This window comes from Novosphingobium sp. NBM11 (assembly GCF_015390225.1).
GTDB lineage: Bacteria > Pseudomonadota > Alphaproteobacteria > Sphingomonadales > Sphingomonadaceae > Novosphingobium.
Window position 1 is genome coordinate 3996748 of the sequence record NZ_VUOG01000001.1, and the last position, 55940, is coordinate 4052687.

Annotated in this window: 54 protein-coding genes, 1 tRNA gene and 2 pseudogenes (2 of these 57 only partly in view); 41 read left to right on the plus strand and 16 right to left on the minus strand. The window is 65.9% G+C overall.

The features are described 5' to 3' along the window. Nucleotides 1–1443, minus strand: the 5' portion of a protein-coding gene (locus tag F1640_RS19350; protein WP_190287042.1) for a CpaF family protein. 90 nt of this gene lie to the left of the window's left edge; the window shows 1443 of its 1533 coding nt (coding positions 1–1443); its start codon is at nt 1441–1443; its stop codon lies off the left edge, out of view. Nucleotides 1444–1543: 100 nt separating this feature from the next. Continuing rightward, nucleotides 1544–2113 (minus strand): hypothetical protein, encoded by a 570-nt coding sequence (locus tag F1640_RS19355; RefSeq protein WP_194920817.1) that lies wholly within the window; start codon nt 2111–2113, stop codon nt 1544–1546. 136 nt (nt 2114–2249) lie between these two features. On the opposite strand from F1640_RS19355, the gene F1640_RS19360 reads away from it, so the two are divergent. Beyond that, nucleotides 2250–3599 carry an IS1380 family transposase gene (locus tag F1640_RS19360; RefSeq protein ID WP_194917264.1) on the plus strand — a complete coding sequence of 450 codons (1350 nt, stop codon included), beginning with the start codon at nt 2250–2252 and terminating at the stop codon, nt 3597–3599. Nucleotides 3600–3702: 103 nt separating this feature from the next. Here the strand turns inward: F1640_RS19360 and F1640_RS19365 are convergent, their stop codons facing one another. After that, complete coding sequence (locus F1640_RS19365) at nt 3703–4767, minus strand: hypothetical protein (RefSeq protein ID WP_194920819.1); 1065 nt, start codon at nt 4765–4767, stop codon at nt 3703–3705. A gap of 113 nt (nt 4768–4880) precedes the next feature. Between F1640_RS19365 and F1640_RS19370 the strand changes: the two genes are divergently transcribed. From F1640_RS19370 to F1640_RS19380, 3 genes are read left to right on the plus strand one after another with little or no spacing between them, the layout of a single operon-like run. After that, the gene (locus tag F1640_RS19370) at nt 4881–6023 is read left to right on the plus strand and encodes an acyltransferase (RefSeq protein ID WP_194920821.1); all 1143 of its coding nucleotides are present in this window, start codon (nt 4881–4883) and stop codon (nt 6021–6023) included. Between the two features lie 15 nt (nt 6024–6038). After that, entirely contained in the window at nt 6039–6959 is a 921-nt protein-coding gene (locus F1640_RS19375; protein ID WP_255530411.1) for a DMT family transporter, read from the plus strand. Then, nucleotides 6956–7234 carry an HNH endonuclease gene (locus F1640_RS19380; RefSeq protein WP_194920822.1) on the plus strand — a complete coding sequence of 93 codons (279 nt, stop codon included), beginning with the start codon at nt 6956–6958 and terminating at the stop codon, nt 7232–7234. The genes F1640_RS19375 and F1640_RS19380 overlap by 4 nt, the downstream gene beginning before the upstream one ends. On the opposite strand, the gene F1640_RS19385 is transcribed toward F1640_RS19380, so the two are convergent. Genes F1640_RS19385 through F1640_RS19405 form a run of 5 tightly spaced genes read right to left on the minus strand, consistent with a single transcriptional unit; the run spans nt 7231 to nt 12563 of the window. Continuing rightward, nucleotides 7231–8073 carry an HAD-IIA family hydrolase gene (locus tag F1640_RS19385; RefSeq protein ID WP_194920823.1) on the minus strand — a complete coding sequence of 281 codons (843 nt, stop codon included), beginning with the start codon at nt 8071–8073 and terminating at the stop codon, nt 7231–7233. The two genes, F1640_RS19380 and F1640_RS19385, sit on opposite strands and share 4 nt — an antisense overlap. Then, nucleotides 8070–9542 (minus strand): biotin carboxyl carrier protein, encoded by a 1473-nt coding sequence (locus F1640_RS19390; protein ID WP_194920826.1) that lies wholly within the window; start codon nt 9540–9542, stop codon nt 8070–8072. The genes F1640_RS19385 and F1640_RS19390 overlap by 4 nt, the downstream gene beginning before the upstream one ends. Then, nucleotides 9539–10885 carry an acetyl/propionyl/methylcrotonyl-CoA carboxylase subunit alpha gene (locus tag F1640_RS19395; RefSeq protein WP_124807417.1) on the minus strand — a complete coding sequence of 449 codons (1347 nt, stop codon included), beginning with the start codon at nt 10883–10885 and terminating at the stop codon, nt 9539–9541. Before F1640_RS19395 ends, F1640_RS19390 begins: the two co-directional genes overlap by 4 nt. Continuing rightward, nucleotides 10882–11337, minus strand: a complete 456-nt coding sequence (locus F1640_RS19400; protein WP_194920828.1) for a biotin/lipoyl-containing protein — start codon at nt 11335–11337, stop codon at nt 10882–10884. The genes F1640_RS19395 and F1640_RS19400 overlap by 4 nt, the downstream gene beginning before the upstream one ends. Beyond that, nucleotides 11334–12563, minus strand: a complete 1230-nt coding sequence (locus F1640_RS19405; protein WP_255530412.1) for a Tm-1-like ATP-binding domain-containing protein — start codon at nt 12561–12563, stop codon at nt 11334–11336. The genes F1640_RS19400 and F1640_RS19405 overlap by 4 nt, the downstream gene beginning before the upstream one ends. Before the next feature lie 100 nt (nt 12564–12663). Between F1640_RS19405 and F1640_RS19410 the strand changes: the two genes are divergently transcribed. From F1640_RS19410 to F1640_RS19480, 16 genes and pseudogenes are all read left to right on the plus strand, one after another. Then, nucleotides 12664–13467, plus strand: a complete 804-nt coding sequence (locus F1640_RS19410; protein ID WP_223806401.1) for a helix-turn-helix domain-containing protein — start codon at nt 12664–12666, stop codon at nt 13465–13467. An 86-nt stretch (nt 13468–13553) separates the two neighbouring features. Next, nucleotides 13554–14567, plus strand: a complete 1014-nt coding sequence (locus F1640_RS19415) for an NAD(P)-dependent alcohol dehydrogenase (protein WP_194920830.1) — start codon at nt 13554–13556, stop codon at nt 14565–14567. A 116-nt stretch (nt 14568–14683) separates the two neighbouring features. Continuing rightward, nucleotides 14684–15226: a VOC family protein gene (locus F1640_RS19420; RefSeq protein WP_125955486.1), complete on the plus strand. Its 543-nt coding sequence runs from the start codon at nt 14684–14686 to the stop codon at nt 15224–15226. A gap of 128 nt (nt 15227–15354) precedes the next feature. Further along, nucleotides 15355–16632, plus strand: coding sequence for an MFS transporter (locus F1640_RS19425; RefSeq protein WP_194920831.1), 1278 nt, complete (start codon nt 15355–15357; stop codon nt 16630–16632). Nucleotides 16633–16918: 286 nt separating this feature from the next. After that, nucleotides 16919–17149: pseudogene (locus F1640_RS25435) on the plus strand (hypothetical protein); the annotation flags it as partial. A 180-nt stretch (nt 17150–17329) separates the two neighbouring features. Continuing rightward, nucleotides 17330–17578, plus strand: a complete 249-nt coding sequence (locus F1640_RS25440; RefSeq protein WP_255530615.1) for a helix-turn-helix domain-containing protein — start codon at nt 17330–17332, stop codon at nt 17576–17578. Between the two features lie 150 nt (nt 17579–17728). Beyond that, nucleotides 17729–20254: a TonB-dependent receptor gene (locus F1640_RS19435; protein ID WP_194920834.1), complete on the plus strand. Its 2526-nt coding sequence runs from the start codon at nt 17729–17731 to the stop codon at nt 20252–20254. 63 nt (nt 20255–20317) lie between these two features. Further along, nucleotides 20318–20851 carry a 2,4'-dihydroxyacetophenone dioxygenase family protein gene (locus F1640_RS19440; RefSeq protein ID WP_124807410.1) on the plus strand — a complete coding sequence of 178 codons (534 nt, stop codon included), beginning with the start codon at nt 20318–20320 and terminating at the stop codon, nt 20849–20851. 15 nt (nt 20852–20866) lie between these two features. After that, nucleotides 20867–21403, plus strand: a complete 537-nt coding sequence (locus F1640_RS19445; protein ID WP_125955490.1) for a 2,4'-dihydroxyacetophenone dioxygenase family protein — start codon at nt 20867–20869, stop codon at nt 21401–21403. Nucleotides 21404–21417: 14 nt separating this feature from the next. Continuing rightward, entirely contained in the window at nt 21418–21951 is a 534-nt protein-coding gene (locus F1640_RS19450) for a 2,4'-dihydroxyacetophenone dioxygenase family protein (protein ID WP_124807408.1), read from the plus strand. A 131-nt stretch (nt 21952–22082) separates the two neighbouring features. Beyond that, nucleotides 22083–23153 carry an aromatic ring-hydroxylating dioxygenase subunit alpha gene (locus tag F1640_RS19455; protein ID WP_194920836.1) on the plus strand — a complete coding sequence of 357 codons (1071 nt, stop codon included), beginning with the start codon at nt 22083–22085 and terminating at the stop codon, nt 23151–23153. A 28-nt stretch (nt 23154–23181) separates the two neighbouring features. Then, nucleotides 23182–24021, plus strand: a complete 840-nt coding sequence (locus F1640_RS19460; RefSeq protein WP_194920838.1) for an SDR family NAD(P)-dependent oxidoreductase — start codon at nt 23182–23184, stop codon at nt 24019–24021. Beyond that, on the plus strand, nt 24018–24920 hold the full coding sequence (locus F1640_RS19465) for an MBL fold metallo-hydrolase (RefSeq protein ID WP_124807405.1): 903 nt from the start codon (nt 24018–24020) through the stop codon (nt 24918–24920). Before F1640_RS19460 ends, F1640_RS19465 begins: the two co-directional genes overlap by 4 nt. Next, entirely contained in the window at nt 24908–25672 is a 765-nt protein-coding gene (locus tag F1640_RS19470; RefSeq protein WP_194920839.1) for an SDR family NAD(P)-dependent oxidoreductase, read from the plus strand. Before F1640_RS19465 ends, F1640_RS19470 begins: the two co-directional genes overlap by 13 nt. 15 nt (nt 25673–25687) lie before the next feature. Beyond that, nucleotides 25688–26695 (plus strand): alcohol dehydrogenase catalytic domain-containing protein, encoded by a 1008-nt coding sequence (locus F1640_RS19475; protein WP_194920840.1) that lies wholly within the window; start codon nt 25688–25690, stop codon nt 26693–26695. 28 nt (nt 26696–26723) lie between these two features. Next, a complete protein-coding gene (locus F1640_RS19480; protein ID WP_194920842.1) occupies nt 26724–27335 on the plus strand; it encodes a hypothetical protein in 612 nt (203 codons plus the stop codon). 7 nt (nt 27336–27342) lie between these two features. On the opposite strand, the gene F1640_RS19485 is transcribed toward F1640_RS19480, so the two are convergent. Then, nucleotides 27343–28641, minus strand: a complete 1299-nt coding sequence (locus tag F1640_RS19485) for a sensor histidine kinase KdpD (protein WP_194920843.1) — start codon at nt 28639–28641, stop codon at nt 27343–27345. Between the two features lie 10 nt (nt 28642–28651). Then, nucleotides 28652–29401 (minus strand): response regulator, encoded by a 750-nt coding sequence (locus tag F1640_RS19490; protein ID WP_255530413.1) that lies wholly within the window; start codon nt 29399–29401, stop codon nt 28652–28654. Nucleotides 29402–29657: 256 nt separating this feature from the next. Between F1640_RS19490 and F1640_RS19495 the strand changes: the two genes are divergently transcribed. The 8 genes from F1640_RS19495 to F1640_RS19530 all read left to right on the plus strand — a co-directional run bounded on the left by F1640_RS19495 (nt 29658) and on the right by F1640_RS19530 (nt 38052). Then, nucleotides 29658–31295: an alpha-amylase family glycosyl hydrolase gene (locus F1640_RS19495; RefSeq protein ID WP_194920844.1), complete on the plus strand. Its 1638-nt coding sequence runs from the start codon at nt 29658–29660 to the stop codon at nt 31293–31295. 107 nt (nt 31296–31402) lie between these two features. After that, nucleotides 31403–32842 (plus strand): glucose-6-phosphate dehydrogenase, encoded by a 1440-nt coding sequence (gene zwf, locus F1640_RS19500; RefSeq protein ID WP_194920845.1) that lies wholly within the window; start codon nt 31403–31405, stop codon nt 32840–32842. Continuing rightward, nucleotides 32835–33461, plus strand: coding sequence for a 6-phosphogluconolactonase (locus tag F1640_RS19505; RefSeq protein WP_194920846.1), 627 nt, complete (start codon nt 32835–32837; stop codon nt 33459–33461). The genes zwf and F1640_RS19505 overlap by 8 nt, the downstream gene beginning before the upstream one ends. Further along, nucleotides 33458–35281, plus strand: coding sequence for a phosphogluconate dehydratase (gene edd, locus F1640_RS19510; protein ID WP_194920847.1), 1824 nt, complete (start codon nt 33458–33460; stop codon nt 35279–35281). Before F1640_RS19505 ends, edd begins: the two co-directional genes overlap by 4 nt. Nucleotides 35282–35303: 22 nt before the next feature. Beyond that, on the plus strand, nt 35304–36272 hold the full coding sequence (locus F1640_RS19515) for a glucokinase (RefSeq protein ID WP_194920848.1): 969 nt from the start codon (nt 35304–35306) through the stop codon (nt 36270–36272). A 115-nt stretch (nt 36273–36387) separates the two neighbouring features. After that, nucleotides 36388–37170: an enoyl-CoA hydratase-related protein gene (locus tag F1640_RS19520; RefSeq protein ID WP_194920849.1), complete on the plus strand. Its 783-nt coding sequence runs from the start codon at nt 36388–36390 to the stop codon at nt 37168–37170. Nucleotides 37171–37234: 64 nt separating this feature from the next. Next, the gene (locus F1640_RS19525; RefSeq protein ID WP_194920850.1) at nt 37235–37606 is read left to right on the plus strand and encodes a tRNA-binding protein; all 372 of its coding nucleotides are present in this window, start codon (nt 37235–37237) and stop codon (nt 37604–37606) included. Next, on the plus strand, nt 37606–38052 hold the full coding sequence (locus F1640_RS19530) for a DUF488 family protein (protein WP_194920851.1): 447 nt from the start codon (nt 37606–37608) through the stop codon (nt 38050–38052). The genes F1640_RS19525 and F1640_RS19530 overlap by 1 nt, the downstream gene beginning before the upstream one ends. Nucleotides 38053–38060: 8 nt before the next feature. Here the strand turns inward: F1640_RS19530 and aroB are convergent, their stop codons facing one another. After that, nucleotides 38061–39170 carry a 3-dehydroquinate synthase gene (gene aroB, locus F1640_RS19535; protein WP_194920853.1) on the minus strand — a complete coding sequence of 370 codons (1110 nt, stop codon included), beginning with the start codon at nt 39168–39170 and terminating at the stop codon, nt 38061–38063. 9 nt (nt 39171–39179) lie between these two features. Then, complete coding sequence (locus F1640_RS19540; RefSeq protein WP_194920854.1) at nt 39180–39761, minus strand: shikimate kinase; 582 nt, start codon at nt 39759–39761, stop codon at nt 39180–39182. Nucleotides 39762–40039: 278 nt separating this feature from the next. Here F1640_RS19540 and F1640_RS19545 point away from each other — a divergent pair, with 278 nt between their 5' ends. The 4 genes and pseudogenes from F1640_RS19545 (at nt 40040) to F1640_RS19560 (ending at nt 45388) form a co-directional block, all read left to right on the plus strand. Continuing rightward, nucleotides 40040–41881, plus strand: a complete 1842-nt coding sequence (locus F1640_RS19545) for a hypothetical protein (RefSeq protein ID WP_194920856.1) — start codon at nt 40040–40042, stop codon at nt 41879–41881. 5 nt (nt 41882–41886) lie between these two features. After that, entirely contained in the window at nt 41887–42810 is a 924-nt protein-coding gene (locus tag F1640_RS19550; protein WP_194920862.1) for a tyrosine recombinase, read from the plus strand. A gap of 32 nt (nt 42811–42842) precedes the next feature. After that, nucleotides 42843–43786, plus strand: a pseudogene (locus F1640_RS19555) (acetyl-CoA carboxylase carboxyltransferase subunit alpha). Between the two features lie 117 nt (nt 43787–43903). Further along, entirely contained in the window at nt 43904–45388 is a 1485-nt protein-coding gene (locus tag F1640_RS19560) for a M48 family metalloprotease (protein WP_194920865.1), read from the plus strand. A gap of 90 nt (nt 45389–45478) precedes the next feature. On the opposite strand, the gene F1640_RS19565 is transcribed toward F1640_RS19560, so the two are convergent. The 3 genes from F1640_RS19565 to F1640_RS19575 form a co-directional block, all read right to left on the minus strand. Then, nucleotides 45479–45673, minus strand: coding sequence for a Flp family type IVb pilin (locus F1640_RS19565; RefSeq protein WP_194920866.1), 195 nt, complete (start codon nt 45671–45673; stop codon nt 45479–45481). A 153-nt stretch (nt 45674–45826) separates the two neighbouring features. After that, nucleotides 45827–46018 carry a Flp family type IVb pilin gene (locus F1640_RS19570; RefSeq protein ID WP_194920867.1) on the minus strand — a complete coding sequence of 64 codons (192 nt, stop codon included), beginning with the start codon at nt 46016–46018 and terminating at the stop codon, nt 45827–45829. A gap of 95 nt (nt 46019–46113) precedes the next feature. After that, complete coding sequence (locus F1640_RS19575) at nt 46114–46269, minus strand: Flp family type IVb pilin (protein WP_255530414.1); 156 nt, start codon at nt 46267–46269, stop codon at nt 46114–46116. Nucleotides 46270–46435: 166 nt separating this feature from the next. On the opposite strand from F1640_RS19575, the gene F1640_RS19580 reads away from it, so the two are divergent. The 9 genes from F1640_RS19580 to F1640_RS19620 all read left to right on the plus strand — a co-directional run bounded on the left by F1640_RS19580 (nt 46436) and on the right by F1640_RS19620 (nt 54867). Beyond that, nucleotides 46436–46837: a (deoxy)nucleoside triphosphate pyrophosphohydrolase gene (locus F1640_RS19580; protein ID WP_194920869.1), complete on the plus strand. Its 402-nt coding sequence runs from the start codon at nt 46436–46438 to the stop codon at nt 46835–46837. A 41-nt stretch (nt 46838–46878) separates the two neighbouring features. Then, nucleotides 46879–46955, plus strand: a tRNA-Arg gene (locus F1640_RS19585). 382 nt (nt 46956–47337) lie between these two features. Next, nucleotides 47338–48507, plus strand: coding sequence for a pyruvate dehydrogenase (acetyl-transferring) E1 component subunit alpha (gene pdhA, locus F1640_RS19590; protein WP_194920871.1), 1170 nt, complete (start codon nt 47338–47340; stop codon nt 48505–48507). Between the two features lies 1 nt (nt 48508). Then, on the plus strand, nt 48509–49867 hold the full coding sequence (locus F1640_RS19595; RefSeq protein WP_194920872.1) for a pyruvate dehydrogenase complex E1 component subunit beta: 1359 nt from the start codon (nt 48509–48511) through the stop codon (nt 49865–49867). A gap of 78 nt (nt 49868–49945) precedes the next feature. After that, the gene (locus tag F1640_RS19600; protein WP_194920873.1) at nt 49946–50515 is read left to right on the plus strand and encodes a hypothetical protein; all 570 of its coding nucleotides are present in this window, start codon (nt 49946–49948) and stop codon (nt 50513–50515) included. Between the two features lie 190 nt (nt 50516–50705). Continuing rightward, entirely contained in the window at nt 50706–51173 is a 468-nt protein-coding gene (locus F1640_RS19605) for a hypothetical protein (protein ID WP_194920875.1), read from the plus strand. A 77-nt stretch (nt 51174–51250) separates the two neighbouring features. Beyond that, the gene (locus F1640_RS19610) at nt 51251–52048 is read left to right on the plus strand and encodes a hypothetical protein (RefSeq protein ID WP_194920877.1); all 798 of its coding nucleotides are present in this window, start codon (nt 51251–51253) and stop codon (nt 52046–52048) included. Nucleotides 52049–52117: 69 nt separating this feature from the next. Then, the gene (locus F1640_RS19615; RefSeq protein ID WP_194917264.1) at nt 52118–53467 is read left to right on the plus strand and encodes an IS1380 family transposase; all 1350 of its coding nucleotides are present in this window, start codon (nt 52118–52120) and stop codon (nt 53465–53467) included. Nucleotides 53468–53679: 212 nt separating this feature from the next. Further along, a complete protein-coding gene (locus F1640_RS19620; protein WP_194920879.1) occupies nt 53680–54867 on the plus strand; it encodes a S9 family peptidase in 1188 nt (395 codons plus the stop codon). Nucleotides 54868–54906: 39 nt separating this feature from the next. Here F1640_RS19620 and trmFO read toward each other — a convergent pair whose 3' ends face one another. Continuing rightward, nucleotides 54907–55940: the 3' portion of a methylenetetrahydrofolate--tRNA-(uracil(54)-C(5))-methyltransferase (FADH(2)-oxidizing) TrmFO gene (gene trmFO / locus F1640_RS19625; RefSeq protein ID WP_194920881.1), read on the minus strand. The gene runs 325 nt beyond the window's last position; 1034 of the gene's 1359 nt are visible here — the last part of the coding sequence; the start codon falls outside the window, past its right edge — the gene reads right to left on this strand; the stop codon is at nt 54907–54909.

The following is a 55940-nucleotide window of genomic DNA, read 5'->3' on the forward strand; positions in this document are numbered from 1 at the left end:
GCCGATGATCTTGCCGTCCTCGCTCTCGTCCAGATATTCGAACTTGAACAGTTCCTGCGTCACGATCACGTCGCCTTCCATGCCGATCACTTCGGTCACGTTGGTGGTGCGGCGCGAACCATCGCGCAGGCGCTTCACCTGAACGATCAGATCGACCGATTCCGCGATCTGGCGGCTGATGGCTTCCTTGGGGATCTTGATGTCGCCCATCATGATCATGTTTTCCATACGGCCCAGGCATTCGCGCGGGCTGTTGGCGTGCAGCGTACACATCGAACCATCGTGGCCGGTGTTCATCGCGGCCAGCAGGTCGAAGCATTCGGCGCCACGGATTTCGCCCAGGATGATCCGGTCAGGGCGCATACGCAGCGCGTTCTTGACGAGATCGCCGATGGTGATGGCGCCCTGACCTTCCAGGTTCGGCGGGCGGGTTTCCAGCGGCAGCCAGTGCGGCTGCTGCAGGCGCAGTTCGGCCGCGTCCTCGATCGTCAGCACGCGTTCGCCCGGATCGATCATCTTCGACAGGGCGTTGAGCATGGTCGTCTTGCCCGAACCGGTACCGCCCGAGATCACGATGTTCATGCGGCACGCGCCCGCGACTTTCAGCGCGGTACACATCTTGTCGGACATCGAACCGAAATCGCGCAGCATGTCGAGCGTGATCGGCTTTTCGGAAAACTTACGGATCGAGATGGCGGTGCCGCGCAAGCTGAGCGGCGGCACGATCACGTTGACGCGGCTGCCGTCCTTGAGGCGCGCGTCGGCCAGCGGCGTGGTCTGGTCGACGCGGCGGCCGACCTGGTTGACGATGCGCTGCGCGATCTGGAACAGGTGGCTTTCATCGCGGAACCGGATCGGCGCGATGGTCAGCTTGCCCTTCTTTTCGATGTAGGTCTGTTCCGGGCCGTTGACCATGATGTCGGTCACGTCGGGATCGTTGAGCAGTTCTTCCAGCGGACCGAAGCCCAGCAGTTCGTCGATCAGCACCTTTTCCAGCGCGAACTGTTCGCGCCGGTTGAGCGTGACTTTCAGTTCCGCCAGCACTTCCATGATGATCGGGCGGAATTCTTCGGACAGTTCGTCCTTGGTCAACGTGGCGGCGGCTTCGGGATCGACGCGTTCGAGCAGGCGCGGGAGCACCTGTTCCTTGATCTTGTGGACCGAGGCTTCGAAGCCTTCGGCCTGATACGTACTTTCGTGGACGCCGTTGACGCGATCGGCAAGGCGCGTCATCGCATCCGCCTTCATCGGGTTCTGCGGCGCGGCGCTTTCGGATTCGGCAGGAAGGGGCGGGAACTGCTGGCCACCGACCGGCGGCTGGCTCGCTGGCGCGGGCTGGCCCGCGGGAGCTTGTTCGCCAGCCCGCATGGGCCGCGCGACGCCGAAGGAAGGCCGCATGGAACCGCCGCCGCCAAGTCCGTTCTTTCGCCCAAAAGCGCTCATTAAATAGATCCCGTCTTGCGACCCCTTCCGGAAAATGGAGGAAGAAGGTCACCAGTCCTTATGCAAACGCGGTGAATAATCGGGAAACGTTCAGGATTTCCTAACTGCGTGGCAGGGCCGGAGGCAAAGGGTTGGCTGGTCCGTTGCAGCGCGGATGATGCGCCGTGCTCTCGGGTAATGTCTTGCCCACGACGTAAAGCCCGAAGAATTCGCCGTCATACCCGGCCGGAATCTCGGCGATCTGTTCAACAAAAGAGGGGCGATGGGGTAGATAGCGGTCCGTCACGAGATAGAAGCGCCCATCGCTTTTCATCTTGCGGGCCAGATCACGGTAGAGGCCATCCGGCTGCTCGGCCCGCTTGTCGGTGCTGTGGTTCCAGCGCACGAAATCCTGGACGCAGGAATCGCCGGTACGTTCGAACAGGATACCCGTAAGTGCGGATATGCCCTGCGCACTCGATTGGGGAAAGGTCATCCAGTCCTTGTCCCGCAATCCACGGCGATCGATCTCTCTCGCTGCTGCCTCGGCGTTGTGAAACGGCATGGCGGAGGCGATCACCGACGTGGCCAGGCCACAGGCCGACAGAACCAATAGCCAACTGCGGAAGCCGACCGAGGGCATGGCCTCGCCTGCGGCGACCCGTCGCCAGACCAGCAGTATCAGGAGCAACGCAACTAGCCCGGCTTATTCACCGCGTTGGGCCGAGAGGGTTGGCGGGAGTGGCATAAGCCTCTGATCTGAATTAGGAACTGGGTGTCTAAGCCGAACCTGCCGCAGGGCAGAAGATGCCACAGGCCACCCCGCCATGACCGACGATACTGCAAACCCATTCCGATTCCCAGCAGTGCGCAGCCGGAAAGTCACAGCCGCCTTTGATGGTGGTCGGCTGACCTCGGACGGCGGCGTCCTGCTACTGGCACAGGCTGAGCGCGCGATGGGCATCTGCCGTCGGCTTGCCGCTTGCATAGCCGACCCGCGTGACCCTGGCCGGGTGATCCATGCGCTGCCCGACATCCTGCGCGCCCGGGTGTTCGCGATCGCTTGCGGATACGAGGATGCCGACGATCTCGACGCCCTTCGCGACGATCCCGGCTTCCGCCTGGCGCTGGGCAAGCTGCCGGGCTCCGGTGCCGGGCTTGCGAGCCAACCCACGATGAGCCGCTGGGAGAACGCGCCGACCACGCGCGAACTGGCGAAGTTGATGGCCGCCATGATCGATATCTACTGCGCCAGCTATCCCACTTCGCCGGCGGCGGTGACGTTGGATATCGATGACACCTGCGATGTCGTCCACGGCTATCAGCAGCTCTCGTTCTGGAACGGGCACCATGGCGAGCGCTGCTTCCTGCCGATCCACGTCTACGACACCGCCAGTGGCCGGCCGGTGGCGATGCTGCTTCGCACCGGCAAGACGCCATCTGGCGCCGAAGCTGCTGGCCACATCCGGCGTCTGGTGCGTCACATCCGCCGGCACTGGCCCGATACCCACCTCACCATCCGCGGTGACGGGCACTATGGCCGCCCCGAGGTCATGGCGTTCTGCGAGGCGTACGGCATCGATTACGTGTTCGGCCTGCCAACCAACGCTGCGCTGCGGGCCGATCCCGCCATCGTCGCCGTCGCCGATACCTGCGCGGTCAAGCGGGCCGAGGAGCAGCGTGTGATCCTGCGAAACTATGCCGAGACCCGCTACGGCGCCAAAAGCTGGAAGGGCCAGCGCCGCGTCGTCGCCCGGATCGAGGCCAGCACGCTGGGCATGGACATCCGCTATGTCGTCACTTCGCTGACCCAAGGCTCGGCCGAGCACATCTACGACACGCTCTACTGTGCCCGCGGCCAGGCCGAAAACCTGATCAAGCGGCACAAGACCCAGCTCGCCAGCGATCGCACCTCGTGCCGCTCGGCCAATGCCAACCAGATGCGCCTCATTCTGCACACCGCCGCCTACTGGCTCCTGTGGCGGATCCAGCAAGAAATCCCAAAATCTGCCGCGCTTGCCGTCGCCGAGTTCGCAACGATCCGCCTCCGGTTGCTCAAGGTCGCCGCCCGCGTCATTGAATCCGCAACGCGCATCCGCATCGCCTTCGCGTCAGCATGCCCCGATGCCGCCACGTTCAAGGCCGTCGCCACCAACCTTCGGCCTGCTCCTACATAGCCCGCGCGGCCGTGCCGCCGAACCGCAAGCCCCCCTCCATTAACCCCGAAAAGCCCATCGATCCCACCGCGGTGAAAAACACCGCCAGAGGCGCTCGTCCGGATCACATCACCGAAAACGCATCGCCACCCAACAAGCCCGGAACCTCAGTCTCATGAATAGGCCGGGCTAGCAACAGATGCCGGATGGCGAGGGGATAGACCGCAAGGCTGAATATCCACGTCAGCGCCATCATGCCGCCGACCAATAATGCGTCGTCCCGCCGTCCCCTGGTTTCGCGCCAGCACACCGCCATGAACGCGCCGAGCGCCAGCCCGCCGAACAGTAGCGGCGGGGGCGAGTTCCATTCCGGCCTGAAGGCTATTCCCTGCCAGGGAAGACCGAGAGTGGACAGATTTGACGCCCAGATCGCCGTGCCCAGCAGCAAACCCTTGCTGCCCAGAGCGGGCACGATGTCGGGCATCGGTCGTACAGTCCAGGCCGAGACTACGCCGCTGATGCCCCATACGACTGCCGGGACATACGCCAGCCGCCGTTCGCGCCAGCGCAGATAGACGAACGCCAGCGAAATTACGCCGAACAGGAAATCGCACAGCGGAAGCAGCGCGATAAAGGGCCACGACCATCGACCCCTTCGCCACAAGGCGATTGCCAGTATGGCGAATGCACACCCCATCGTCATGCTGCGCGAGATAGTCATAAATTCGAAGAGGATGAGTTCGGAGGTTGCCAGCATGAGCCGGTCGAGGCGTCGGAAAGGAGCAGCAAACAAGATCGCGCCTTGCGTCATCCCCGCAAAGATCGCGGCCGCCACAGGCAGCGCCAGAAACGGGTTTCCCAGTATCGACGCAAGGCAGCGCAGCACCAGATACCACAAGGGCGGGTGCCCTTCGTACCGCAGGTTGTGCAGCAGTTCCGCCAGCGTGGGGGACTGCACCGCGATCTGGAGCGCCTGCCATTCATCGAGCCAGGGCTTATGGTAGAATATCAGCGCGAACTGTAACGCCAGGGCAGCCGCCACAGCCGGTGCCCACGCAGCGTCCCGTGCGAAGACGCGGTCCAGCCGGCCGAACAGTTCCACCATGCACTCCTCCACCCGCGCAAGCCGGGTGCCGGCCCGGCCGTGCAAGCGTTCTGTTTGCGGTTCGGCAAAGGTGGTATGCGACATTGGCCCCCCAATAATGCGCGGGTTTCCTTGCATCTTGTGATTAGTATCGGGTTAACGCGATCCGGGTGCCGAGTTAACGGCTCCATATCCTTTACGCGTTAATTGCAGTGTGCATGAAGAAAGCACCCCCGCCCGGCCGGATCGAGGCAATCCAGGCTTTGCGCGCCATCGCAGCGATTCTGGTGGTGCTGGTTCATGCCATCAATGTGGATGATGAGCGGGCCGACTGGGGCCGCAGCCTTCTGGGCGCGTGGCCACCGATCAACGATTTCGGCGGGATCGGGGTGGACGTGTTCTTTGTCCTTTCGGGTTTCGTAATGGCCTCCACCGTCGCCAGTACCCCGGGCCTCACCGCGCGACATTTCCTGAATGACCGTTTCATAAGGGTTGTACCGGTCTATTGGCTGGCCGGCGGATTCTTCTTGATCACGATGTGGCTCATCGGCCGACCGGTCTTTGTCAACGAGGCGTTGCTGGGGATCACGGTCTTTCCGTTGTTCGACGCGCAGCAGTTTGAACTTCCGGTATTGCTGGTGGGATGGTCGCTTGCTTACGAGATTGCATTCTATTGCTTGGTGGCGATCGTCATCCGGCTGAAGCGCGGAAACGACGTACCGCTCCACCTGCTGCTGGCCGCAGTCCTCCTTCTGGCCACGTGGGGGAGTGTCTCACAGCCGGCGCCCTACCTTTTTGCCATTTTCATCAACCCGATATGGTACGAGTTCGGCTTCGGCATTCTCCTGTATATGTTGTGGGTGCGCTGCGCCGGAAGGATCCCGGACAGCATAGGCTGGATCGCCGCCACTGTTTGCATGTCCAGCATTGCATGTGCGCTGGTGATCGGCGTGCCTTTCCTGTCGCCGCCGGTCTATCTTGTCGATGGGCGTTCCGCTCTTCCGCGTGCGTTCCTGTGGGGCATACCGGCCGCGGCTTCGGTTTTGACACTACTTTGGTGGAGCACACGAAGCGGCATGGCCGAGCGCCTTAGCCGATCGACCGTGTGGCGAGCGCTCCTTGTGCTCGGCGACGCCTCCTACATGCTGTATCTTCTGCATATGTTCGTGATCATCCCGGGACAGGTCCTTTTGCCGACTATCGCGAAAGGTGTGGATCTGTTTCTGGTGGCGGAGGTGATACTCTGTTGCGGGATCGCCGTTATGTTCCATCAGGTGATTGAAAAGCCCATGCTGAAGGCTTTGCGCGGCCCGAAAATTACGGCAAAGCCGCGCCCTGCTGCGGTGGAGGTCCATGCCTGAAGGTGCCTCCCGGGAATGCTGTGGGGGAATAATTTGCAGGGGCGGGAAAGATCTGGGCTGGTTTTCGCGCTCGCCGGGTTCGCGCTGCTTTCGGTCGGGGATGCGGTCGTCAAGTCGATGGCCGGGCTGTGGCCGGGGCTGGCGATCGCGGCGCTGCGTTATGTCGCGGGCGTGATCGGACTGGGCGTGGTGCTGGCGCTGCGCGAAGGGCGGGCCGGGTTCCGCATGGCGCGGCCCGGCTGGCAAATGCTGCGGGGCGGGGGCGTGGCGATATCGGCCATGGCGTTCTTCACCGCGCTGTTCCTGATGCCGATCGCCACCGCCACCGCGATCACCTTCACCAGCCCGATGATTACCGGGCTGCTTGCCGCGCTGATCCTGCGCGAGCCGATGCGGCGCGCGACGTGGATCGCCAGCGCCTTCGCTTTCGCCGGCGTGCTGATCGTGCTGCGGCCCAATCTTGCCACACTGGGCGCGGTGGCGTTCCTGCCGCTGCTTTCCGCCATCGGCATGGCGCTGCTGATGATCGGCAACCGTGCGGTGGCGGGCCATGCCAGCGCGCTGGCGATGCAGTTCAGCGTGGCGTTCTTCGGCACGCTGATCCTGGTACCCGCCGCGATCATCGGGCATTTCAGCGGCTTGCCGATGCTGCATATCGGCGTGCCGGAATGGAGCGTGGCAGCGCGGTCGGTGCTGATCGCCTGCAGCGCGAGCCTTGCCCACACGCTGGTCTACATGGCGACCACCCGCGCCGGCGCGGCGACGATCGCGCCGATGACCTATGTGCAGTTGCTGATGGCTGGCTTCTTCGGCTGGCTGCTGTTTCGCGAGCGCCCCGATGCCACCGCGCTGTTCGGCGCCGCGGTGATCGTCGCGGCGGGGCTGTACCTGTGGAACGCCGGGCGGGCCGACGCGCCTGCCAGACCGGGCCGGTGAGCGACGCGGCGGCCTGCTGCTGGTTGTGCGAACGGCCGCTGGGACGACGGATCGAATGGCATCACCCGTTACCGAAAAGCCGGGGCGGGCGCGAGACCGTGGCCGTCCATCCGATCTGCCACCGCACGCTGCACGCCCAGTTCGGCAACGGGGAACTCGCGCGCATTGGCCATGATGCCGACACGCTGCGGGCCCATCCGGTGATCGCGAAATTCGTAGCATGGGTTTCGGGCAAGCCGCCCGATTTCCACGCTCCCACGGCAAAACGGCGTTAGAGGATATCCAGCAGCGGCTTCAGGCTATCCAGCAACACGGCGGGCCGGTCGCGCTCGGGCAAGTCGTCGCTTTTCGCCATGATCCCCGTGGCCATGCCGACCGAGAGCGCCCCTACGGCATTGGCCATGCGCATTTCCAGCGCCGGATCATCGCCCACCACCACCATATGCTTCGCCGCGCTTCGCGGCAGGCCCATCAGCAACCGCGCGGTATCGAACGCCACGCGCGAAGGCTTGCCCAGGATGCGCGGGCGCTTGCCGGTCATCGCGGTCAGCATCGCGTTGATCGGATAGCTGGCGCCGATGGCGCGGCCGTTGGCCGTCGCAAAGAACGGCACGTTGCTGGCGGTCAGCAGCCTCGCACCCTTCCACAGCGAATCGCAGGCGGCTTCCAGCGCCGCAAAATCGAACTCGCGGAACCAGCCGGTATAGACCGCTTCCACCCCCTCGGCCGCCTCGTCCGGCCCCACCACAGCGAGCCCTGCGTCGTCGAGCGGCGCGCGGCAACCGGCATTGCCCAGCACGCGAACCTTCCCAACGCCGGAGCGCTTCAGCCAGTCCGCCGTGGACGAGGAGGGAGTAAGCATCTGCCTGTCCTCCACCGGAAATCCCGCCTTGCGCAGCGAGGCGGCATAGGCGGCGGGCGGCTTGGCCGTGCCGTTGGTGAAGACGACATAGGGCGTGCCCCGCGCCTTCAGCCCTTCCAGAACGGCAATCGCATGGGGCAGGGCCTTGTGCCCGCCACTGGCGGCATCGCCCAGCGCGATCGTGCCGTCCATGTCGAACACGTAGCCGGCGGCATCGCGCAGGCGGGCGGATACGTCCTTCGACACAGTCATGCGGCGGCTCCGGCATGGAGGGCGAGGCGGAAGCCCGGCCGTTCGATCACGATGTCGCGCGCCTGTGGTTGCGCGGCGAGCTTGCGCAGCAGGGCGAGCATCGGCGCGGCCTGGGGCGTATACCCCGGGCGGGAACGCCCCGCCGCCTGCATGGCATCGACCTGTTCGGGCGGCATCACCGCGCGCAGCAGGAACTCCTCGTCGGACAGATGCACGCCGAACTGGCGGCGCAAGTCGGCGAGCGCGGGGAAGGTGGGCTCGTGCTCCAGTTCGCGCGCGCGGGGCCGGTCCATGATCGCCGCCAGGACTTGCGGATCGATGGGGGATGTCGGTTTGCCGAACTTGCCCAGGCAATAGCGCACCACCTGATCGGATACCTGCGCATAACGGCGGTCGCCGATCACGTTGAACAGCGCCTGGCTCATGACCATCTGCGGGAAGGGCGTGACCATGATCGGATAGCCCAGCTCCGCGCGCACCTGCTCGGTTTCCGCGATCACCGCGCCCAGCCGGTCGGACAGGCCCAGTTCGTCGAGCTGGCGCGCGGTGGTGGTCATTACCCCGCCGGCGATCTGGTGGCGCAGGAAGCTGGCATCGAAGTTCTGCGGCTGACCCGGGGGGAGGCCTTCTGCAGCGGCAAGGCGCGTCCAGTATTGCGTGAGCCTGCCGAGCGCGGCCTTGTCGATGGCCACCGCGTGCCCCGCTTCCTCCAGGTTTGCCAGCATCCGGTTGGCTTCGGGCAGCGAAGACCCATCGCCCCCCGGCCCGATGCCGACGTGGATCGCGGAGACGCCGAGCTTCGCCGCTTCCAGGCTCGAGAGCATCCCCTGTCCGATCGTGGTATGGGCATGGATTTCCAGCGGACGGTTGCCGATCGCGGCCTTCACCGCCGGTACCAGCGTGCGCGCGCGGTCCACCGAGAGCAGGCCGGACGGGTCCTTGATATAGAACAGGTCGATATCGGCGCTCTGGCCCACGGCGCGCGCGAAATCGGCGTAGAACGCATCGGTGTGAATGTTCGAGAGCGTGAAGGTCAGCGCGCACATGACCTCGGCTTCACCTTCCTGCTTCACCAGCCGGGCGGCCTCGATCACGGCCGGCACCTCGTGCATCGGATCGAGCAGCACGAAGCGACCGATGCCGTCACGCTGGAGCTGGCGATAGACCAGCCGCATGAACTCCGGGTCGGCTTGCTGCCAGGCGATGAAGCGCAGGCCGGTGGTAATGAACTGCAAGGGCGTGGTGGGCATCGCCGCGTGCATCCGGCGGATACGCTCCCACGGGTTGTCGCGGAAATAGCGCACGGCCACGGCCATGTGGCTGGACGAGGTGAAATCGATCGCGCGGAAACCGCAGGCTTCGGTCAGCGCGGCGGCGGCAAGCATCTGCGCGGTATCGAGGCCGGTGGCCCCCCACAGGCTCTGGTTGCCATCGCGCATGGTGACGTCGACGAGACGCAGTTCGGTCATTGTCCCGGCCCTCCGGAAAGCCCCACAAGAAATCCCGTGTCGACGCCGCCTGCCGCAAAGCGGGGATCGGCCACGATGCGGCGGTGCAGCGATGCGGTGGTGGGCAGCCCGTCGATCGCCAGTGTGGACAAGGCATCGGCCAGACGGTCCACCGCTTCTGCCCTGGTGGCGCCATGAACAATCAGCTTGCCCATCAGCGAATCGTAGAACGGCGGGATTTCCCCTCCGTCGGCGATGTGCGTGTCCACGCGGATGCCCGGTCCCGCGGGCCAGGCCGCCCGCATGGCGCGGCCGGGGGATGGGCGGAAATCGGCATCCGGGTCCTCGGCGTTGATGCGCACCTCGATGGCGTGGCCTTCGGGGCGCACCATCGCCTGCGTCAGCCCCAGCGGCTTGCCGGCGGCGACGAGCAACTGCTGCTCCACCAGATCGATGCCGGTGATCGCTTCGGTCACCGGATGCTCGACCTGGATACGCGCGTTGAGTTCGAGGAAGTAGAACGAGAAATCGTCGGCATCGACAAGGAATTCGGCCGTGCCCGCGCCCCGGTATCGCAGATGACGGGCAAGGCGGACCGCCGCGTCCTCGATCGCCGCGCGCGCGGCTTCGGGCATGGCCGGGGCAGGAGCTTCCTCCACCAGCTTCTGAAACCGCCGCTGGATCGAGCAATCGCGCGTGCCGAGGTGGAGCGCGGTTTGCCCGTCGCCCAGCAGTTGCACTTCGACATGGCGGCCGCGCGCGACGAAGCGCTCGACATAGACCGCCGGATTGCCGAACGCCGCTTGCGCCTCGGCGCGGGCCATCGCCAGCGCGCTGTCGAGGTCTTCGGCGCGGTCCACCCGGCGCATGCCCTTGCCGCCACCGCCGGAAACGGCCTTCAGCAGCAGGGGAAAGCCGGTTTCCGCGACACGGGCCTGCACGGCCTCGGCGGTTTCCGCTTCGCCGCCGGGCAGGACGGGCAGGCCGGCTTCCAGCGCCAGCCGGCGCGCGGCGAGCTTGTCGCCCATGCCCTCCAGCGTGGCGATGTCCGGCCCGACGAAGCGCATGCCCGCCTCGGCCACGGCCCGCGCGAACGCGGCGTTCTCCGACAGGAAGCCGTATCCGGGATGGACCGCATCGCACCCCGCATCGCGCGCGGCGGATACCACCCGATCAATCACGAGATAGCTTTGTGACGAAGGCGCCGGCCCGATTACGACCGCCTCGTCGGCAAGGCGGGCGGGCAGCGAAGAAGCGTCGGCTTCGGACACGCCCAGCACCGTGGCGATGCCCATGCGGCGCGCGGTGCGGATCACGCGCAGCGCGATCTCGCCGCGATTGGCGATGAACAGCTTGCGGATCATGCCAGCCGCACGAGCGCCTGGCCCTTGGCGACCATCGTCGCGTTGGGCACGATCACTTCGGCGACGACGCCGCTGCGGCCGGCATGAACCGGGTTCATCAGCTTCATCGTCTCGACAATGCCGACCACGGTTTCGGCATTCACGTTGTCGCCCGGTTGGACGAACGGCGGCGCGCCCGGTTGCGGCGCGTGGTAGAACGTGCCGGGCAGCGGCGCGAGAACGGCGTCCGGGTCGCTTTCGGCGCCGACGGTTTCACCGGTGCCGGCCTCACCGGCGCCCGTCGCGCCGGCCCATTGCCATTCCTGGGTGAAGCCGGATTGCGCGCCATCGCCGCGCGCCACGCGCAGACGGAAGCGGTTGGTCGCGATATCGACTTCGCGATAGCCGGAGCTTTCGAGGATGGCGACGATCTCGGCGACGTCCTCGGCGGTAAGGGGCAGGTCTTCGGTCATTTGGCTTCCAGAAGTTCGCGCGCGGCGGCGATGATGGCGTCGGCAAACGCTTCGTCGTTGAAATGCGCGTCGATGACGGTGACGGGCGCGCTGGCCGGCATCACCTGTTGCAGATATTCGGCGAACGGCGCGGGCACCGTGGTGTCCATCAGGTGTCCGCTGGTGCTGTCGTGGCTGGAGAAGCCGCCCAGCGGGGTGAACACGCGCACTGGTCCCTTCGCCTCGCGCACGTTGGCGGCAAGATGATCCGCCACCTTGCGCAAATCCTCCAGCTTGGTCCGGACGGCGGTGAGTTGCGGGTTGTGCTCGTGATAGCGCCGGTCGGGGAACTGCACGCGCGAAACGTCGATCGGGCCGCCGATGATGAAATCGGCGTTGCCCGGCGCGATGATCGTGGGAATGCCCTTGCGCAGGGCGGGGCGGCCGCGATCGGGGCCGGTATCGGCAAGGCCGCCGAACAGGTGGTCAATGATCTCGGTGACCGAAAGGTCGAGCACCAGCGCCACGTCCTTGTCCTGCGCCAGCGCATCGAGCGTGGGGCCGCCCGCGCCCGAGGAATGGAACACCATGACTTCGCAGCCATCGGCTTCCAGCGCCTGGCGGATGCGGCGCGTGCCCGCTTCGGTGGTGCCCAGCGTGGTCATCAGCACCAGCGGGCGCTCCGGCCCCTTGTCGCGGTCATAGCCCTTGGCCATGCCGGCCACGGCGAAGGCGGCGTTGCGGAACACGTCGCGGCTGATCGTGTTGATGCCGGCGATATCGGTCACCGCGTTCATCATCGCGATGTCCTTCACGCCCATGTAAGGCTTGGTGAAGCCCGAGGCCATCGTCGAGACGATCAGCTTGGGCAGGCCATAGGGAAAGCTCTGCATCAGGGCGCCGGCCAGCGCCGACCCCATCGAACCGCCGATGGCGAGAATGCCCGAGATCGGGTCCTTCGCATCCCAGGCATGAGCGGCGGCGACCGCGCCGCGTATCATCGCGTCCTGGCAATGCCCTTCGTGGCCCAGTCCGCGCACCGCCTCGATCGTGGTGCCGGCGGCGGCGGCCACATCTTCGGGTGAAATCTCCGCACCGCCCAGGGTGCGCCGTACGCTGGGGTCGAGATGGACCACGCGCGCACCTGCTTCTTCCAGCGCCGCCCGCGCGAAGCGGGCTTCCTCTTCCTTGGTATCCTGCGTGATAATCAGCAGGACGCTTGGCTTGTTGTCCATCTTGCCGTCCATTGTGGCCCCCTGGGGCGTGTCTCCCGCCTTAAAGCTGCGACAGCGCGATTGACTTTGCACGATGGTTTGGCGACTTTGCGTTGCATAAGGTGAAACGGGGATGATGCTGGAACGGAAGGTCAAGACCGTCCGCGCGCTTGAACGCGGGCTGGACGTGCTGCTCGAAGTGCAGGCGCGCAAAGCGGCCAGCCTGCACGAATTGCACCAGGCGCTTGGCTTGCCCAAGGCCACCTTGCTGCGCATGCTGATGACGCTGGGCCGCAAGGGACTGATCTGGCAGCGCCTTGCCGATGGCGCCTATCTGCCGCACGCCTATGCCTCGACGGCGGCCCCGGTCGCTTCGGCGGAGCGCATCGCCGAAGTCGCCTCGCAGCACATGAAGGCGCTCAGCACGCGGATCGCCTGGCCTTCGGTCCTGGCCGTGCCGCGGCTCGATCACATGGAAATCATCGAGACCAACGGGCCGCTGTTCCGACTCGATTCGGCGGTGCTGGGGCCGGTGGGGGTAAAGCTGTCCTATATCCACACCGCGACGGGCCGGGCCTATCTGGCGGCGTGCGGCGAGGCCGAGCGCGAGGCGATCATCGCGCGGCTTAGACCGAAGGAAACGAGCGAGGGAACCGAGGAAGACTTGCGCCAGATCCTGCAGCAGACGCGCCAACGCGGCCACGCCTCGCGCGAGCCGCTGCATCCGTGGCCCGACCGGTCGCGGCAACTGGTGCTGCGCGATGGCCGCCGGTCCATGGCCGTGCCGATCATCGTCGAAGGCACGCCTGTCGCGGCGATCAACGTGACGTGGCCCGCACGGCGGGGAGCGGAAGAGGTGGTAATCGCACGCAATCTCGAAGCGTTGCGCCGGACCGCGCGGATCATCGGGCTCGAGATCGAAGGGAAGGACAAATAAGTTTCGTACAGTGAAATCCGTTTGCGTTGCTGATTAATTACGCCAGCCGCTTCGGCGAGACTGCTTGGCGGGAGAGGAAAGGCACGATGCGGCAGTGGGTGATCGAAAAGGGTTCTTCTTCGCTTGACGGGCTGAAGCTCGTCGAGGCGGAAAAGCCCGTGCCTGGGCCGGGTGAAGTGCTGGTCCGGGTCAGGGCCTGTTCGCTGAACTATCGCGACCAGATCATTCCACTGGGACTGTACATGGGCGGAGCGGTCGATCGCGACACGGTTCCCCTGTCCGATGGCGCGGGCGAGATCGAGGCGGTGGGTGCCGGCGTGACAAGCGTTCGCGTCGGCGATCGCGTGGCCGGCACGTTTTTCCAGAACTGGGCCGATGGCCCGCCCAATCCGCAGGCGGGCCCGGCGCTTGGCGCTCCGCCGGCAACGGGCATGTTGCAGGACTATGTGGTCCTGCCCGAACGGGGCGTGGTGCCGCTGGCGCAAAGCCTGGGCTTCGAGGAGGCGGCCTGCCTGCCCTGCGCCGGTGTGACCGCGTGGAACGCACTGATGGAAGGGCCGCGTCCGGTGCAGGCCGGTGAAAGCGTGCTGGTGTTGGGCACCGGCGGCGTATCGCTGCTGGCGCTCCAGATCGCCAAGGCAGCCGGCGCGCGCGTGATCGCCACCTCGTCCTCCGACGAGAAGCTGGATCGGGTCCGCGCGCTGGGTGCGACCGAAGGGATCAATTACCGCGCGGTGCCCGCGTGGGGCGCGGAAGCCGCGCGGCTGGCGGGTGGCGGTGTCAATCACGTCGTCGAGGTCGGTGGCGCGGGCACGCTGGCGCAGAGCATACAGGCAGTGGGTTTCGCGGGCGAGATAGCGCTGATCGGCGTGCTGACGCGCGAAGGCGATACCAGTCCGCACGGGCTGATGTTCAAGGGCGCCACGCTGCGCGGAATTTTCGTGGGATCGCGCGGCATGGCGCAACGGCTCAACGCCTTTGTCGACAAGCACGCGATCAAGCCGGTGATCGACCGGACGTTCCCGATCGAACAGGCGCGCGATGCCTGGAACTATCAGGGATCGGCCAGCCTGTTCGGCAAGGTCGTGATTACGCTCTGAACGGGCGCTGACGCTGCGGACCATCGCCGGGAAAGACGGTGGCCGCGACAGGGACGAGGGACGGGTGTTCCGCCGGTGATCCGGTGGAATCGCCCGTGCATGAAGGAAGCATGGGCATGACGAAACTAGGGTTCGGACAGCCATTCGGCGGGATCATGCAGACGGCGTTCGTCGTCGCGGACATCCGCGCGTCGATCGATCATTTCATACGCGATTGCGGGGCTGGCCCGTTCTTCCTGCTCGACCATTTTCTGGCGCCGGACCAGTTCTACCGGGGCGAGCCCTCGCGCGCCGATGTCACCATAGCGATGGGCTTTGCCGGGCATATGCAGATCGAGCTGATCCAGCCGCTCGACGATCATCCCTCGGTCTATCGCGAGACGATCGAGGAGCGGGGCTATGGCTTCCATCATTTTGGTATCGCCTGCGCCGATGTGGACGCGGAGCTGCCGGGATACCTCGAACGCGCCTATCGCCTGGCCTTCCGTGCCGCCGTGCCCACCGGGGGCGCTGTCGCCTATCTGGAAGGCGGAGACGCGGCCGCGCCGGGGTTTCTCGAACTGATCCCGGCAACGCCGGGCATGGACGAGCATTTCACGCGGTTCTGGAAAGCCTCTTTGGACTGGGACGGCGCCGATCCGGTGCGCCCGTTCCTCTGAGGATGCCGGGCATGAACTTGCGCGCTGATCCTGATGGTCTGCGCGCCAATGCAAGAGAGGAGAGGGCACGCGGCCTAACAGGAAAGGGAAATTGGCGTGATTGCCGGATAAGAGAACGGGAGAACAGCATGCGCGACGGCCAGATGAACGATGCCGGGAAGGCGGCCGCTGGAACGGTGGCTGGAGGGGGATACCAGGTCTGGGTCACCGCGCTGCTCAGCCTGAATTTCGGCATCCTGTTTTTCGACCGCAACGCGCTCAACTTCCTGATGCCGTTCGTGCAGCCAGACCTGCACCTGTCGAACACGCAGGTCGGCATGTTCAGCTCGGCGCTCTCGCTCACCTGGGCGCTTTCGGGCCTCGCGGTCGGCCGCATTTCCGACCGGCTCGGCTCGCGAAAGCCGGTGGTCGTGGTCGCGACGCTGGCGTTCTGCCTGTGCTCGTTCGTTTCGGGCATGGCGTCCTCGTTCATGATGCTGCTGGGTGCGCGCCTGCTGATGGGCGCGGCCGAAGGCGGGGTGATGCCCGTCAGCCATTCGATGATCGTCAGCGAAGTGGCGCCCGAACGGCGCGGGCTGGCGATGGGCGTGGCGCAGAACCTTGGTTCCAACCTGCTGGGATCGGGCCTCGCGCCGATCCTGCTCGTCCCCGTGGCGATGGCGGTGGGCTGGCGCGGCGGGTTCTATCTCGCCGCCGCGCCCGGCCTGATCACCGCCGCGCTGATCTGGTTCACGCTGCGCGAACCGCCGGCGCCCGCGGACGATGGCGATCATCCCCGCGTCACGCTGCGCGAGGCTTTCGCGCACCGCAACGTGGTGCTCTGCGCAGTAATCTCGGTGCTGCTGGTCTCCTACCTTGTCGTGTGCTGGGCGTTCATGCCGCTGTTCCTGACCAAGCATCGCGGGTTCGCGCCCGAGACGATGAGCTGGCTGATGGCCACGCTGGGCATTTCCGCCGGGATCGGCAGCTTCGTGGTGCCGGCGATTTCCGATGCCATCGGCCGCCGTCCGGTGATGATCTTCTTCGCCTTCCTGGGCGTGATCCTGCCTTTGGGTGGACTGTATTACACCGGATCGCCCTGGGTCCTGGCCGCGATCTTCTTCTTCGGGTGGGGGCTGAACGGCCTGTTCCCGATGTTCATGGCGACGATCCCTTCGGAATCGGTCGACCCGCGCCTTACCGCCACGCTGACCGGCGTGGTCATGGGCACGGGCGAGGTTCTGGGCGGCGTGCTGAGCCCTTTCCTGGCCGGCACGCTGGCCGACGGGTGGGGCCTTTCGGCGCCGCTGTGGCTGATGCTTGTCCTGACCATCCTTGCGGGCCTGTGCGCGCTGGGGCTGGTCGAATCCGCGCCGCGCATCGTCGCGCGGCGCAGCGGCGCCGTCGGTGCGGCGGCTTTGACCTGAACGGAGGGGGCGATGGGGGCAATCGAGAAGTTCGCGACAACGGGCATCGCACCCACGCAGCGGTTGCGGTATTGGAACGATCTTGTCGACCGGATCTACACGGGCACATTCGTCAACACCCCCGGCGAGGAGTTCCGGGAGGAGATGTGGAGCTGGAACGTCGGCGACCTCGCCATGATCCGCCCGCGTTCGACCCAGTCCTTCGTCGGCCGGCGCGGTACCGACAGCGCCGAGGAGCGGGTGATCCTGCACCTGCAATGCCGGGGCAAGAGCCGCCACATGCAGGACGGGGGGGAAAAGTCTTCTCCAGCCCGGCGACTTCGTACTGGGGTCGGCACACCGCCCCTATTCGATCGAACTGACCGGGCACGAATTGCTGGTGGTGGAATTTCCCCGCGCGCCGCTGGTCGAGCGCTTTCCGGGGCTAGACGATCTGATGCGGCAAAGGTTGCATGGTGGCACCCCCGGGGGACGCGTGTTCCACGATTTCCTGCTGTCGCTGTGGCAGCTTGGCGATCAGAGCCAGCAGGACCCGGAATGGGAACGCGGCGTCACCTCGGTGTTCTATGATCTGTTCGCTCTCGCGATGCGGGGGGCTAAGCGGCCAGCCGAGGATCGCGCCAACGATCACGTCCTGCGGGAGCGCGTGCTGTCGGTCGTGGAAGCCAGCCTGGGCGACCCGGCGCTGCGCACGGTGATGCTGGCGCAAGTCTGCAACACTTCGGTCCGCACGATCCAGAACCTGTTCGCGGGGATGGGCACCACGCCCACCGCCTACATTCTCGAACGCCGTCTGCGCCGCGCCGCGGACCGGCTGGTCTCCACGCCGGATGCCAGCATTACCGACATCGCCTTCGAGCTGGGGTTCAACGACAGCGCCTATTTCGCGCGCTGCTTCCGCCAGCACTTCGGCGTCGCGCCGCGCGATTGGAGGGCAGCGCGCTGAGACGTGCGTGAAGGATTTGCGTTTCCGTCCTGATCGCCCTGCGCACCAGTGCAAGCAGGCGAAAGAGGGAGGGGTTACAGAACACTGCCAACAGTGTCCGCGTTTTGCGCGGTAGCACCAGATAACGGACTTTTGGGAGAGGAGAAGAGCATGAAACTCGCACCGGTTTCACTTGCCGTGCTCGCCACGGCGCTGGCCACACCGGCCATGGCTGCGGACGAACAGGAATCCAGCGGCGGCATCGAGCAGATCGTCGTGACCGCGCAGAAGCGCGCGGAAAACGTGCAGGACGTGCCGATCGCGATCAGCGCGTTCACGGCGGGCGCCTTGCAGGAGCGCGCGGTGACCAGCGTCGCCTCACTATCGAACATCGCCCCGAACGTGACGCTCGATGCGGGCACGCCGTTCTCGGGGTCGAGCCAGGTCCTGGCCGCCTATATCCGTGGCATCGGCGCCAACGACTTTGCGTTCAACATCGATCCGGGCGTGGGCATCTATCTCGACGGCGTCTATCTCGCCCGCTCGGTCGGCGCGAACCAGGACTTGCCCGATGTTGACCGTGTCGAAGTGCTGAAAGGTCCGCAGGGCACGCTGTTCGGCCGCAACACGATCGGTGGCGCGATTTCCATCGTCACGCACGATCCGGGCGATCAGTTCCGCTTCGTGGGCAGCGTCACCACCGGCAGCTATAGCCTGATCAACGTCAAGGGCACGGTGGATGTGCCGATCGCCGAAGGCCTTGCCTCCTCGCTGAGCTTCGCGGTCAACCGCCGCGGCGGCTACCTGCACCGCATGCCCTATCCGGGTGCGTCGTCGTATGCGTTTGATCCGATTACGTCGCTTAAAGCCGCCGGCTACAACAACAGCGGCTACGGCACCGAGGGTGGCGACAATACCTACAACCTGCGCGGCAAGATCAAGTACACCAACGGGGCCTTCCGCGCGACAGTGACCGGCGATTACAGCAACACGGATACCTCACAGATCGCCAACCGCGTGATCACCACGTTCCCGGCGGTGTTCGCCGGCACCTACAACTGCGCCATCGCGGGCAACCCGACGGTGACGGTGGGCGGCGCGACCGGCCCGTGCGATTCCTTCATCGGCGGCCCGCCCTCGATCGCCTACACCGCGCGGCGCGGTGGCCTGAACAGCCTGTTCGACCTGCCGGCGCTGTTCGGCGTCAACACCGATGCCAATCCGGACAACAACCGCCTGCCCTATGACAACCGGTTCGTCACCAACAACATCGACACCAGCTACGCCAACGGCAACAACTTCAACAAGCTGAAGCAGGGCGGCGCGGCGGTGACGCTGGAGTACGACCTGTCTGACAACGCCACGCTGAAGTCGATCACCGCCTATCGCGAGCTGCACTGGAAGGTCGGCATGGACCTCGACAGTTCGCCGCTCAACTTCCTGCACACCAGCTTCTCGATGAACCAGAAGCAGTTCAGCCAGGAATTGCAGCTGACCGGCACGGCGATGGACAAGAAGCTGAAGTACGTGCTGGGCGGGTACTACTTCAAGGAATCGGGCGACCTGCACGATTACGTGACGTTCGCCGAGGGCCTGCTGCAGGTGGACGGGCCGAACAACCTGGCGACCCGCAACTACGCCTTCTACGGCCAGTTGGACTACATGCTGACCGAACAGCTATCGATCACGCTGGGCGGCCGCTACACGCACGAGAACAAGGACTTCGAAGGCTTCCAGTCGGACGCCAACGGGCTGAACTACAAGCTGGCACAGGCGTTCGGCGACCCGAACTGCGCTTCGCTCAACCCGATCAGCAACCAGTGCCGCATCGACAACAACTTCCCCAATCCCGGGCAGCCGCTGCGCTATTACGTGGCCGGCGTGCAGCACAAGACGTTCAGCAACTTCTCGCCCAAGGTCGGCATCCAGTACCATGCCACCGACGACGTGATGCTCTACGGTTCGTGGTCGCGGGGCTACAAGACCGGCGGCTGGACGACGCGCCTGTCGAACCCGCTGCCCTATGCGCCGGGCTTCGGGCCGGAAAAGGCCGAAACCTGGGAAATCGGCGTGAAGTCGGAATTGCTTGACCGCCAACTCCAGATCAACGCCGCCGCCTTCCTGACCAACTACAAGGGCATCCAGCTCAACTTCCAGCAGGGCGTTTCGCCGACCATCCAGAACGCCGGCGATGCGCGCATCAAGGGCTTTGAAATCGAGATGACGGCGGCGCCAGGTGGCGGGTTCACGCTGACGGGATCGGTCGGTTATACCGATGCCTACTACACCAGCGTCCTGGCCGGCGCGCAGGTGGCGCCTTCGGCGCTGCAGGCGGGCGTGATCCCGGGCGCCACGCTGCCCAAGACGCCCAAGTGGAAGGTCAACATCAGCCCGCGCTACGAAGCGGACCTCGGTGATCACGGCAAGCTCGTGTTCCTGGGCGACGTGACCTACACCAGCGCGGTCAAGAACGACACCGAAGGCACCTATCTGCTGATGCGGCCCGGCAACGCGCTGGTCAACGCCAGCGCCACTTACAAGGCGCCTTCGGGCAATTGGGACCTGACCGTCGGTGGCACCAACCTGACCAGCAAGCGCCTGCTCATCACTGGCCAGGCCCAGCTTGCCGGCGGGCAGATCTACGGCACCTACAACCGCCCGGCCGAATGGTACGCCCGGCTTGGCGTGAAGTTCTGACGTTCTGACACTTGCGCGGGCGGCGGGATGCCTGCCGCTCGCGCCTACCCCAACGAGGATACCATGCCCGAATCCCCGCATTCCGAATTCTGGAAGGACATCAAGCCGGTCGCCAAGGTCTTTCGCGAAGGCGGGCTTCCCGAAGTTTACATGCCGAAGATCGCTGAAGGCGACGAACGGTACTGGGTGCCGATCAGCGAGACCGTGTTCTCCAAGCCGGTGTGGATCAGCCCGGCCAAGAATATGTGGGCAGACGTGCTGATGTCGAAGCAGGCGGGCCTCGTGAACCGGCACTATCACCCGCACCCGATCTGGGCCTACACGATCAGCGGCAAGTGGGCCTATCTTGAGCACGAATGGACCGCGACGGCGGGCGATTTCATCTACGAGACGCCGGGCGAGAGCCACACGCTGGTCTGCTACGACCATCCCGATCCGATGAAGGTGTTCTTCGTCGTGTCCGGTCCGCTGATGTGGCTGGACGAGGAAGGCAACACCACCGGGCATTACGACGTGTTCGACTACATGGCCGCGGCGCGCGCACACTATGCCTCGAACGGCATCGGCGCGGACTACGTCGATACCCTGATCCGCTAAGGTGAGGACTTTCCCATGACCGTGATGACCGCGCCGCCGTCCACCAAGGCCGAAATCGTCGACGTTCCTTTCGCGCATCGTGAACTGGTCCAGCGGCTGAGCCCCGGCGGCCGCTACATCGACGCGCAGACCGATGTCGACAGCCCCTGGGTGCCGTTCGGCGACAACGCGGCGATCAAGCACCTGGCGTTCGATGTGCGCCAGAACCTGTTCTCCAACATCCTGTGGGTGAAGGGGCCGGGCGTGATCGGCACGCATTTTCACCGCGGCACGATCACCATGGTCTGCCTGGAAGGCAGCGTCCGCTATCTCGAATACGACTGGGTGGCGACGCCCGGCGGGTTGATCCTGGAAACGCCGGGGGAAAGCCACACGCTGGTCAGCGACCATCCGGAAGGGTGCAAGCTGTTCGGCTGGATGCAGGGGCCGATCGAGTTCTACGACGACAAGGGCGTGTTCGTGGATACCACGGACGTCTGGTGGTTCATCAACCACTACGAGACCCATTGCCGCGAGCACGGCCTCGCCATCAACCCCAAGCTTTATCTTTGAAGGACAAGACCGTCATGGGTACGATGAAGGCCCCGCCGTCGGGCGCATACAAGATCGTTCAGGTTCCCGAGCTTTATGGTGACCTGATCCGTGCCAAGGGCGTCGAGGGTACGTATGTCGGCGCGTCCGAGGCGGAGAGCCCGTGGGTGCCATTCGGCGACAATGCCGCGATTCGCCATCTGGCGTTCGACGTGCGCGAGAACATCTACGTTAACATCCTGTGGATCAAGGGGCCGGGCGTGATCGGCACGCACAAGCACCGTGGCCGCGTCTGGGCGGTGGGACTGGAAGGGTCCTTCCGCTATCTGGAATATGACTGGGTGTGCCGCCCGGGCGAGTTCATCACCGAAACGCCGGGCACCGCGCATACGCTCGTCACCGACGACCCCAACGGCATGAAGGCGCTGTTCCACATGCAGGGCGCCAACGAGTTCTTCGACGAGAACGGCAACCACGTGGAAACGCTCGACGTGTGGTGGTTCATGAACCACTACGAAAGCTATTGCCGGGAGAACAACATCCCGATCAACCCGCAGTTGTATCTCTAGGGCGCGCGCAGTGCCCAACCCGCTGCGACTAGCCGCCCCTAAGGGCTGGCAAGTCTCGCTCCCCTCCCGCAAGCGGGAGGGGTTGGGGGTGGGCTTTCCGACGCTGCGATATCGTGTGTGAGCAACGAGTCATGAGGGGAGAGGGCCGACCGGTCCCGAGGCTTTCGGAAACCCCACGCGGAACCTACCTGCGCAATTGCTGGTATGTCGCCGCCTGGGCTTCCGATCTGGGCGTCGCGCCGATGGCGCGGGTCTTTCTCGAGGAACCGGTCGCCCTTTTTCGCGACGAAACCGGCAAGGCCCGTGCCGTCGGCGGGCGCTGCCCGCACCGTTTCGCGCCGCTGGGCAATGGCACGGTTGTCGATGGCACGCTGATGTGCCCCTATCACGGGCTGCGTTTTGATGGGGCGGGCCGCTGCGTGCATAACCCGCACCCGGGCGGGCAACTGCCCGATGGCCGACTGCCGGTCTATCCGCTGGAAGAACGCCACGGGTTGCTGTGGATTTGGATGGGCGATCCGGCGAAGGCGGATGCCGCACGCATTCCCGATTTCGCGTGGCTGGCCGATCCGCGCTGGGAAGCGGTGCGCGGCGCGACCGTGGCCGAAGGGCACTACGAGCTTTATAGCGACAACATCCTCGATCTCAGCCACGCCAACTTCGTCCATCCCGCGCTGGTGGCGAGCGCCTTCACCGAAGGCGCGCGGAGGTTCTGGCAGGACGGCGAAACCGTTCACGCCGAATATGTGCGGCTGGACGATTACCTGTCCGAAGGCATCGGCGGTATGCTCGGGCGGATCGGCCGCAAGCAGGATTTCTATGGCGAGGTGGTGTGGCACGCGCCCGCCGTGCTCTATTTCGATTTCCGCGCCGGCGATCCGGGGACTCCGCGCGAGAGCTGCACGCTGCTGCCCTCGGTCCACGCCTTCACGCCGGAAACGCCCGATACCACCCATTACTTCTGGGCGACGGCACGGGATTTCGCTCTGGGAAACGCAGAGTTCGCAGCGGGCATGCGCGCGGCGCTGGAATATGCTTTCGAACACGAGGACATGCCGATCATCCGCGACAGCCACCGGCTGATGCGCCGCCACGATTTCTGGGATCTGCGCCCGCTGATCCTGAATGGCGACGGCGGCGGAGTACGGGCGCGGCGGATGCTGCAACGGCTGATCGAGCGGGAAAGACAGGCCGAAGCCTGAACGGCGCGGCGGGAGAAGGAAGAGCCACATGGCGACACTGGATTGCTTCGACATCAAGGGCAGAAGCGCGCTGGTTACCGGTGCGGCTTCGGGGATAGGCCTTGCCTATGCCGAGGCCATGGCCGAAGCCGGCGCGGCGGTCACGCTGGCGGACATCGATGCCGAGGGCGCCGAACGCGAGGCCGCACGCCTGCGCGAAGCCGGGTACGAGGCACGCGCCGACGTCTGCGACGTTTCCCGCTCCGATGCCGTGGCCGCCGCGTTCGATGCGCACGACAAGGCCTATGGTGGCCTCGATATCTGCTTTGCCAACGCCGGGATCGATGCCGGCGCCGGCTTCTGGAACCCGGCGGGCCACCGCAACCCGGACGGCCAGGTCGATACCTACGATCCGGCGCGCTGGGACAAGTCGATCGCCGTCAATCTTTCCGGCGTGTTCTACACGGTCAGCAATGCCGTGCGGATCATGAAGAAGGAAGGGCGCGCCAACGGCCGCACCGGCGGTTCGATCATCACCACCGCGTCGAACGCAGGCCTGGTCACCGAACCGATCGTGGGCCTGCCCTACATGCCGGCCAAGGCGGGCGTGCTGCACATGGTGCGCGCGCTGGGGCTGGAACTGGCGGAGTTCCGCATCCGCATCAACGCGATCGCGCCAGGGCCGTTCGTCACCAACATCGGCGGGGGCTGGCTCAAGAAGGACCCGGTGGCGCGGCAGGCGTGGGACGCGATCGTTCCTCTGGGCAAGCTGGCCGATACTGACCAGATCAAGCCGCTGGCGCTGCTGCTCGCTTCCGACGCCTCGGACTACATGACCGGAAGCCACGTCGTCATCGATGGCGGCATGATGCTGGGGAAATACAAATGATCCGCAAGACCCTGCTCGCGGCCCTTGCCGCCATCGCCCTGCCTTGCGCGCCAGCGCAGGCCCAGACGCAAGCTCCGCAGAAGCCGTTGACGGTGGAAGTGCTGCGCACCAGCGGCGGATCGCTCTATGCCAACATCGCCCTGATCGAAGGCGAGCGGGATGCGGTGCTGGTGGACGCGCCGTTCACTCTGGCCGACGCGCACCGCGTCGTCGCGATGGTGCTCGACAGCGGCAAGCACCTGACCACGCTCTACGTCACGCACGATCATCCCGATCACTTCTTCGCGATGGAAGTCATCAAGGATGCCTTTCCCGACGTGAAGATCGTGGCGCATCCCACGGTGACGGCCGACATCTGGAAATCGCTTCCGTTCAAGGTCAAGCGCTGGACTCCCGTGCTGGGCGCGAATGCCCCGCGCCATCCCACCGCGCCCGCGCCGCTCGATGGCGATACGATCATGCTGGAGGGCCGGGAGCTGAAGGTGATCGGACCGATGGCCGGCGATCACGTCCATGCCACCGCGCTGTGGGTGCCGTCGATCAAGGCGCTGTTCCCCGGCGATCTGGTCTACAACCAGATGTACCTGTGGTTCGGCGAGCATGACGCCGCCGCCATCGCCGCCTGGGGCCGGTCGATCGATCAGCTCGCCGCGCTGAAGCCCGATATGGTGGTGCCCGGCCACAGCAAGCCGGGCTTGCCCAATGATACCAGCGGGCTGGACTTCAGCCGGCGCTATATCGCCGACTGGCCGAAGCTGGTCGCCGCCAGTAAGGACAGCGCCGATCTGCGCGCGCGGGTGCAGAAGGCCTATCCGGATGCAGTCGACGTTCTGGGCGATTTCCTGCTGGGGAACTCGTCGAAAGTGGCCAAGGGGGAGCAGCCGGCATGGCAGGAGTGAAAGGAACCTATGCCGGCAAGGCGGTGCTCATTACCGGCGGCGCGACGGGCATAGGCCGCGCCACGGCGCTGGCCTTCGCGCGTGAAGGCGCGCGGGTGATGATCGGCGACAAGGACGACCGCGCGGGCGAAACGGTGGCGCTGATCGCGCAAGCCGGGGGCGAGGGCGCGTTCGTGCCGACCGACGTGACCGATGCCGCCGCTGTCGAGGCGCTCGTCGCGGCTTGCGTGGAACGCTTCGGACGGATGGATGCGGCGTTCAACAACGCCGGCGTCTTGCCGCCGCAACGCCCGTTGCACGAGGTTCCGCCCGAGGAGATGGCGTTGGCCGTCGATGTCGATTTCAAGGGCGTGTGGTACGCGCTGCAATCCGAAATCCGGCATTTCCTGAAAGTGGGCGGCGGCGCGATCGTCAACACCGCCTCGGTTGGCGGGCTGATCGCCGATCCCAACATGGCGGCCTATGTCGCGATGAAGCACGCGGTCGTGGGGCTGACCAAGGCGGCGGCGATCGATTACGCCCGCTCCAACATTCGCGTGAACGCCATCGCGCCGGGCTTCGTCGTCACCCCGATGACGCAGCACTGGGCCGACAGCGCCGACTTCCGCGCGGCGTTTTTCGCGGGCAACGTCAGCGGCCGCGCCGCGCAGCCGGAGGAGATCGCGGGCACCGTGCTGCATCTCTGTTCGGACGCCGCCAGCTTCATCAACGGCGCGACGTTCGTGATCGATGGCGGCCAGACCGCGCATTAGGAAGGAAGCAGGACGATGCGCGCAGCCGTGATGCAGGGCCTTCACCGGCCGCTGGCGATCGAGACCGTGCCCGATCCCGTACCGGGCGAGGGCGAGGTCGTCGTGCGCGTGGGCCGTTGCGGCATCTGCGGCTCGGACCTGCACATGACCGAAGACCCCGCCTATGGCATGGGCGCGGGATCGGTGCTGGGGCACGAGTTCGCCGGTGAAGTGGTGGCGCTGGGGAAGGGCGTGGAAGGGCTGGGCATGGGCGATCTCGTCTCGGTCGTTCCGCTCCGCAGTTGCGGCCAATGCCCGTCGTGCCGCTCGGGCGAAGTCGCCTGGTGCGATCAGTTCGGCCTGCAGGGCGGCGGCTATGCCGAATATGCGCTGACCCGGCCCAACCAGTGCGTGCGCCTGCCGAAGACGGCCAGCCTGGCCGATGGTGCGATCATCGAACCGCTGGCCGTGGCGCTGCACGGTCTGGCCATGAGCGGGATGCGTATTGGCGACCGGGTGCTCATCCTCGGCGCCGGGCCGATCGGCCTTGCCGTCGCGTTCTGGGCGCGCCGCCATGGCGCGGGGCGCGTGGTGGTGCAGGATCTCGCAACGTGGCAGCGCGATCGCGCGCTGGCGATGGGCGCGCACGATTTCGTGGTCGATCCCGCCGATCCGATCGGCAGCGCCGAACGCGCGCTGGGCGGCAAGGCCGATGTGGTGTTCGAATGCGTCGGCGTGCCCGGATTAATCGCGCAGGCGGTGGATCAGGTGCGCAACCGGGGCACGATCCTGCTGCTGGGCCTGTGTACCCGGCCCGATACCTTCAACAGCTTCGCCATGCTGTCGAAGGAAGTGCGCCTCGTGACATCGGCCTTCTTCACCCGGCAGGAATACGAGGCGGCGCTGGACGCGCTCGATAGCGGCGCGGCCGAACCGCGCCTGCTGGTGACCGACACCATTGCGCTCGATGCCACGCCCGACGTGTTCGAGACGCTGCGCAAGCGTACGCACCAGTGCAAGGTGCTGATCGACCCGACCGCCTGACGCGGAACACGTTGCGGGAGAATATCCGATGAATGCCATCGAACAGGCGGTCTTCGACTGCATGAAGCCCACTCAGGCGCTCTACGAACGGACCGACGATTCGCTGCACAAGGCGATCCTGCTCAATTTCTGGCGGCATGTTCACCTGGAGGGCGCAGGGCTATACGACGAGATCGTGAAGCCCGACATGATGGTCGATCACCCGGTCTATCGCGTGAGTTGGGGAGACAGCCCCGCCGTGGTCGAAGGCAAGGACGGCGTGCTCGCTTTTTACAACAGCGTGGGCGAAACCGTGCTGTGGCATTCGGACGACCGGCTTGCCGTCAACGACTGGGGCATCTGCGACGAGATCACGTTCCACCAGCTGGCGCGCGGCGCGGACCTGAAGGCTGTGGGCTATGCAGCAGAGAGGGATGAAGGGCTCTACCATGTATCGAGCCGGCAGGCCTTCGTCTGGCCTTACGATGGCAGCGCCCGTCTGGCTGGTGAACATCTCTACGAGGACAAGACCAGCCTGAAGATCGAGGAAATCGATCCTTCGTTGGCCACCACGCCCGAACGCGTGCGCGCGATCCACCGCGAACAGCTTGCCGCGCTCGAAGTGCGGTTCGGGCCGCGTTACTGGGTCTGGCAGGGCTGAGGCCGCTTCAGGCGCGCGGCAGGGTCAGCACGAATTCCGCCCCGCCGCCCGCGCGGTTCGCCGCGGTCAGCGTGCCGCCATGCGCTTTCGCCACGTCGCGCGCGGTGGCAAGGCCAAGCCCGGTGCCGGCGGTTTCGCGGCTGCGTGATCCTTCCACGCGGAAGAACGGCTCGAACAGGCTTTCGGCAAGCTCGGGTGGAAAACCCGGTCCGCGGTCCGCCATGCGTGCGACGATCCCGTGCGCATTCCCCTCCAACGTCAGTTCGCCGCCGCCGGCATAGCGCAGCGCATTGACCGCCAGATTGGCGATCAGCCGGTGCAGCGTCATCGGATCGCCGTTGACGGTGCAGTCTTCCTCCGGCGCACGGAACGCCAGCCGGCCTTCTTCCTGATCGATCGTCGCGATTGCATTCGCGCACAGCGCCTTCATGTCCACCGCGCGTTTGCGGCTGCCCGCCGTTCCACGCGCATAGTCGATGATGCTGCCGATCATGTCGGCCAGTTCCGTAAGGTCCCGCTCGGCACCGTTGCGCGCCTCGGGCGGCAGCTGATGCAGGCGGAATTCCAGGCGCGAGACCGGTGCGGCCATATCGTGCGCGATAGCTGCCAGCATCTGCGTGCGGTTTTCCACCAGCCCCGCCAGACGATCACGCATGGCGGCCACGGCCTGCGCCAGTTGCGCGACTTCGGGTGGCCCGCCGCTGGTGATGGTGATGCCATCGTGTTCGTTGACGACGCGGTCCGCTTCCGCACCGAGGCGGCGCAACGGCTGCACGATGCTGCGCGCGAGGCGGAACGACACGCCCGCCAGCAGCACGGCCAGCGCCAGCGTCATCGCCAGCGTCGCCCAGTGCCATCCGGTAATGAACGGCCGCCGGGTATAGCGCGCGATCGACCATGTGCCGTCCGCGCGGCGTATGCCGAGCGAGAAGGTTTCACGGATCGCCAGCGGCGCTTCGAGGGGGCGGCGCTGGATCAGCGCGCCGCGCTCCACCGAAAGTTGCACGCACCCGTCGCAATCGGGCAGGAGATCGTCGATCCGCGCGGCGGCGGCCGGCACGGGCACTTCGCCCGGCTGCGGCAGGAACTGCGCGCTGCCGCGTTCGATCCGGGTGGTCGAGGCAAGGCGCGACAAGGGCCGGCCCTTCGCGAGAACCGGCAGCAGCTCCTCGATCGGCATCGGGCGCGGATAGGGCGGCGGCCCGGAGAAGGTGACGATGAAATTGCCGAGCGTCGCCAGCAGCAGAGCCGCCAGCATGACGACGCCCAGCCGGGTCGTCAGGCTGGCGCTTTTCCAGCCCGCCATCAACGTCTCATCAGTTGCGGGCGGCGAACAGATAGCCTTCGCCGCGGATGGTGCGGATCAGGCTATCGCCATCATGCCGCATCAGCTTGGCGCGAAGGCGCGAAACCGCGACGTCTATCGCGCGATCGAAAGCCTCGCCTTCATCACCATAGAGCGCGGTGAGCAGTTCCTCGCGGCTGATGACCCGCCCGGCGCGCACGGCCAGAGCATGCAGCAGCTTGAACTCCCCGCTGGTCAGTTCGACTTCGGCGCCGGCCGCATCGCGCACGGTGTAGTACTGCGCATCAAGCGTCCATCCGGCAAAGCGCGTGATGGCGCTGCCATCGGCGGGAACGCCGGTGCCGCGCCGGCGCAGCACCGCACGCAGCCGCGCCAGCAGTTCGCGCGGGTTGACCGGCTTGGCGAGGTAGTCGTCCGCCCCCAGTTCGAGCCCCACGATCCGGTCGATGTCGGCCGCCATCGCCGACAACATCAGCACTGAAGGCGCGCCGGGGCGATCCGCCAGGTCGCGCAGGATCGAAAGGCCGTCCTCGCCCGGCATCATCAGGTCGAGCACGACTGCATCGACCTTGCCGGCAGCAAGGGTCGTGCGCAGTTGTTGCCCGTTCGCCGCCAGCGTGACGGACAGCCCCTGCTTTTCCAGGTAGTCACCGATCAACGCGCGCAGATCGGCGTCGTCGTCCAGGATGACGACATGCGCTTCGGCGCGGGGCTGGACGGGGGGGGATGTGGGAAAGGATGTCATAGGGAGCAGTTCCATGGTGGCTCCTTGTTTCAGGGTGCGAACCCGATAGTGGACGTTGCAGCGCAGCACGCGCCGGACGATCCGTTCATGGCCGACACCCCTAAAACGGGGCGGGGTCGCAAACCCTTCGCGGATATTCGATAAAACTGTCGCGTCAGCGCTCGATCGGGTTCGCGCATACGAATTGTCGGGCGGCATCGCGGTTTGTGTGCATTGCGGGATGACCGTGATCGGGTATGTTCCGTTTCGCCAACCTGTCGAAATGAGGCCCATGACCGCAAGCCGTGACGCCAGCCTGTCCGCTCCAGTCACCGCGCCGTGGTGGCGCGGGGCGGTGATCTACCAGATCTATCCCCGCAGCTTCGCCGATGCCGATGGCGATGGGGTGGGCGATCTCGCCGGGATCACGGCGCGGCTCGATCACGTGGCGAAGCTGGGGGTAGACGGCATCTGGATCTCGCCGTTCTTCACCTCGCCGATGCGCGATTTCGGCTATGACGTGGCGGATTATTGCGATGTCGATCCGATCTTCGGCACGCTCGCCGATTTCGATGCGCTGGTCGCCCGCGCGCACGAACTGGGGCTGAAGGTCACGATCGACCAGGTCTATGCCCATACCTCGGACCTGCATCCATGGTTCGCGCAGAGTCGGCAGGGCCGCGACGGTGACAAGGCGGACTGGTATGTCTGGCGCGATCCGAAGCCCGATGGCACGCCGCCCAACAACTGGCAGTCAGTGTTCGGTGGTCCGGCGTGGACGTGGGACGCGCGGCGGCGGCAATATTACATGCACACCTTCCTGCGCGAACAGCCGCAGCTCAACGTCCATAGCCCGGTGGTGCAGGACGCGCTGCTGGAGGCCGCGAAGTTCTGGCTGGATCGCGGGGTCGATGGTTTCCGGCTCGATGCGCTCAACCATTCGATGTTCGACCCGCAATTGCGTGATAACCCGCCGGTGGCGGACGACGGGCGTATCCGCACGCGGCCGTTCGATTTCCAGGAAAAGGTGTTCAGCCAGTCGCACCCGGATGTCGCGCTGTTCGTGGAGCGTATCCGCAAGCTGTGCGACCGTTACGACGCGATCTTTACCGTGGCCGAGGTGGGCGGCGCCCGCGCCGAGATCGAGATGAAGGAATACACCGCCGGCGCGCACCGCCTGAACAGCGCCTATGGCTTCGATTTCCTCTATGCCGAAAGCCTGACGCCCGCGCTGATCCGCGATACGCTGGCGAAGTGGACCGGCGCGCCGGGCGAGGGCTGGCCAAGCTGGGCCTTCGAGAACCACGATGCGCCGCGCGCGGTCTCGCGCTGGTGCGCGCCGGAGGAGCGCGCCGCCTTCGCGCCGCTCAAGAAGATGCTGTTGCTGGCCCTGCGCGGCAACGTGATCCTCTATCAGGGCGAGGAGCTGGGGCTGGTGCAGGACGATATTCCGTTCGAACTGCTGCAAGACCCGGAAGCCATCGCCAACTGGCCGCTGACGCTCTCGCGCGATGGCGTGCGCACGCCGATGCCGTGGCGGGTAGACGCGCCGAACGGCGGCTTCACCACCGGCACGCCGTGGCTGCCGATGGGCGCGGAGAACCTTTCGCGCGCCGTCGATGTGCAGGAGGCTGAGCCTACCTCGTTGCTTCACTGGACGCGCAATCTGCTGGCCTTGCGGCGGGCCACGCCCGCGCTGCGCCTTGGTTCGTTCGAGGTGATCCATGCGGATGCGGACGTGCTGGCCTTCGTGCGCAGGCATGAGGGACAGGCGGTGGCCGGCCTGTTCAATCTTTCGTCGCGCCCGGTCGCCTTGCCCGAAGGGCTGGCGATCGCCGGACAGGTGCTCGCAAGCGTTAACGGCGCCAGTCTGGAGGAAGTGGGCGACCTGCCGGGCTACGGCGGATTGCTGGTCGCGCTTCCGGGATAGGCCACCGATCGCATACTTATGCGTTGTGCAAGTTTGGAATGACCGGGCTAACGGGGGCCTCGAGGGGATGGCCCCGGTCCGGACGAAACCATAAGGAGAAGCATCCGATGGCTGAGGCAAGCTGTTCCGCCCTGCTGTTGTTCGGGGCCACCGGCGATCTTTCGCGCCGGATGCTGCTGCCCTCGCTCTATGCGCTGCACGAGGACGGGCTGATCGAGCCGGGCCTGCGCATCGTCGGCACCGCCCGGTCGGAGCATGATGACGCCGATTTTCGCGATTTCGCCAAGGCCGCGCTCGACGAGTTCCTGCCCGCCGATCGCAAGGACGAAACCAAGCTGGCCAGCTTTCTGGAATGGCTGGAATACCAGACGCTCGACGCGTCCGACATCGCCGGCTTTGCCGGGCTGGCGGAGAAGTTGGGCGATACCTCGTGCGGCCTCTCGATCTTCCTCTCGACCGCCCCGGCGCTGTTCGAACCGACCATTGCCGGGTTGAAAAGCGCGGGGCTGGCGCACGAAGGGGTGCGCATCGGCCTGGAAAAGCCGCTGGGCAACGATCTGGCATCCAGCAACCGCATCAACGATGCCGTCGCCGCCGCCTTCGCCGAAAACCAGATATTCCGTATCGATCACTACCTGGGCAAGGAAACCGTCCAGAACCTGATGGCGCTGCGCTTCGCCAACATGATGTTCGAGCCGTTGTGGAATAGCGCGGGGATCGATCACATCCAGATCACCGTCAGCGAAACGGTGGGGCTGGAAGGGCGCAAGGGGTTCTACGACGATACCGGCGCCCTGCGTGACATGGTGCAGAACCACATGCTCCAGTTGCTGGCGCTGACCGCGATGGAACCGCCCGTCGATTTCGACGCGACCGCGATCCGCGACGAAAAGGTGAAGGTGCTGCGCGCACTGCGCCCGGTGAAGGCCGACGAGATGGTGCGCGGCCAGTATCGCGCCGGCGCGGTGAAGGGCGAAAGCGTCAAGGGGTACGAGGACGACCTGGGCCAGCCTTCGGAGACCGAGACGTTCGTGGCGATCAAGGCGCACGTGGAGAACTGGCGTTGGCAGGGCGTGCCGTTCTACCTGCGCACCGGCAAGCGGCTGGGCGAACGGCGCTCGGAAATCGTCGTCGAGTTCAAGCAGGTGCCGCACAACATCTTCGGCAGCCGGTTGCGCGCCAACCGGCTCGTCATCCGCCTTCAGCCCGAGGAATACGTGCGGCTGCAGGTCATGGCCAAGGAACCGGGGCTGGACCGGGGCGGCATCGTGCTGCGCGAGGTCAATCTCGATCTCTCGCTGACCACCGCTTTTGCCAAGGCCCGCCGCCGCATCGCTTACGAACGCCTGCTGCTCGATCTGATCGAAGGCCAGCAGACGCTGTTCGTGCGGCGTGACGAGGTGGAGGCGCAGTGGCGCTGGGTCGATGGCATCCGCAAGGTCTGGGCCACCGAAAGCATGGAAGTGAAGGGCTATTCCGCCGGAAGCTGGGGGCCGAACGCGGCAATCGCGCTGACCGAACGCGACGGGCGAAGCTGGAATGACTGACCCGCGCCTCGCCGAGGTGCGCTGGGCAGAGCCCGGCGACGCTGCCGCCGTGGCCGATCGCATCGCCGCGGAACTGGCGAAGCCGGGGCCGAAGCGGATTGCGGTGCCGGGCGGTTCCACCCCGGTAAAGGTGTTCGCGCTGCTGGCCGACCGCGCGCTGGACTGGTCGGAGGTCACGCTTTGCCTCACCGACGACCGGCAGGTGCCCGATGACCATCCCGCCTCGAACTACGGCAAGCTCGTTGCCGCGCTGGGCGATAGCGGTGTGACCGTGGAGCGGCTTGCCGAAGGTGCCGCCGTGGCACCGTTCGATCTGGTCTGGCTGGGCATGGGCGAGGACGGGCATGTCGCATCGCTGTTCCCGCACATGCACGCGCTGGTCCGGCCCGGCCCGGCGGTGATCGCCACCACGCCGGTGCCGCTGCCGTCCGAAGCGCCGTTTCCGCGCCTCACGCTCAACCGCCGCGCGCTCAAGGCCACGGCCGAGATCATCCTGGTCATCACCGGCGCGACGAAAAAACAGCTCGTCCAGCGGGTGCTGGGCGGGGCGGACACTTATCCCGTTTCCGATTTCCTGCGCGGCTTCGGCCCGCCGGTCACGATCTACTGGAGCGCATGATGACCCTGAACCCGATCGTCGCCAAGGTCACCGACCGTATCATCGAGCGTTCGCGCGACAGCCGACGCCGCTACCTCGACCTGATCGACCGCGCGCGCGAACAGGGCGTGAACCGCCCGATCCTGTCGTGCGGCAACCTGGCCCACGGTTTTGCGGCCAGCGGCGACGACAAGGCCGCGATCCGCACCGGCAAGGCGATGAACATCGGCATTGTCACCGCTTACAACGACATGCTTTCGGCGCACCAGCCCTATGGCCGCTATCCCGAACAGATCAAGCTGTTCGCTCGCGAAGTGGGTGCGACGGCGCAGGTCGCCGGGGGCGTGCCCGCGATGTGCGATGGCGTGACGCAGGGGCAGGATTCGATGGAACTGTCGCTGTTCAGCCGCGATACCATTGCCTTGTCCACGTCCGTCGCGCTCAGCCACGGCATGTTCGAATCCGCGCTGCTGCTGGGCATTTGCGACAAGATCGTGCCGGGCCTGCTGATCGGCGCGCTCCGCTTCGGCCACCTGCCGATGATGCTGGTGCCTTCGGGGCCGATGCCGACCGGGCTTGCCAACAAGGAGAAGGTGCGCATCCGCCAGCTCTATGCCGAAGGCAAGGTGGGGCGCGAGGAACTGCTGGAAAGCGAAAGCGCCAGCTACCACGGCGCGGGCACCTGCACGTTCTATGGCACCGCCAATTCCAACCAGATGATGATGGAGATGATGGGGCTGCACATGCCCGGCTCCAGCTTCGTCCTGCCAGGCACCAAGCTGCGCCAGGAACTGACCCGCGCCGCCGTTCACCGCATCGCCGGGATCGGCTGGGACGGCGACGACTATCGCCCGCTGGGCCACTGCGTCGATGAAAAGGCGATCGTCAACGCCATCGTCGGCCTGCTGGCGACGGGAGGTTCGACCAACCACGTCATCCACCTGCCCGCCATCGCCCGCGCGGCCGGCGTGCAGATAGACTGGAACGACATGGACGAACTCTCGCGTGTGGTGCCGCTGATCGCCAGCGTCTATCCCAATGGCGCGGGTGACGTGAACTACTTCCACGCCGCCGGCGGCATGCCCTACGTGATCCGTGAACTGGTGGAATCGGGCCTGGCCCATGCCGACATTCGCACCGTCTATGGCCAGTCGCTGGCCGAAGGCGCGCAGGAACCGGTGATGGACGGCGAAACGCTGCGCTGGACCCCCGCGCCGCAGACGAGCGCGGACGAATCCATGCTCCGCCCGGTGGCCGCGCCGTTCCAGCCCGAAGGGGGCTTGCGCCTGCTCGAAGGCAACCTCGGGCGCGGCACGATCAAGGTCAGCGCGGTCGATCCGGCCCGCTGGACGATCGAGGCGCCGGTCCGGGTGTTCGATGACCAGAACCAGGTGATCGCCGCGTTCAAGGCGGGCGAACTGGAGCGCGACGTGGTCGTGGTCGTCCGCTTCCAGGGGCCGGCCGCCAATGGCATGCCCGAACTGCACAAGCTCACGCCCCCGCTCGGCGTATTGCAGGACCGCGGCTTCAAGGTGGCGCTTGTCACCGACGGGCGCATGTCGGGCGCTTCGGGCAAGGTGCCGGCGGCGATCCACGTTTCGCCCGAAGCCAAGCTCGGCGGCCCGCTGGCCAGGTTGCGCGATGGCGATGTGGTGCGCGTCTGCGCGGACAGCGGCGAACTCGTCGCGCTCGTCGATCCGGCCGAATGGGCTGCGCGCGATGAAGCGATTGCGCCGGCCGAGGCGGTTGGCGTAGCACGCGAACTCTTCGCCCTGATGCGCCACCATACCGACCCGGCCGAACGCGGCGGTTCGGCGATGCTGTCGGCCGCAGGGCTCTGAAACGCACAAGCCGGGGATGGGGATGCAACTGGTCGCGGTCGATATCGGCGGAACGCACGCGCGCTTTGCCCTTGCCGAAGTGGAGCAGGGCCGCGTCGTCTCGCTGGGCGAGGCAGTAACGCTAAAGACGGCCGAACACGGCAGCTTCCAGCTTGCCTGGGAGGAGTTCGGCCGCACGCTTGGTACACCCTTGCCGAAGGCGGCGGCGATCGCGGTGGCCGGCCCGGTCGGCGGAGAAATCATCCGCTTCACCAACAATCCTTGGATCATCCGCCCGGCGCTCATTCCCGAGAAGCTGGGCGCGGACGACTATGTAGTGGTCAATGATTTCGCTGCCGTGGCCCATGCGGTGGCACAGGCCGCGCCCGAACATTTCGTCCACCTGACCGGGCCGGATACCCCCCTGCCCGAAGAGGGGGTGATCAGCGTGGTCGGCCCCGGCACCGGGCTGGGCGTGGCGCAATTGTGGCGTCATGACGGCGTCTATCGCGTGCAGCCGACCGAGGGCGGCCACATCGATTTCGCGCCGCTCGACGGGATCGAGGACGCCATCCTCGCCCGCCTGCGCAAGCGCCACCGCCGCGTGTCGGCGGAACGCGTGGTCGCCGGCCCCGGCATCGTCGACATCTACGAAACGCTGGCCGCGATCGAGGGCAAGCCGTTTACCCCGCGCACCGACAAGGAGCTGTGGACGCTGGGCATGGCGGGCGAGGACAGCCTGGCGGCGGCGGCGGTCGATCGCTTCTGCCTGTCGCTGGGCAGCGTGGCGGGCGATCTGGCGCTGGCGCACGGTTCGGCGGCGCTGGTCATGGCAGGCGGGCTTGGCCTGCGCATCAAGGACGTGCTGCTGACGTCCGGCTTTGCCGAACGCTTCCGCGCCAAGGGGCGTTTCGAAGGGATCATGGCCGCGATGCCGGTGCGGCTTATCACCCATCCGCAGCCCGGCCTGTTCGGCGCGGCGGCCGCTTTCGCGCAGGCACACACCCGCTGAACGGGCTTGCAAAGCGCGCGCCGCTCGCATAGCCCTTGCACTTAACCGATCGATTAAATCGACTGGCGACCGGCCATCGCGCCGCGTGCGCCAAGCACGGAAGGGGTGTCTGACGATGGCTTACGAAACGATCCTGCTTGATATCGCCGATGGCGTGGCCACGATCACACTGAACCGGCCGGAACGGCTCAATGCCTGCTCGCTGCCGATGGCCGGCGAGATTTCCGACGCGCTCGATCATCTGGGCGATGCCCGCGTACTGGTGCTGAAGGGCGCGGGCCGGGCGTTCTGTTCGGGCGCGGACCTTCAGGCGCGCGGCGATCGCACCACCGGCGCGGGCGAGGGAAGCTATCTGGCGCTGCAGGGGCACTACAACCCGGCGATCATGAAGCTCGCCCGGCTGAACCTGCCAATCATCTCGGCGGTCAACGGCGCGGCGGCCGGCGTGGGCTGCTCGATCGCGCTGACGGCGGACTTTGTGGTGGCGGGCAAGAGCGGTTATTTCCTCCAGGCGTTCGTCAACATCGGCCTGGTTCCCGACGGCGGATCGAGCTGGATTCTCCCTCGCCTGATCGGCAAGGCTCGCGCCACCGAGATGATGATGCTGGGCGAGAAGATCGGCGCGGACAAGGCGCTCGACTGGGGCCTGATCCACAAGGCGGTGGAAGACGCCGATCTTGAGGCCGAGGTATCCGCGCTGGCCACGCGGCTCGCTACCGGGCCGACGCTGGCCTATGCCACGATGCGCCGCAATATCCTGACCGCGCTGGAACACAGCCTGGCCGAAACGCTGCTGGCCGAAGCCGAGGGGCAACGCGTAGCCGGCAACAGCGCCGACGCGACGGAAGGCGGCCTCGCCTTCCTCCAGAAGCGCAAGCCCGCGTTTACGGGGCGGTGATCGGAAACCGGCGGGCACGACAGTCGGGGGTTGCGGTCCGCGCCGCGATCCCCACAATGCTCCGATGCATCTCGATCATGATCCCGCCGCGCCGCCGGCCGAAGCCATCGCCTTCGACGATTTCCTGAAAGTCGACATCCGCGTCGGCACGATCATCCAGGTCGAACCCTTTCCCGAAGCGCGCAAGCCCAGCCTGAAGCTGTGGATCGATTTCGGCGCGGGGCTGGGGGTGAAGAAAAGCAGCGCGCAGATCGCCGCGCTCTATGAAGGCGAACTGCTGCTGGGACGCCAGGTGGCGGCGGTGGTCAATTTCCCGCCGCGCCAGATCGGCAAGATGCTGTCCGAAGTGCTGACGCTGGGCTTCGCGGACGAGCAGGGCCGCGTAGTGCTGTTCTCGCCCGACAGGCCCGTGCCCGACGGATCGCGGCTGTTCTGATGCCGGTGATCTGGACCATCGGTTACGAACAGGCGACCGTGGCCGGGGTGATGGCCGCGCTGAATCGCGCGGGTGTTGACCTGCTGGCCGATGTGCGCGCCCTGCCGCTTTCGCGTCGCCCCGGCTTCTCGAAGTCCGCGCTGGCCGCCAACGCGCGCGAGGCCGGCATCGAATACCGCCATTTCAAGGCGCTTGGCACCCCGGCGGACGGCCGCGCCGCCGCGCGCCGTCACGATCATGCCGCGCTGGCATGCATCTACGCGGCGCAACTCGACCTGCCCGAAGCGGTGATCGCGGGCGCACAACTCGCGGAGCTGGCGCGCGAGCGCAAGGTGGCCCTGCTGTGCTACGAACGCGCCGCTAGCGAATGCCACCGCACCCTGTTGCGCAAGGCGGTGCTGCCCGATTTTGAAGTGGTCGATCTGCTGCCGGACGAGGCCGGCTGACGCGCCGCTCAGCCCCGCGCCAGTTCCTCGTCCAGGAACGCGGCCACATCGCCCAGGTCTACGTCCTTGGCCAGGAACGTTTCGCCGATCCCGCGCAGCAGCAGGAAGGGCAGGGTGCCCGCGTCCATCTTCTTGTCGTGGAGCATGTGATCGGCCAACCGCCGTCCGTCGCAAGAGAGGTTCAGCGCGGCGAGCGAGTCGGGCAGGCCCACCGCGCCGATGTGCGCCGCCACGCGTTCGGCGTCCTGCCCGTTCATCAGCCCCTGCCGCGCGGAAAAACGCGCGGCCAGCACCATGCCCAGCGCCACGCCTTCGCCGTGGAGCAGGCGGTCGGAAAAGCCGGTTTCGGCTTCCAGCGCATGCCCGAACGTGTGCCCCAGGTTGAGCAGCGCGCGGACACCGGTAGTTTCCTTCTCGTCCGCCGCCACGATCCGCGCCTTGGCGGCGACGCTGCGCGCGATCGCATATTCGCGCGCGTCCGCTTCGCCCGCGAGCAGGCGGTGGCCGTTGGCCTCGCACCATTCGAAGAACGGCGCGTCATCAATCAGGCCATATTTCACGACCTCGGCATAGCCCGCCCGCACGTCGCGCGCGGGCAGAGTATCGAGCGAGAGCGGATCGGCCAGCACCAGCACCGGCTGGTGGAACGCGCCGACCAGGTTCTTGCCGGCGGGCGTGTTGATCGCGGTCTTGCCGCCCACGCTGGAATCGACCTGTGCCAGCAGCGTCGTCGGGATCTGGATGAAGCCGCAGCCGCGCTTCACGATCGCGGCGGCAAACCCGGTCAGGTCACCGATCACACCGCCGCCCAGCGCCACGATATTGTCCTTGCGCTCGACTTCCTGCGCCAGCAGCCAGTCGATCACGCGGGCCAGCTGTTCCCAGCTCTTGGTAGACTCGCCCGCTGGCAGCACCAGCCAGCGGCTTTCGATCCCCTCGGAAGCGAACGAAGCCGCCACCGTCTCGCGCCAGCGCGCGGCGACGTGTTCGTCGGTGACGATGGCCACGGTATCCTTGCGCAGGAAGGGGCGGCAATGCGTGCCGGCTTTCGCCAGCAATCCGGCTTCGATCCGGACATCGTATGGCGCGCCGGCGATGGCGACGGGGATGGTGGCCATGCTGTTTTCCTACAACCAGTTGTCGATCGCCCGCAGGATGCGCACGGCAGTCACCTGATGCGGCTGGTTGCCGCTGGTAACGTGTATCGGCGCCTGGGCATAGGCGGGCCGGCGCTCTTCGCGCAGATTGGCAAGGATTTCACGAGGGTTGCCGCCGCGTAGCAGCGGGCGATTATCCTTGCGGCCAACGCGTTCCACCAGCGTATCGACGTCGCTGTCCAGCCAGACCGCAATGGCGCGGTCGAGGATCAGCTGGCGCGTTTCCGCATCGCAGAAGGCGCCACCGCCGGTCGCCAGGATCTTGCGGTCGGTGGTCGCGCCCTCGCCCACGAGACGGGCGATCACCCGCCGTTCGCCGCTGCGGAAGTAAGGCTCGCCATAAGTCGTGAAGATTTCCGGGATCGACATCTGGGCCGCCCGTTCGATTTCCTCGTCCGCATCCACGAACGGCTGGTGCAGCATTGCCGCCAGCTTTCGGCCTACGGTGGTCTTGCCAACGCCCATCATGCCGACCAGCACGATCGGCCGGTCGATCCGGCGGGTGATCCGCGCCAGATCGGTACTGTTGAGCGAGGCGGCGTCTTGGTCCATTGCCGGGCCGCCTATAGTTGCGCTACTGCGCAGCGCAAGCGTCGCGCGGTTTCCGCGGGATGACGCGCGTCAGGCAGCGGCAGGTGAGGTCGCGTGAACAAGGTATTGGTCGCTGGCGGCGTTGTCGCGCTTGTTGCGATAACGGCGGCATTATTGGTGGTAGCATGGATCAGGGGCGGAGCGGAGCCGACACAATGGATCGAAGAGCCGGTAAACGCCCCGGGGACAGCACCGTGAGCCACGATACCCCGACAAGATCGAAGAACGGGCGTGCGTTCATGCATCGGTGGCGCCTTGCCTTGCTGGGCTGCGCCGCGCTGACCGGCATCTCAGGCATGGTTGCCGCGCAGGAATCATTGCTACCTCCCGGTTTCGATAGCGCGCCCGCCCCGGCGGCATCGCCCAAGTCCACCGCCTCGCGCCCAGCCACTTCAACTCCCGCTCAACCGGCGACGGCCCCTGGATCGGCCGCCTCCACATCGGTGCCGGTTGTCCAACCCGTTCCCGGCGCGCCGGCGGCGGCATCGGCGCCGGTCGACGACGGGCTGCTCGATGCGATCGACCCTGCGTTGCTGGACCAGCTGATCGCCAGCGCCACGCCGAAGTTCGATACGCCGGTCTCCAGCCAGCGCAGCTTGTCGCGGGTGGGCGTGATCGACGAACAGGATGGCGGTTTTCCCGCCACGTCCACCCATTTCCTCAACGGCGCGTTCGTCGAAGGCGTGATCGGCCGGATGAGCGGCGATTTGGTTTCGCGCTGGGGGCACATCCTGGTGCGCCGCGCGCTGGCAAGCCGGCTGGATACACCGGTCGGTATGAACGGCGCGGACTGGGCAGCCCTGCGCGCGCAGGCGCTGCTGCGCATGGGCGAGGCCGATGCCGCGCGCGCCATGGTGCAGGAAGTCGATAGCGGTTTCTATACCCCGGGGCTGGAGGATGCCGCGATGGGCAGCTACCTCGGCACCGCCGATCCGGTGGGCCTGTGCCCCATCACCGGGCTGACGGCGGCTGGGCGCCAGGGCTGGGACTGGGATCTCGCCCGCGCGATCTGTTCGGCCTTCACCGGCGATGGTCCGCCGGCGATGGCGCAACTCGATCGCGCGATGCGGCGGGGCGACGGCGAGAAGATCGATATCCTGCTGGCGCAGAAGTTCGCGGGCGCGGCATCGAACACGCGCCGTGCCGTCACGATCGAGTGGAAGGACGTCACCACGCTCACGCCGTGGCGTACGGGCATCTCACTTGCCACCGGGCTTGAACCCCCCCAAGACTTGCGCGCCAAGGCGGGGGCGGCCTATCAGTTCTATGCCGTTCGCGCACCCATGCTTTCCCTTGCCGCGCGCGCGACCGCAGCCGACGTGGGCGCCGGGCGAGGCATCCTGTCGAGCGCGGCGATGGTCGATCTCTATGGCGAGATCGCCGCGCAGGAAGATCCGGACAAGGCCTGGGGGCCGCTCGCCGACAAGCTGCGTACCGCCTACGTCGCGCCCGATGCGGATGATCGACTGGGCGCGATCAAGGAACTGTGGGGCGATGGCAGCGATCCTGATCGCGCCTATTCCCGGCTTGTGCTGACGGCCTATGCTGCCGCGCGGGTGGTGCCGGGCGATGGTATGGCCGATAGCGCCAGCGGCTTGATCGCCTCGATGCTGACCGCTGGCCTCGATCAGAACGCGGTGCGTTGGGCGCCCTATGTCAAGGCTGGCAGTGAAGCCTGGGGATTGCTGGCGCTGGCCGCGCCGAACAAGCTGTCGGCAGTAGACGCGGGAACGCTCGATACCTTCCAATCCAACGATGACAGCACCGATCAGATGCGCTCGCGCTTTCTGCTTGCCGGGCTGATGGGGCTGGGCCGCATCGATTCCTCGGCCGCCACTACGCTCGCGGGCAAGCTCTCGGTGGACATGAACCGGCAGACCCGATGGACGCGTGCGATCGACGCGGCGGCGGAATCGAACAATCCCGCGCTCGTCGCGCTGCTTGCCGGTTTCGGGATGCAGGGCGCCTCGTGGGACCGGATGACGGCGGTTCACCTGTTCCATATCGTTTCCGCGCTGCGCCGGGTCGGCCTGGACGGTGAGGCCCGGATGATCGCGGCAGAGGCAGTGGCGCGGGTCTGATCCGGATGGCCGGCGCCGCCCTTTCCGCCGCGATGCCCGGCGGCCTGATCGGCGCGTTTCTCTCCATGCTTGCGGCGGAACGCGGCGCGGCCGCCAACACCATCGAGGCTTATCGCCGCGATCTGACCGGCGCGCAGGCCATCGTCGGCGATCTGGCTGGCGCGGACCGGGAAGCCATCGCCAGCCTTGCCGGGCACTGGGCCGAGCTTTCCCCCTCGAGCATCGCGCGCAAGGCTTCGGCGCTGCGCCAGTTCTACGGCTTCCTGATCGACGAGGGCCTGCGCACCGACGATCCCTCCATCGCCATGCCGCGCCCACGCGCGCGCCGTCCGCTGCCACGCCTGCTCGATCACGGGGAGATCGCCCGGCTGTTCGCCACGGCGGAGGAGGAAGCGGGCGCCGGCACGCACGATGGCGTGCGCATGCTTGCCCTGCTTGAATTGCTCTATGGGTCCGGCCTGCGCGCGACGGAACTGGTCTCGCTGCCGCTCGTCGCCGTGCCGCGCGATGCGCCGTTCCTGGCGATCACCGGCAAGGGCGGGCAGCAACGGCTCGTACCCGTGGGCGCCCGCGCGATCCGGGCGCTGGCGGAATGGCTGCGCCTGCGCCCGGCGGGCGGCCGCTTCGTTTTTCCTTCGCCGCGCGGCGGGCACCTGACGCGCGTGCGCCTGTTCCAGTTGCTGCGCGATCTGGCCGCGCGCGCCGGAATCGATCCCGAAAAGGTCAGCCCGCACGTGCTGCGCCATGCCTTCGCCACGCATTTGCTGGAAGGCGGGGCGGACCTGCGCGTGCTGCAGACCCTGCTGGGCCATGCCGATATCGCGACCACCCAGATATACACCCACGTTGATGCCTCGCGGCTTGTCGCGCTGGTCAACGAACGGCATCCGCTGGCCGCGTCCACAGGACGCGCCGAAGGACGCAGTTGACCACGGGCGCGCACCGCCCTAGCGCGTCTGCCATGATTTCGTATCTCGAATTCGAGAAGCCGGTCGCCGCGCTGGAAGCGCGCATCGCCGAGCTTCGGGAGACCGCGCAGAGCGGCGAACTGGACATCGCGTCCGAAATCCGGCGGCTGGAAAACAAGTCTGCCGAACTGCTGGCCAGCACCTACAAGGCGCTGACGCCCTGGCAGAAGACCCAGGTGGCCCGCCATCCCGCCCGCCCGCATTTCCGCGACTATGTCGAACGGATGTTCGAAGGCTTCATGCCGCTGGGTGGCGATCGGCTCTATGGCGAGGATCAGGCGATCATCGGCGGGTTCGCGCGGCTGGGCGATCGCCGGGTCATGCTGATCGGCCACGAGAAGGGCAACGATACGCAAAGCCGCATCCGCCACAACTTCGGCATGGGCAAGCCCGAAGGCTACCGCAAGGCGGTGCGCCTGATGGAACTGGCCAGCCGCTTCGGCCTGCCGGTGGTGACGCTGGTCGATACCTCGGGCGCGTTCCCGGCGTGGAGGCGGAGGAGCGCGGACAGGCCGAGGCCATCGCCCGTTCGACCGAGGCCTGCCTGGCGCTCGGCGTGCCGATGGTGGCGACGATCGTGGGTGAGGGCGGTTCGGGCGGTGCGGTGGCGCTGGCGAGCGCCGAGCGCGTGCTGATGCTGGAACATGCGGTCTATTCGGTGATCTCGCCCGAAGGTTGCGCCTCGATCCTGTGGCGCACGGCGGAAAAGGCGCCCGAAGCGGCCGAGGCGATGAAAGTTACGGCGCAGGATCTGCTCGCGCTGGGCGTGATCGACCGGATCGTGCCCGAACCGGTGGGCGGTGCCCATCGCGATCCCGCAGCAACGGCGGCGGCTCTGTCGCAGGCGATCGCGCAGGAACTGGACGGACTGGCAGGCAAGTCGCCCGATGCTCTGCGCACGATGCGGGCGGATCGTTTCCTCCGAATTGGTGCCTGATCCGTTCGTCGCGCTGGCGCGCGGGAACCGGATTTGGCACAGAAGATTTCGGTTTGCGACAAAGCGTCGCGGCATTTGCCGCAGCCGTTGCGATCGTGATTGTTCGAGGGAGATGCCATGAAAAGCCGAAACCGCCTGCGTCCTGCCGTTGCCGGACTGTCGGTTCTTGCGGCGGGCGTGGCCGGGTCTGCCATGCTGCCGGGCGCTCCCGTGCGCGCGCAGGCCAATGCCGTCCAGGCGATCAGCGCGTCCGACAAGAAGCAGGGCGCTGAAGCGCACCCCCAGCTCCTCCAGGAATACGGCGGTGGCCTGACCGGACCGCAGGCGACTTACGTCGAATCCGTGGGCAAGACCATCGCCGTTCAGTCGGGCCTCAGCAATGCGCGGGGCGATTTCACGGTTACCTTGCTCAATTCACCGGTGAACAACGCGTTCGCCATTCCCGGCGGCTATATCTACGTCACCCGGCAACTCGTGGCGCTGATGAACAACGAGGCGGAACTGGCCGGCGTGCTGGGGCACGAAGTCGGCCATGTCGCCGCGCGCCACGCCGCAAAGCGGGAAAGCGCCGCCACGCGCAACACCATCCTTGGCGTGCTCGGTTCGGTGCTTTCCACCGCCGTGCTCGGCAATTCGGCAGCCGGCCAGATCGGCCAGCGCCTGTTCTCCACCGGGAGCCAACTGCTGACGCTCAAGTATTCGCGATCGCAGGAAACCGAGGCGGACAATCTTGGCATCACGTATCTGGGCCGCGCAGGCTACGACCCCCGCGCAATGTCCACGGTGTTGCAAAGCCTGGCCAACCAGACCGCGCTGGACAGCCAGATCGCGGGGCAGGGCAATTCGGTGCCGGAATGGGCCAGCACGCACCCGGATCCCGCCTCGCGCGTGCGCGCCGCGTTGCTGCGCGCCGGGACCACCGCCACGGGGATGACCAACCGCGACACGTTCCTCACGCGCGTGCGCGGCCTGACCTATGGCGACGATCCCAATCAGGGTGTTGTCGACGGGCGCACGTTCACGCACCCGCAGTTGCGGCTCGCTTTCCAGGCGCCGGCGGGATTCTCGCTGGTGAACGGCGCCACGTCGGTTGCGATTTCCGGCCAGTCGGGCAAGGGCGAGTTCGCATCGGGCAAGTACAGCGGCGATCTTTCCGCCTATGTCCGTTCGGTGTTCGCCGGGCTTTCGTCGCAGGGGCAATTCGCGCCCGATACGCTGCAGACGACCACGATCAACGGCATATCCGCCGCCTATGGCACGGCCAGGACCACCAGCAACGGTTCGACGGTGGACGTGGTGGTCTATGCCTACGACTGGGGGCAGGGGCAGGCCTTCCACTTCGCCACGATCAGCCAGGCCGGGCAGGCGGGCCAGTTCGATTCCATGTTCCGCTCGATCCGCCGCATCAACGCGACGGAAGCGAGCGCGGTGAAGGCGCGCAGGCTCGATGTGGTGACGGTGAAGAGCGGCGATACCGTGCAGTTGCTCGGCGCGCGCATGGCCTATACCGACAGGCCGGTGGACCGCTTCCTCGTGCTCAACGCGCTCACCGCCTCCAGCAGGCTGCTGCCCGGCCAGAAGATCAAGCTGATCGTCTATTGATAGCGGGCGCTGAGCCACCTCAGGGCGACAAACAGAAACGGCCGGCGTGAAGCCGGCCGTTTCGTTCGTGTCAGGCAAGGCGACGGACGATCAAATCGTCTTGGCCGCGGCCTTGGTGTTGGCGTTGTTCATCTTGCCCGACACCGTGTTGAAGGTGTTGGTCAGCGAATTGCCGAGCGAACCCATCGCGGTGATGGCGCCGACGGCGATGAGCGCGGCGATCAGGCCGTATTCGATCGTGGTTGCAGCTTCTTCGTCGCGCAGCAGCGCGTGGAAGAGCTTCACGGCCGGTCCCCTTTTCGGATGCCTTGCGGTGCAGCCTTCCGGCGGTGACGGACGCCGGGCGAGGGGCTGCAGCGAAAAAGGCGGCCGGCGATTGCGCCGACCGCCTCTTTGGCTTGGATCGCGGTCCAGGACCGCGACCGATCACGTCTGCGATTAGTTCTTCGCAGCAGCGGCCGTGTTGGCGTTGTTCATCTTGCCCGACACCGTGTTGAAGGTGTTGGTCAGCGAGTTGCCGAGCGAACCCATCGCGGTGATGGCGGCGACGGCGATGAGGGCGGCGATCAGGCCGTATTCGATGGCGGTCGCGCCTTCTTCGTTCGCGAGCAGATCACGGAAAAGCTTCATGTCAGGTCTCCTTAAGCGTCTTCTTGTTCCCGACCCGCTCCGTGTTGTCCCTGGAGCAGGTAGGGCTGAATTAGGCGGCATTTCCTAAAACGACGTTAATTGGCCGCGGCGCTGTTCGATGCGTTTTCGACCGAATGCCACAGGGCAACCATCTGGTTGGTGAAGTTGTTCATGCCCCCAATAATGGCAAGCGCGATGAATCCCACCAGCAAGCCGTATTCAACGGCCGTGGCGGCGCTTTCATCGCGCATAATTTTATGCCACAATTCCAACATATTACTTGGCCCCCGCGTCACGGTGGCGAAAGGTTACGGGATTGTTCCTAAAATTTGATTTACGAAAAGTTTCGGGCCTTCCAGCGGAGCCGGTTGTCGCGTCCTTTGCGATCCGCCAGTATTTTTAATCCGGAGTGGATCGATGCGAATTGTTGTTGCGGCAGCCATGATCGACGGGTGGGGCAGGGTCCTGCTCCAGCGCCGTCCGGAAGGAAAACAGCATGGCGGCCTGTGGGAATTCCCCGGCGGCAAAGTCGAAGCCGGCGAAGGGCCAGTCCAGGCGCTGATCCGCGAAATTGATGAGGAACTGGGTGTGACCCTGTCGGCGGCTGATATCACGCCGCTGTCGTTCGCCCACGCAGATGATTCGAGTGGCACGCCGCCGATTCTGCTGCTGCTATACGTCTGCCGTCTGTGGAAAGGGGAACCGGTCTGTGAAAAAAATGCGATGCTGAAATGGGCGGGAAGACCGGAAATATCGACGTTTCCGATGCCGCCCCTGGATGTTCCGCTGGCAAAAGCGGTGCTTGCGTTGCTGAAGTGACTTGCCAACCCGGAATCGCTCTCCTAAAGGCGCGTCTCCCGGCGCCCGTAGCTCAGCTGGATAGAGCATCAGACTACGAATCTGAGGGTCGGACGTTCGAATCGTTCCGGGCGCGCCATTCCCCCGAAAGGGTGGAAATGTTCAGGCCGGCCAGGTTATCCTGGTCGGCCTGAAACGTTTTGGCGGTTCGCAATTCCGTCCTCTCGCTGCCTCTCCCGCCCTGCCTCCCTTCCGGGCGCATGACGTACCCATCTGCATCCGCAGCCCTGTCACGGTTGATTCGGATGTTGCGGGCGCGCCGTCGTGCGTCCAGCGCGTCTCCACTCCCTTGAAACGCCAAATTGAATTGTCTTTCTCACGATAATAACCAGATCGGTGTGAATAGCTATCCGGGAACGGGAGCAGGCCGGTTGGACGTTGCGGAATCCTCGCAACTGGCTCATACGCAAGCCAAGCTTCGCACGATCGAAGCCGAGGCTGCCAGAAAAAGGATCATCGACTTGGCCAAGTCCGCCAGGCCCCGCGCCGCCAAACCTGCCGCCCCCGCGACCAAACCCGCAGCAACGCGCCGCCGCACCACCAAGGCCACGCCGCCCGCCGCCGCGGAGCCGGTGATCGCTTCGGCGGCGGATGAACCGCTCGACGAGGCCACGTTCGCGTTGCGCAGCCTGCAACAGGCCCACGCCAACAACCGCCGGTTCGAGGCGAGCGATGACGAACTGCTGCACTTCTACGAACAGATGGTGCTGATCCGCCGGTTCGAGGAAAAGGCGGGCCAGCTCTATGGCCTCGGCCTGATCGGCGGGTTCTGCCACCTCTACATCGGGCAGGAAGCGGTCGCGGTCGGGCTCCAGTCGGCGCTCAGCGAAGGGCATGACAGCGTCATCACCGGCTATCGCGATCACGGGCACATGCTGGCCTATGGCATCGATCCCAAGGTGATCATGGCCGAACTGACCGGGCGCGGCGCGGGCATCTCGCGCGGAAAGGGCGGATCGATGCACATGTTCAGCACCGATCACAAGTTCTACGGCGGCCATGGCATCGTCGGCGCGCAGGTGCCGCTGGGTGCGGGCCTGGCCTTCGCGCACAAGTACCGCAACGACGGCGGCGTGTGCATGGCCTACTTCGGCGATGGCGCGGCCAACCAGGGCCAGGTCTATGAAACCTTCAACATGGCGGCGCTGTGGAAGCTGCCGATCGTGTTCGTGGTGGAAAACAACGGCTACGCCATGGGCACGGCGGTCAAGCGCGGTTCGGCCGAGACGCATTTCTACCGTCGCGGCACCGCCTTCCGCATCCCCGGCATCGACGTGAACGGCATGGATGTGCTGGAAGTGCGCCAGGCGGCCGAAGTGGCGCTGGAATTCGTACGGGGCGGCAACGGGCCGGTGCTGCTCGAACTCAAGACCTATCGCTATCGCGGGCACTCGATGTCGGACCCGGCCAAGTACCGCAGCCGCGAGGAAGTGCAGGAAATGCGCGAGAAGCATGATCCGATCGAGGCCGCGAAGACCGAGCTGCTGCAGCGCGGCGTGGCCGAGGACCGGATCAAGGACATCGACAAGAAAATCCGCCAGGTCGTGGCAGAAGCCGCCGATTTCGCCGAAAGCTCGCCCGAGCCGGCATTGGCCGAACTGTATACCGACGTGGTGGTGGAGCAGTACTGACATGGCGATCGAACTGAAGATGCCCGCGCTCTCGCCGACGATGGAAGAGGGCACGCTGGCCAAGTGGCTGGTCAAGGAAGGCGATGAAGTGAAGTCCGGCGATATCCTCGCCGAGATCGAGACCGACAAGGCGACGATGGAATTCGAAGCCGTGGACGAGGGCACCGTCGGCCAGATCGTCGTTCCCGAAGGGACCGAGGGCGTGAAGGTCGGCACCGTGATCGCACTGCTGCAGGGCGAGGGCGAGGATGCCGCGCCGGCACCCGCCGCCGCGCCCGCTCCGGCTCCGACCGCAACGCCGGCTCCCGCACCTGCGCCAGCTGCCGCGCCGGTTGCGGCCAAGCCCGCCGCCGATCCCGAAGTGCCCGCCGGCACCGCGATGGTTCCCACCACCGTCCGCGAAGCGCTGCGCGATGCCATGGCCGAGGAAATGCGCGCCGACAGCCGCGTGTTCGTGATGGGCGAGGAAGTGGCCGAATACCAGGGCGCCTACAAGGTCACCCAGGGGCTGCTGGACGAATTCGGCCCCCAGCGCGTGATCGACACCCCGATCACCGAATACGGCTTTGCCGGCATCGGCACCGGCGCGGCGATGGGGGGCCTGCGCCCGATCGTGGAATTCATGACGTTCAACTTCGCCATGCAGGCGATCGACCACATCATCAATTCCGCCGCCAAGACGAACTACATGTCCGGCGGCCAGATGCGCTGCCCGATCGTGTTCCGCGGCCCCAACGGCGCTGCGAGCCGCGTCGGCGCGCAGCATTCGCAGAACTACGGCCCGTGGTACGCCGCCGTCCCCGGCCTTGTCGTGATCGCGCCCTATGACGCGGCCGACGCCAAGGGCTTGATGAAGGCCGCGATCCGCAGCGAGGACCCGGTGGTGTTCCTTGAAAACGAGCTGGTCTATGGTCGCACGTTCGATGTGCCGCAGCTGGACGATTTCGTCCTGCCGATCGGCAAGGCGCGCGTGGTGCGCGAAGGCAGCGACGTTACGATCGTGTCCTATTCCATCGGCGTCGGCTACGCCCTTGAAGCGGCGGCCAAGCTTGCCGACGAGGGCATCGACGCCGAAGTGGTGGACCTCCGCACGCTGCGCCCGCTCGACAAGGAAACGGTGCTGGCCTCGCTCGCCAAGACCAACCGCCTCGTCGTGGCCGAGGAAGGCTTCCCGGTCTGCTCGATCGCGTCGGAAATCATCGCGATCTGCATGGAGGAAGGCTTCGACAATCTCGATGCCCCGGTCCTGCGCGTTGCCAACGAGGACGTGCCGCTGCCCTATGCCGCCAACCTTGAAAAGGCGGCGCTGATCGACGCCAACAAGATCGTCGAGGCGGTGAAAAAGGTCTGCTATCGCTGAGGGCGAGGGGCGCTGCGGTTTCCGCACGGCAGCGCCCGCCCCCGGCGAAGACCCTGATTTTCGATGGATCAGCCGATCATGGACTTGGCCGACCAGCTAGCCCCGCTGGAACGGTTCGCCGTGGCCTATGCCCCGGCGGCAGCGCGGGCGGCGTGGATCGGCCTGTTCGCGTTCGAACAGCGCCTGGCCGATACCGCGAAGCCGGGGCGCGATGCGCTGATGATCCAGCTACGGCTCGCGTGGTGGCGCGATCGCATGGCGCAGGAGGCCGCGCTGTGGCCACGGGGCGAACCGCTGCTGGCCGGCCTGCAGGTCTGGGATGCCGAGCGCCCGGCGCTGGGCGCGCTGGTCGATGGCTACGAGGCGCGCAACGTTGGCGAAGATGGCGGTGCCGAACTTGCCCAAGCCCGGATCGAGGCGTTCGTGGCGCTCGGCCGCCTTTCGGGCGTGAGCGATCCCGGCCCGATCCGCGCGAGCGTGGCGCAATGGCTCGATTCCGATCCCGCCGCGCCAATGCCCCGGCTGCCCCGCCCGATGCGCCCGCTGGCGATCCTGGCCGGCATGGCGCGCCGGCAGGCGAGCGGGCTGCCCGACACCGGCCTGCGCGGCTTCGGCGCGGCGCTCCGGCTCGGCCTGACCGGCCGCTGACAGGCGGCTCCCCGCCGAAGGCCCCCAAACCCATTCTAGAGCCACAATCCCCGGCTGCCATGAGCCGCCCACCTCTGGCGAACCCCCTCTGCGCTTCCGCGCGAACAAGTATCTACCAAATCGGTCCCAACTCGCCCTGCCGCACAACTCCCGCGCGCGATAGCTTGATCCGGATCGGAGGGAACGCGCGGTGAACCGGATCGTGCTGGGAGCGCTGGGCGCCTTGTTGCTGGTGGCCGCCGGCCTGTTCTGGTGGCAGGGCCGCGCGACGAATGCCGACCCGCCGCCCGCCCCCCGGCTCGCGCTCGATGCGCCCACGGCCGAGGCGGACGAATTGCCCGATGCCGACGGGGAAGGGCTGCAAGGCCCCGCACTGCCGCAGGCGACCGAGCAAACCCGCGAACAGAAGCGCTTCGACCGGCTCGACCGCGACCGCGACGGCCGCATCACCCGCAACGAGATGCTGGCCCCCCGCGTCCGCGATTTCCGCAAGCTCGACGTGGACGGCAACAACCTGCTCAGCTTCGAGGAATGGGCGGTCAAGACCGCCGACCGCTTCAAGACCGCCGACGCCAACGGCGACCAGTCCCTCACCCGCACGGAATTCGCGACGACGAAACCGAAGATGAAAAAGAAGCAGGATTGCGCGTGCAGGTGAGTTTTCTCCCCTTGACGGTTAACCCGCGATTGGCTCCGCATACAGACTACTGGCGATGGCGCGTTGGAGGATTGTTGATGACCATGCAGAGGTTGCTGGGCATTTGCGCAGCAGTGGTTCTAAGCTTTGGGAATATCGTTCCCTGTGCCATCGCATATGCTGGCTCGCCTCCACCGCTCGCGGCTTACGGGCAACTGCCCGGCGTGGAAATGATGGCACTGTCTCCGTCCGGTGAACGTCTCGCGATAGTGGGCCTGGCAGAAAACGTCCGGCGCCTCGTGGTCCTTGACGCCAACAAAAAACCGTTGCTGGCGATCCCTGTAGGGGATGCAAAGGTACGCGGGATATATTGGGCCGGGGAGGACCGGGTCCTTATCATGAAATCGGAAACGACAAAGCTGGATGCCGGCTTTTCTACCGACATGACCGAACTTTTCACGATGGTGGTGGTGCCGCTCAACGGTGACAAGCTCTGGTCTGTTTTTGCCAATGACGAAAAAATCACCGGCGGCGTTCGCGGATTTTACGGAATTCGGCAAAGGGATGGGCGCTTTTATGGATACTTTGGCGGCCTGACCTACAAGGGTGATTTTCGGTCACCGGTGGGCTACCTGACATCCGGTGGGCCGGTGCTGTACGAAGTCGATCTGCAGAACCGGCAGTCCAGAATGGTTGCCCCGCGCTTCGAGAACGACGGCTTTCGGCAATGGGTCTTGGGTAAGGATGGCAAAGTCGCGGCGACGCTGGACTATATTTCCACCAACGGAACCTGGACGATCCGCAACGCGGATGGAACGAAAATCCAGGAAGGGGCTAACCCGGCTTATTCACCGCGTTGGGCCGAGAGGGTTGGCGGGAGTGGCATAAGCCTCTGATCTGAATTAGGAACTGGGTGTCTAAGCCGAACCTGCCGCAGGGCAGAAGATGCCACAGGCCACCCCGCCATGACCGACGATACTGCAAACCCATTCCGATTCCCAGCAGTGCGCAGCCGGAAAGTCACAGCCGCCTTTGATGGTGGTCGGCTGACCTCGGACGGCGGCGTCCTGCTACTGGCACAGGCTGAGCGCGCGATGGGCATCTGCCGTCGGCTTGCCGCTTGCATAGCCGACCCGCGTGACCCTGGCCGGGTGATCCATGCGCTGCCCGACATCCTGCGCGCCCGGGTGTTCGCGATCGCTTGCGGATACGAGGATGCCGACGATCTCGACGCCCTTCGCGACGATCCCGGCTTCCGCCTGGCGCTGGGCAAGCTGCCGGGCTCCGGTGCCGGGCTTGCGAGCCAACCCACGATGAGCCGCTGGGAGAACGCGCCGACCACGCGCGAACTGGCGAAGTTGATGGCCGCCATGATCGATATCTACTGCGCCAGCTATCCCACTTCGCCGGCGGCGGTGACGTTGGATATCGATGACACCTGCGATGTCGTCCACGGCTATCAGCAGCTCTCGTTCTGGAACGGGCACCATGGCGAGCGCTGCTTCCTGCCGATCCACGTCTACGACACCGCCAGTGGCCGGCCGGTGGCGATGCTGCTTCGCACCGGCAAGACGCCATCTGGCGCCGAAGCTGCTGGCCACATCCGGCGTCTGGTGCGTCACATCCGCCGGCACTGGCCCGATACCCACCTCACCATCCGCGGTGACGGGCACTATGGCCGCCCCGAGGTCATGGCGTTCTGCGAGGCGTACGGCATCGATTACGTGTTCGGCCTGCCAACCAACGCTGCGCTGCGGGCCGATCCCGCCATCGTCGCCGTCGCCGATACCTGCGCGGTCAAGCGGGCCGAGGAGCAGCGTGTGATCCTGCGAAACTATGCCGAGACCCGCTACGGCGCCAAAAGCTGGAAGGGCCAGCGCCGCGTCGTCGCCCGGATCGAGGCCAGCACGCTGGGCATGGACATCCGCTATGTCGTCACTTCGCTGACCCAAGGCTCGGCCGAGCACATCTACGACACGCTCTACTGTGCCCGCGGCCAGGCCGAAAACCTGATCAAGCGGCACAAGACCCAGCTCGCCAGCGATCGCACCTCGTGCCGCTCGGCCAATGCCAACCAGATGCGCCTCATTCTGCACACCGCCGCCTACTGGCTCCTGTGGCGGATCCAGCAAGAAATCCCAAAATCTGCCGCGCTTGCCGTCGCCGAGTTCGCAACGATCCGCCTCCGGTTGCTCAAGGTCGCCGCCCGCGTCATTGAATCCGCAACGCGCATCCGCATCGCCTTCGCGTCAGCATGCCCCGATGCCGCCACGTTCAAGGCCGTCGCCACCAACCTTCGGCCTGCTCCTACATAGCCCGCGCGGCCGTGCCGCCGAACCGCAAGCCCCCCTCCATTAACCCCGAAAAGCCCATCGATCCCACCGCGGTGAAAAACACCGCCAGAGGCGCTCGTCCGGATCACATCACCGAAAACGCATCGCCACCCAACAAGCCCGGAACCTCAGTCTCATGAATAGGCCGGGCTAACCCGCTCGGCGATGTTGGCCTGGTTGGCTTGGGGACGACGGTGGAAACCGTCATTCTAAGCGATGAGCGTGAAAATGGGGAAGTACGCTGGTTCGAGACGCCGCTGGGTGGTGGCGCATCGAAAGAAATCCTCGCCGACGTTTACGTCCACAAATACTTCACCGACACTAATACGGGCCGGTTGATCGGGTATCAGCAGGAGGGAGATACACCAGCCTATACCTTCTCCGATCCGCGCCAGCAAAAGATCGTAAGCGCCGCAATGAAGGCATTTCCGGGTCTGATAGTTCATTTGATCGATTGGAGTGAAAATTTTGACCGGCTCGTCGTCATGACGGAAGGGGCAGACGATCCGCAAACATGGTGGAAGATTGATATTGCCAACGGCAAGGCAGAAGAGATCGGCTTTTCCTATCCGATCGATCATGCTGACGTGGGCCCGGTGCAGGTCTTCAAATACAACGCTGGAGATGGCACCGCCATCGAAGGCGTGCTGACACTCCCGCCCGGTCGCGACCCCAAAAATCTGCCTGTGGTCGTTCTTCCGCACGGCGGCCCAGCGGCTCGGGATTACCCCGGCTTCGATTGGTGGGCGCAGGCATTCGCCTCCCGTGGTTATGCAGTGCTTCAGCCCAATTTCCGCGGCTCGACCGGTTATGGCGCGGCGTTTCAGCACGCTGGTAACGGCCAATGGGGGCGGATCATGCAAAGCGACATTTCCGACGGTCTGGCCGCGCTGGCCAAACAGGGGATCGTCGATCCTAAACGTGCTTGTATCATGGGCGCCAGTTACGGCGGGTTCGCTGCACTCGCCGGAGTCACTCTGCAACATGGGATCTATCGCTGCGCGGTGTCTGTGGCAGGCGTCAGCGATGTTGCCCGTCTGGCGTCAACTAACATTGTGGGAAGTAACTATGACAAGGCAATGAGGCACGCGGTTGAACAGGAATTGGGTGCGCGGCGCGATTTGCGTGCGATCTCGCCGATCAACTTCGCTACCGCGGCGGACGCTCCGATTCTGCTGATCCATGGCAAGGACGACATCGTGGTGCCTTACGATCAGAGCAATGACATGGCGGTTGCGCTCCAGCGCGCCGGCAAGCCTGTCGAACTGGTGACTCTGACGGACGAGGATCACTGGCTTTCGCGCAGCACAACCCGGCAGGAAATGCTGGAAGCGGCTATGCGCTTCATGGAGCAGCACAACCCCGCCGATCCTGTGCGTTAACCCTTAGGGATTGCGCCGCCGCGCGTGCCGGGCGGGGGCTCAAACCCCCGCCAACAACCACTCCCCCAAGTCCCGCTTCGCCCGCGCAGTATGAGCTTCCTTGCGTTCCTTCTTCTTCACGCTGGCGTCCACCGGCGGGAACAGGCCGAAGTTCACGTTCATCGGCTGGTAGCTTTCGGCCTCGGCATCGCCGGTGATGTGCGCGAGCAGCGCGCCCAGCGCGGTGGTGCGCGGGGGCGGGGTCCAGGCGTGGCCGGCGAGTTCGTGCGCGGTCATCAGCCCGGCGAGCAGGCCGACCGAGGCGCTTTCGACGTAGCCTTCGCAGCCGGTGATCTGCCCGGCGAAGCGGATGTGCGGGCGGCTTTTCAGGCGCAGTTCCCGGTCCAGCAGCGTGGGCGAATTGAGGAAGGTGTTGCGGTGCAGCCCGCCCAGCCGTGCGAATTCCGCGTTTTCCAGGCCGGGAATGGTGCGGAACAGCCGCACCTGTTCGGCGTGCTTCAGCTTGGTCTGGAAGCCCACCATGTTCCACAGCGTGCCCAGCTTGTTGTCCTGCCGCAGCTGCACCACGGCATAGGGCCAGCGCCCGCGCGGAAATTCGGGCGTGGCGCTGTGCGGGTTGTCCAGCCCCACCGGTTTCATCGGCCCGAAGCGCAGCGTGTCCTCGCCCCGTTCGGCCATCACCTCGATCGGCATGCAGCCATCGAAATAGGGAGTGTCCGCTTCCCATTCCTTGAACGCGGTCTTGTCGCCATCGAGCAGGCCCTGCCGGAACGCGCGGTATTGGTCGCGGTTCATCGGGCAGTTGATGTAGTCCTTGGTCTCGCCCCGGTCCCACCGGCTCGCCATCCAGCACACGTCCATGTCGATGCTGTCACGGTGGACGATGGGGGCGATGGCATCGAAGAAGGCGAGCGCGTCCGCCCCGGTGGCGCCGCCGATGCTCTCGGCCAGCGCCGGCGCGGTGAGCGGGCCGGTGGCGACGATCACCGGCCCCTGCGCCGGCAGCACGTCCACCCGTTCGCGCACGATCTCCAGGTTGGGCAGCGCCGCCAGCGCCTGTTCCACCGCCGCCG

Excerpts from the sequence above, each read along its gene's own strand:
- F1640_RS19530 (WP_194920851.1), top strand. The coding sequence starts at position 37,606 with ATGCCGGTGATCTGGACCATCGGTTACGAACAGGCGACCGTGGCCGGG.
- F1640_RS19390 (WP_194920826.1), bottom strand. The coding sequence starts at position 9,542 with ATGACCGAACTGCGTCTCGTCGACGTCACCATGCGCGATGGCAACCAG.
- edd (WP_194920847.1), top strand. The coding sequence starts at position 33,458 with ATGATGACCCTGAACCCGATCGTCGCCAAGGTCACCGACCGTATCATC.
- F1640_RS19495 (WP_194920844.1), top strand. The coding sequence starts at position 29,658 with ATGACCGCAAGCCGTGACGCCAGCCTGTCCGCTCCAGTCACCGCGCCG.
- F1640_RS19615 (WP_194917264.1), top strand. The coding sequence starts at position 52,118 with ATGACCGACGATACTGCAAACCCATTCCGATTCCCAGCAGTGCGCAGC.
- F1640_RS19515 (WP_194920848.1), top strand. The coding sequence starts at position 35,304 with ATGCAACTGGTCGCGGTCGATATCGGCGGAACGCACGCGCGCTTTGCC.
- F1640_RS25440 (WP_255530615.1), top strand. The coding sequence starts at position 17,330 with ATGCTGGCGCAAGTCTGCAACACTTCGGTCCGCACGATCCAGAACCTG.
- F1640_RS19440 (WP_124807410.1), top strand. The coding sequence starts at position 20,318 with ATGCCCGAATCCCCGCATTCCGAATTCTGGAAGGACATCAAGCCGGTC.
- F1640_RS19435 (WP_194920834.1), top strand. The coding sequence starts at position 17,729 with ATGAAACTCGCACCGGTTTCACTTGCCGTGCTCGCCACGGCGCTGGCC.
- F1640_RS19410 (WP_223806401.1), top strand. The coding sequence starts at position 12,664 with ATGATGCTGGAACGGAAGGTCAAGACCGTCCGCGCGCTTGAACGCGGG.
- F1640_RS19575 (WP_255530414.1), bottom strand. The coding sequence starts at position 46,269 with ATGCGCGATGAAAGCGCCGCCACGGCCGTTGAATACGGCTTGCTGGTG.
- F1640_RS19420 (WP_125955486.1), top strand. The coding sequence starts at position 14,684 with ATGACGAAACTAGGGTTCGGACAGCCATTCGGCGGGATCATGCAGACG.
- F1640_RS19505 (WP_194920846.1), top strand. The coding sequence starts at position 32,835 with ATGACTGACCCGCGCCTCGCCGAGGTGCGCTGGGCAGAGCCCGGCGAC.
- aroB (WP_194920853.1), bottom strand. The coding sequence starts at position 39,170 with ATGGCCACCATCCCCGTCGCCATCGCCGGCGCGCCATACGATGTCCGG.
- F1640_RS19550 (WP_194920862.1), top strand. The coding sequence starts at position 41,887 with ATGGCCGGCGCCGCCCTTTCCGCCGCGATGCCCGGCGGCCTGATCGGC.
- F1640_RS19460 (WP_194920838.1), top strand. The coding sequence starts at position 23,182 with ATGGCGACACTGGATTGCTTCGACATCAAGGGCAGAAGCGCGCTGGTT.
- F1640_RS19360 (WP_194917264.1), top strand. The coding sequence starts at position 2,250 with ATGACCGACGATACTGCAAACCCATTCCGATTCCCAGCAGTGCGCAGC.
- F1640_RS19370 (WP_194920821.1), top strand. The coding sequence starts at position 4,881 with ATGAAGAAAGCACCCCCGCCCGGCCGGATCGAGGCAATCCAGGCTTTG.
- F1640_RS19540 (WP_194920854.1), bottom strand. The coding sequence starts at position 39,761 with ATGGACCAAGACGCCGCCTCGCTCAACAGTACCGATCTGGCGCGGATC.
- F1640_RS19375 (WP_255530411.1), top strand. The coding sequence starts at position 6,039 with ATGCTGTGGGGGAATAATTTGCAGGGGCGGGAAAGATCTGGGCTGGTT.
- F1640_RS19595 (WP_194920872.1), top strand. The coding sequence starts at position 48,509 with ATGGCGATCGAACTGAAGATGCCCGCGCTCTCGCCGACGATGGAAGAG.
- F1640_RS19455 (WP_194920836.1), top strand. The coding sequence starts at position 22,083 with ATGAGGGGAGAGGGCCGACCGGTCCCGAGGCTTTCGGAAACCCCACGC.
- F1640_RS19485 (WP_194920843.1), bottom strand. The coding sequence starts at position 28,641 with ATGGCGGGCTGGAAAAGCGCCAGCCTGACGACCCGGCTGGGCGTCGTC.
- F1640_RS19480 (WP_194920842.1), top strand. The coding sequence starts at position 26,724 with ATGAATGCCATCGAACAGGCGGTCTTCGACTGCATGAAGCCCACTCAG.
- F1640_RS19525 (WP_194920850.1), top strand. The coding sequence starts at position 37,235 with ATGCATCTCGATCATGATCCCGCCGCGCCGCCGGCCGAAGCCATCGCC.
- F1640_RS19365 (WP_194920819.1), bottom strand. The coding sequence starts at position 4,767 with ATGTCGCATACCACCTTTGCCGAACCGCAAACAGAACGCTTGCACGGC.
- F1640_RS19520 (WP_194920849.1), top strand. The coding sequence starts at position 36,388 with ATGGCTTACGAAACGATCCTGCTTGATATCGCCGATGGCGTGGCCACG.
- F1640_RS19570 (WP_194920867.1), bottom strand. The coding sequence starts at position 46,018 with ATGAAGCTTTTCCGTGATCTGCTCGCGAACGAAGAAGGCGCGACCGCC.
- F1640_RS19405 (WP_255530412.1), bottom strand. The coding sequence starts at position 12,563 with ATGGACGGCAAGATGGACAACAAGCCAAGCGTCCTGCTGATTATCACG.
- F1640_RS19580 (WP_194920869.1), top strand. The coding sequence starts at position 46,436 with ATGCGAATTGTTGTTGCGGCAGCCATGATCGACGGGTGGGGCAGGGTC.
- F1640_RS19450 (WP_124807408.1), top strand. The coding sequence starts at position 21,418 with ATGGGTACGATGAAGGCCCCGCCGTCGGGCGCATACAAGATCGTTCAG.
- F1640_RS19610 (WP_194920877.1), top strand. The coding sequence starts at position 51,251 with ATGACCATGCAGAGGTTGCTGGGCATTTGCGCAGCAGTGGTTCTAAGC.
- F1640_RS19465 (WP_124807405.1), top strand. The coding sequence starts at position 24,018 with ATGATCCGCAAGACCCTGCTCGCGGCCCTTGCCGCCATCGCCCTGCCT.
- zwf (WP_194920845.1), top strand. The coding sequence starts at position 31,403 with ATGGCTGAGGCAAGCTGTTCCGCCCTGCTGTTGTTCGGGGCCACCGGC.
- F1640_RS19445 (WP_125955490.1), top strand. The coding sequence starts at position 20,867 with ATGACCGTGATGACCGCGCCGCCGTCCACCAAGGCCGAAATCGTCGAC.
- F1640_RS19415 (WP_194920830.1), top strand. The coding sequence starts at position 13,554 with ATGCGGCAGTGGGTGATCGAAAAGGGTTCTTCTTCGCTTGACGGGCTG.
- F1640_RS19545 (WP_194920856.1), top strand. The coding sequence starts at position 40,040 with ATGCATCGGTGGCGCCTTGCCTTGCTGGGCTGCGCCGCGCTGACCGGC.
- F1640_RS19425 (WP_194920831.1), top strand. The coding sequence starts at position 15,355 with ATGCGCGACGGCCAGATGAACGATGCCGGGAAGGCGGCCGCTGGAACG.
- F1640_RS19560 (WP_194920865.1), top strand. The coding sequence starts at position 43,904 with ATGAAAAGCCGAAACCGCCTGCGTCCTGCCGTTGCCGGACTGTCGGTT.
- F1640_RS19395 (WP_124807417.1), bottom strand. The coding sequence starts at position 10,885 with ATGATCCGCAAGCTGTTCATCGCCAATCGCGGCGAGATCGCGCTGCGC.
- F1640_RS19400 (WP_194920828.1), bottom strand. The coding sequence starts at position 11,337 with ATGACCGAAGACCTGCCCCTTACCGCCGAGGACGTCGCCGAGATCGTC.
- F1640_RS19385 (WP_194920823.1), bottom strand. The coding sequence starts at position 8,073 with ATGACTGTGTCGAAGGACGTATCCGCCCGCCTGCGCGATGCCGCCGGC.
- F1640_RS19475 (WP_194920840.1), top strand. The coding sequence starts at position 25,688 with ATGCGCGCAGCCGTGATGCAGGGCCTTCACCGGCCGCTGGCGATCGAG.
- F1640_RS19490 (WP_255530413.1), bottom strand. The coding sequence starts at position 29,401 with ATGGAACTGCTCCCTATGACATCCTTTCCCACATCCCCCCCCGTCCAG.
- F1640_RS19470 (WP_194920839.1), top strand. The coding sequence starts at position 24,908 with ATGGCAGGAGTGAAAGGAACCTATGCCGGCAAGGCGGTGCTCATTACC.
- F1640_RS19600 (WP_194920873.1), top strand. The coding sequence starts at position 49,946 with ATGGACTTGGCCGACCAGCTAGCCCCGCTGGAACGGTTCGCCGTGGCC.